This window comes from Methylomonas methanica (assembly GCF_001644035.1).
In the GTDB taxonomy this organism is placed as follows: Bacteria; Pseudomonadota; Gammaproteobacteria; order Methylococcales; family Methylomonadaceae; genus Methylomonas; species Methylomonas methanica_A.
On sequence record NZ_LUUG01000063.1, the window covers coordinates 1 to 55984 of the forward strand.

47 protein-coding genes and 1 other RNA gene are annotated in these 55984 nt (G+C 52.8%); 35 read left to right on the forward strand and 13 right to left on the reverse strand.

The genetic code is table 11. From position 1 onward, the window contains the following. The first annotated feature begins 363 nt into the window (after window positions 1-363). From A1332_RS09695 to A1332_RS09770, 15 genes are all read left to right on the forward strand, one after another. Entirely contained in the window at window positions 364-681 is a 318-nt protein-coding gene (locus tag A1332_RS09695; RefSeq protein ID WP_064008293.1) for a hypothetical protein, read from the forward strand. A gap of 133 nt (window positions 682-814) precedes the next feature. After that, window positions 815-1291: a NifB/NifX family molybdenum-iron cluster-binding protein gene (locus A1332_RS09700; protein WP_064008294.1), complete on the forward strand. Its 477-nt coding sequence runs from the start codon at window positions 815-817 to the stop codon at window positions 1289-1291. A 407-nt stretch (window positions 1292-1698) separates the two neighbouring features. After that, complete coding sequence (locus A1332_RS09705) at window positions 1699-3156, forward strand: sensor histidine kinase (protein ID WP_064008295.1); 1458 nt, start codon at window positions 1699-1701, stop codon at window positions 3154-3156. Between the two features lie 5 nt (window positions 3157-3161). Further along, entirely contained in the window at window positions 3162-3737 is a 576-nt protein-coding gene (locus A1332_RS09710) for a hypothetical protein (protein ID WP_064008296.1), read from the forward strand. A 5-nt stretch (window positions 3738-3742) separates the two neighbouring features. Beyond that, entirely contained in the window at window positions 3743-5329 is a 1587-nt protein-coding gene (locus A1332_RS09715) for a sensor histidine kinase (protein WP_064008297.1), read from the forward strand. A gap of 28 nt (window positions 5330-5357) precedes the next feature. After that, complete coding sequence (locus tag A1332_RS09720) at window positions 5358-6071, forward strand: response regulator transcription factor (RefSeq protein WP_231890256.1); 714 nt, start codon at window positions 5358-5360, stop codon at window positions 6069-6071. A 125-nt stretch (window positions 6072-6196) separates the two neighbouring features. After that, window positions 6197-6889, forward strand: a complete 693-nt coding sequence (gene aat, locus A1332_RS09725) for a leucyl/phenylalanyl-tRNA--protein transferase (protein WP_064008299.1) — start codon at window positions 6197-6199, stop codon at window positions 6887-6889. After that, entirely contained in the window at window positions 6886-7608 is a 723-nt protein-coding gene (locus A1332_RS09730; protein ID WP_064008300.1) for an arginyltransferase, read from the forward strand. The genes aat and A1332_RS09730 overlap by 4 nt, the downstream gene beginning before the upstream one ends. Before the next feature lie 3 nt (window positions 7609-7611). Further along, on the forward strand, window positions 7612-8178 hold the full coding sequence (gene yeiP / locus A1332_RS09735) for an elongation factor P-like protein YeiP (RefSeq protein WP_064008301.1): 567 nt from the start codon (window positions 7612-7614) through the stop codon (window positions 8176-8178). A gap of 404 nt (window positions 8179-8582) precedes the next feature. Next, complete coding sequence (locus A1332_RS09740) at window positions 8583-10553, forward strand: methyl-accepting chemotaxis protein (protein WP_064008302.1); 1971 nt, start codon at window positions 8583-8585, stop codon at window positions 10551-10553. Between the two features lie 646 nt (window positions 10554-11199). After that, a complete protein-coding gene (locus A1332_RS09750) occupies window positions 11200-12558 on the forward strand; it encodes a HupE/UreJ family protein (protein WP_064008304.1) in 1359 nt (452 codons plus the stop codon). 2 nt (window positions 12559-12560) lie between these two features. Further along, window positions 12561-14978: a TonB-dependent receptor gene (locus A1332_RS09755; RefSeq protein WP_157203985.1), complete on the forward strand. Its 2418-nt coding sequence runs from the start codon at window positions 12561-12563 to the stop codon at window positions 14976-14978. 70 nt (window positions 14979-15048) lie between these two features. Continuing rightward, window positions 15049-15774, forward strand: coding sequence for an ABC transporter ATP-binding protein (locus A1332_RS09760; RefSeq protein WP_064008305.1), 726 nt, complete (start codon window positions 15049-15051; stop codon window positions 15772-15774). Then, entirely contained in the window at window positions 15771-17183 is a 1413-nt protein-coding gene (locus A1332_RS09765; protein ID WP_064008306.1) for a DUF3526 domain-containing protein, read from the forward strand. The genes A1332_RS09760 and A1332_RS09765 overlap by 4 nt, the downstream gene beginning before the upstream one ends. Continuing rightward, window positions 17180-18565, forward strand: a complete 1386-nt coding sequence (locus tag A1332_RS09770; RefSeq protein ID WP_064008307.1) for a DUF3526 domain-containing protein — start codon at window positions 17180-17182, stop codon at window positions 18563-18565. The genes A1332_RS09765 and A1332_RS09770 overlap by 4 nt, the downstream gene beginning before the upstream one ends. A 59-nt stretch (window positions 18566-18624) precedes the next feature. Here A1332_RS09770 and A1332_RS09775 read toward each other — a convergent pair whose 3' ends face one another. Further along, the gene (locus A1332_RS09775) at window positions 18625-18834 is read right to left on the reverse strand and encodes a hypothetical protein (RefSeq protein WP_064008308.1); all 210 of its coding nucleotides are present in this window, start codon (window positions 18832-18834) and stop codon (window positions 18625-18627) included. A gap of 406 nt (window positions 18835-19240) precedes the next feature. On the opposite strand from A1332_RS09775, the gene A1332_RS09780 reads away from it, so the two are divergent. Genes A1332_RS09780 through waaC form a run of 3 tightly spaced genes read left to right on the forward strand, consistent with a single transcriptional unit; the run spans window position 19241 to window position 22261 of the window. Then, entirely contained in the window at window positions 19241-20167 is a 927-nt protein-coding gene (locus A1332_RS09780) for a branched-chain amino acid transaminase (protein WP_064008309.1), read from the forward strand. A 54-nt stretch (window positions 20168-20221) separates the two neighbouring features. Next, window positions 20222-21247, forward strand: coding sequence for a lipopolysaccharide heptosyltransferase II (gene waaF, locus A1332_RS09785; RefSeq protein WP_064008336.1), 1026 nt, complete (start codon window positions 20222-20224; stop codon window positions 21245-21247). A 3-nt stretch (window positions 21248-21250) separates the two neighbouring features. After that, a complete protein-coding gene (gene waaC, locus A1332_RS09790; protein ID WP_064008310.1) occupies window positions 21251-22261 on the forward strand; it encodes a lipopolysaccharide heptosyltransferase I in 1011 nt (336 codons plus the stop codon). A 12-nt stretch (window positions 22262-22273) separates the two neighbouring features. Here the strand turns inward: waaC and A1332_RS09795 are convergent, their stop codons facing one another. Together A1332_RS09795 and A1332_RS09800 are read right to left on the reverse strand one after the other, a co-directional pair. Next, complete coding sequence (locus A1332_RS09795) at window positions 22274-22792, reverse strand: DUF3391 domain-containing protein (protein ID WP_064008311.1); 519 nt, start codon at window positions 22790-22792, stop codon at window positions 22274-22276. Between the two features lie 45 nt (window positions 22793-22837). Beyond that, window positions 22838-24061, reverse strand: a complete 1224-nt coding sequence (locus A1332_RS09800; RefSeq protein WP_064008312.1) for an HD-GYP domain-containing protein — start codon at window positions 24059-24061, stop codon at window positions 22838-22840. 674 nt (window positions 24062-24735) lie between these two features. Here A1332_RS09800 and A1332_RS09805 point away from each other — a divergent pair. The 5 genes from A1332_RS09805 to A1332_RS09825 all read left to right on the forward strand — a co-directional run bounded on the left by A1332_RS09805 (window position 24736) and on the right by A1332_RS09825 (window position 34072). Next, window positions 24736-26202 carry a GumC family protein gene (locus A1332_RS09805; protein WP_157203986.1) on the forward strand — a complete coding sequence of 489 codons (1467 nt, stop codon included), beginning with the start codon at window positions 24736-24738 and terminating at the stop codon, window positions 26200-26202. Window positions 26203-26264: 62 nt separating this feature from the next. Next, window positions 26265-26540, forward strand: coding sequence for a cupin domain-containing protein (locus tag A1332_RS09810; protein WP_020483279.1), 276 nt, complete (start codon window positions 26265-26267; stop codon window positions 26538-26540). 121 nt (window positions 26541-26661) lie between these two features. After that, a complete protein-coding gene (locus tag A1332_RS09815; RefSeq protein WP_064008314.1) occupies window positions 26662-27870 on the forward strand; it encodes an MdtA/MuxA family multidrug efflux RND transporter periplasmic adaptor subunit in 1209 nt (402 codons plus the stop codon). Window positions 27871-27872: 2 nt separating this feature from the next. Continuing rightward, the gene (locus A1332_RS09820; RefSeq protein WP_064008315.1) at window positions 27873-30980 is read left to right on the forward strand and encodes an MdtB/MuxB family multidrug efflux RND transporter permease subunit; all 3108 of its coding nucleotides are present in this window, start codon (window positions 27873-27875) and stop codon (window positions 30978-30980) included. Next, a complete protein-coding gene (locus tag A1332_RS09825; RefSeq protein WP_064008316.1) occupies window positions 30977-34072 on the forward strand; it encodes a multidrug efflux RND transporter permease subunit in 3096 nt (1031 codons plus the stop codon). The genes A1332_RS09820 and A1332_RS09825 overlap by 4 nt, the downstream gene beginning before the upstream one ends. 13 nt (window positions 34073-34085) lie before the next feature. Here the strand turns inward: A1332_RS09825 and A1332_RS09830 are convergent, their stop codons facing one another. The 3 genes from A1332_RS09830 to A1332_RS09840 all read right to left on the reverse strand — a co-directional run bounded on the left by A1332_RS09830 (window position 34086) and on the right by A1332_RS09840 (window position 38936). Continuing rightward, window positions 34086-36959: an EAL domain-containing protein gene (locus tag A1332_RS09830; RefSeq protein ID WP_064008317.1), complete on the reverse strand. Its 2874-nt coding sequence runs from the start codon at window positions 36957-36959 to the stop codon at window positions 34086-34088. Between the two features lie 14 nt (window positions 36960-36973). Beyond that, window positions 36974-37450 (reverse strand): type IV pilin protein, encoded by a 477-nt coding sequence (locus tag A1332_RS09835; protein ID WP_064008318.1) that lies wholly within the window; start codon window positions 37448-37450, stop codon window positions 36974-36976. Window positions 37451-37610: 160 nt separating this feature from the next. Next, the gene (locus A1332_RS09840) at window positions 37611-38936 is read right to left on the reverse strand and encodes an HD-GYP domain-containing protein (protein ID WP_064008319.1); all 1326 of its coding nucleotides are present in this window, start codon (window positions 38934-38936) and stop codon (window positions 37611-37613) included. A gap of 629 nt (window positions 38937-39565) precedes the next feature. Between A1332_RS09840 and nifH the strand changes: the two genes are divergently transcribed. The 9 genes from nifH (at window position 39566) to A1332_RS09885 (ending at window position 46990) form a co-directional block, all read left to right on the forward strand. Continuing rightward, a complete protein-coding gene (gene nifH / locus A1332_RS09845) occupies window positions 39566-40450 on the forward strand; it encodes a nitrogenase iron protein (RefSeq protein WP_064008320.1) in 885 nt (294 codons plus the stop codon). Between the two features lie 104 nt (window positions 40451-40554). Next, window positions 40555-42036 carry a nitrogenase molybdenum-iron protein alpha chain gene (gene nifD / locus A1332_RS09850; protein WP_064008321.1) on the forward strand — a complete coding sequence of 494 codons (1482 nt, stop codon included), beginning with the start codon at window positions 40555-40557 and terminating at the stop codon, window positions 42034-42036. A gap of 149 nt (window positions 42037-42185) precedes the next feature. Then, window positions 42186-43757, forward strand: coding sequence for a nitrogenase molybdenum-iron protein subunit beta (gene nifK, locus A1332_RS09855; protein ID WP_064008322.1), 1572 nt, complete (start codon window positions 42186-42188; stop codon window positions 43755-43757). A gap of 111 nt (window positions 43758-43868) precedes the next feature. Then, window positions 43869-44087, forward strand: a complete 219-nt coding sequence (nifT, locus tag A1332_RS09860) for a putative nitrogen fixation protein NifT (RefSeq protein WP_064008323.1) — start codon at window positions 43869-43871, stop codon at window positions 44085-44087. Window positions 44088-44094: 7 nt separating this feature from the next. Next, window positions 44095-44295, forward strand: coding sequence for a 4Fe-4S binding protein (locus tag A1332_RS09865; RefSeq protein ID WP_036278170.1), 201 nt, complete (start codon window positions 44095-44097; stop codon window positions 44293-44295). Window positions 44296-44299: 4 nt separating this feature from the next. Continuing rightward, on the forward strand, window positions 44300-44992 hold the full coding sequence (gene nifX, locus A1332_RS09870; protein WP_064008324.1) for a nitrogen fixation protein NifX: 693 nt from the start codon (window positions 44300-44302) through the stop codon (window positions 44990-44992). A 2-nt stretch (window positions 44993-44994) separates the two neighbouring features. Further along, window positions 44995-45261, forward strand: coding sequence for a DUF6129 family protein (locus A1332_RS09875; protein WP_064008325.1), 267 nt, complete (start codon window positions 44995-44997; stop codon window positions 45259-45261). A gap of 9 nt (window positions 45262-45270) precedes the next feature. Further along, a complete protein-coding gene (locus A1332_RS09880) occupies window positions 45271-46035 on the forward strand; it encodes a 4Fe4S-binding leucine-rich repeat protein (RefSeq protein ID WP_064008326.1) in 765 nt (254 codons plus the stop codon). Continuing rightward, window positions 46028-46990, forward strand: coding sequence for a hypothetical protein (locus A1332_RS09885; protein ID WP_020483293.1), 963 nt, complete (start codon window positions 46028-46030; stop codon window positions 46988-46990). The genes A1332_RS09880 and A1332_RS09885 overlap by 8 nt, the downstream gene beginning before the upstream one ends. 372 nt (window positions 46991-47362) lie before the next feature. On the opposite strand, the gene A1332_RS09895 is transcribed toward A1332_RS09885, so the two are convergent. From A1332_RS09895 to A1332_RS09915, 5 genes are all read right to left on the reverse strand, one after another. Next, on the reverse strand, window positions 47363-48304 hold the full coding sequence (locus A1332_RS09895) for a DUF1152 domain-containing protein (protein ID WP_064008328.1): 942 nt from the start codon (window positions 48302-48304) through the stop codon (window positions 47363-47365). A gap of 511 nt (window positions 48305-48815) precedes the next feature. After that, window positions 48816-50345 carry a hypothetical protein gene (locus A1332_RS09900; protein WP_064008329.1) on the reverse strand — a complete coding sequence of 510 codons (1530 nt, stop codon included), beginning with the start codon at window positions 50343-50345 and terminating at the stop codon, window positions 48816-48818. A 388-nt stretch (window positions 50346-50733) separates the two neighbouring features. Next, window positions 50734-50913: non-coding RNA, 6S RNA (gene ssrS / locus A1332_RS09905), on the reverse strand. A gap of 22 nt (window positions 50914-50935) precedes the next feature. Then, the gene (locus A1332_RS09910; protein ID WP_064008330.1) at window positions 50936-51235 is read right to left on the reverse strand and encodes a cell division protein ZapA; all 300 of its coding nucleotides are present in this window, start codon (window positions 51233-51235) and stop codon (window positions 50936-50938) included. Beyond that, window positions 51232-51459 carry a TIGR02449 family protein gene (locus tag A1332_RS09915; protein WP_064008337.1) on the reverse strand — a complete coding sequence of 76 codons (228 nt, stop codon included), beginning with the start codon at window positions 51457-51459 and terminating at the stop codon, window positions 51232-51234. The genes A1332_RS09910 and A1332_RS09915 overlap by 4 nt, the downstream gene beginning before the upstream one ends. Window positions 51460-51561: 102 nt before the next feature. On the opposite strand from A1332_RS09915, the gene A1332_RS09920 reads away from it, so the two are divergent. From A1332_RS09920 to ubiH, 3 genes are read left to right on the forward strand one after another with little or no spacing between them, the layout of a single operon-like run. Continuing rightward, window positions 51562-52089 (forward strand): UPF0149 family protein, encoded by a 528-nt coding sequence (locus tag A1332_RS09920; protein WP_064008331.1) that lies wholly within the window; start codon window positions 51562-51564, stop codon window positions 52087-52089. A 15-nt stretch (window positions 52090-52104) separates the two neighbouring features. Next, on the forward strand, window positions 52105-53412 hold the full coding sequence (gene pepP / locus A1332_RS09925) for a Xaa-Pro aminopeptidase (protein ID WP_064008332.1): 1308 nt from the start codon (window positions 52105-52107) through the stop codon (window positions 53410-53412). A 3-nt stretch (window positions 53413-53415) separates the two neighbouring features. Next, the gene (ubiH, locus tag A1332_RS09930) at window positions 53416-54630 is read left to right on the forward strand and encodes a 2-octaprenyl-6-methoxyphenyl hydroxylase (protein ID WP_064008333.1); all 1215 of its coding nucleotides are present in this window, start codon (window positions 53416-53418) and stop codon (window positions 54628-54630) included. 17 nt (window positions 54631-54647) lie between these two features. Here the strand turns inward: ubiH and A1332_RS25275 are convergent, their stop codons facing one another. Further along, entirely contained in the window at window positions 54648-54803 is a 156-nt protein-coding gene (locus A1332_RS25275; protein ID WP_157203987.1) for a hypothetical protein, read from the reverse strand. A gap of 327 nt (window positions 54804-55130) precedes the next feature. Beyond that, the coding region (locus tag A1332_RS09935) for a hypothetical protein (protein WP_231890257.1) at window positions 55131-55984 on the reverse strand (854 nt) is incomplete at its 5' end.

Here is a 55984-nt window from a genome sequence, read left to right on the forward strand (position 1 = left end):
ACTTCAATAACAGTATCTACATCTTGAATGACAGCTTTTTTACCCTTTCTTGTCATTTCAAATTAATTCATATTGGCAGCTCGGGGTCGGATTTACCCGATCAATCCTGACTGAGCAAGTTCAGCCAATCTGCATCTACTGGGGTGCTAACATATCCAAGCAGATTGCTGCAGTCGATCAAGGACCACTGCCACCAACCAAACATCGGCCTGCCAACACCGTCTTCTTTGTTATAAACCCGACATATAAGATCAAACTTTTTCGTAAATTAATCAATCACTTAAAAGTTGGTGCAAAATATGAATTAAGCAAGCTATACAAAAATCAACGCTACGTCCGGTTGCTCATCATTTTACGGTGCTTATGTCTGAAATCATCCCGTTTCCCGTTCCCAACAAACAACAAAAGTCAGATCTTGATGCGGTTATCGATGAAGCGCTAAAGGCCATCCCGAGGCAAGACCGAGAAAAGCTCAGGTTTGAGTTGATTAAAACGATAGACAGCTACGATGCCTTTTTTTCTGAATGGTCTTTGAGTCTACCCGAGGATAGTAACGAAACACTCAGGAAACAAATTTACGAGATTGCGCATCAGGAACATGACCGAAAAATACAAATGCTGAAAGACATTATGCGGCTAAAGATTAAAGTGCTGGTTGCGGAATACCAGCACCGCAAGTAGCGCGGTTTGTACTGAGCAATCCGGCGCCATGCCCAGGATTCAGCGGGGCGCGCGTTAATAACACCAAAGACCATCGATTTTAAGACCCAGCCTTAGTCGTCCTTTGGTCCAACTATTTTTTGAGGAGTGTCATATGAGTCAACTTGCCGATGTAAACAGTGTCGCGGAGCTTGAAGTCGATGCAAATAAACTGATCGTGGCTTTTGCGAGTTCCGATGGGGAAATGGTCAACCAGCATTTCGGATCATCCTTGGGGTTTCATGTTTATGCTATCGATGGCACTACCGCTACACCTTTGGCGGCCAAGTCGTTTGGTAAGGAACAACGTGACGGGAATGAAGAGAAATTAAAGCCCAAGCTGGCCTGGTTAACAGGCTGCGATATGGTGTATTGCGGTTCCGTCGGCGGCACGGCGACCAATGAGTTGATCAAATTGGGCGCTCATCCTGTCATTGTTAAAGGCGGTCCCGACATTGAAGACATCATTACCGAGTTACAACAAGACATTACCGCAGCCAATTCACCGCTGCTGGAACGCATTTTTAAACAAAAAACCGGTAAAGATAGCAGCCGTTTTGCAGAGATGGCTGACGAAGACTGGAATGAATAAGGATGCCCGGCAATTTTGCCTAAATGCAATCCAAGCATTCCTCTTCCTGCCCGGCCTTCTCTCGGCTCGGTTTCGCTAGCCGACACTGAGGAAGTTCGCCGTCACATACCGCCGAATCCGGCTGGTTAGCCTACGCCCTGCTCTAACGCGTCCAGTGTTTACCCACCCCGCCTCACCGCGACACGGGTACACACTGCACTTTTTGTGCTCGCGCCCAGCATTGGCGCCACTGTCGCCGCCGCTCAATTACCTTTTTCTAAACTCAGGATTTTCGGTCTTTACTCCCACGATATCCAATCACCAGCCTTTAGGCCCCTAGGCGATGCCGTTTGTGACGGATTTATGACCAATTTTTAGACTGCCGTTTCATCTATACTATGGCGTGATTTATTGCTTCTCGCACACGGATGAAATTTAAAAACTTTTTATCGTTAAAGTCCCTGATCGTCCTGGGCTTTGTCATTGCGGTGATTCCGCTATTTCTGGCCGTGATGTACGCCGCTTTCGGCATGCGCGAAACCTCCGCACTAGGCCGCACGGTGAACACCCATGTCTTCGAACAAACCAAAACTATTCGCCTGGTTTTACAAAAAGCCTCCGATATAGAACGCAAGGCCAAGCTGTTTGTGTTGCTGTCCGACCCGACGCTGCGCCAACCCTACGAACGGCAATCCTACGAGACGGTGCGGGCCTCGTTTAAACAGGCGTTAAGCGATTTGCTGAAATTGCATGTCGACAACAAAATCGCGCTACTGGTTAACGAATTATCCGAAAAAGAAAACCTGATTTATCAACAAATCATCGGCTCGGACGACGAGAATAATCTGGAATTACCGATAGACGAGGCCTTCCAGGGCTTGCGCGAATCCGCCGCCACCCTATCGCGCGAGTTTGAAAACCATGTCGATCACGAATTTAACGAACTGCATCAATTGTCAGAATCGCTGGAGCACGGTTTGTTGGTCAAGGGCGCGGTATTGCTGGCAATTTCGTTCAGCGTGATTGCCACGCTTTTGATCGTGCTGTCGCGTTCGATGCGGCAACTCGACGTATCGATACGCCGCTTGGGCGCCGGCGAGCTTGCCGAACCGATTCTGGTCAACGGCCCGTCGGATTTGCGTTATCTGGGCAATCGTCTGGAGTGGCTGCGCACCCACTTACTGGAACTGGAAGTGTCCAAGCAACAGTTCATGCAAAACGTCGCCCGCGAGATAGAACTGCCGTTGGCAAGCCTGCGCCAGGATGCCGACCTGCTGGCCGGCGAAACCGACTACGACCCCAACAGCAAACGGCAAGCCACGGTACTGCATTTATGCGCCAATATCGAAAAGTTAAACAGCGTCTCCGAGGAACTGCTGCGCTACAGCCGGATCAATTCCCTGCCCGATATCAAACGCAAGGAAAGTGTAAACATCAAAGACTTGCTGGAAACCATGATTGAAGATTTCCAACCGGTTTTAAGCAGTAAAGCCATCGCCATCCGCATGCTGGCCCGGCCGGTGGAAGTTTCCGGCTTTCCCGAGCAATTGCGTGCGATCATCGAACAATTGCTGACCAACGCCGTGAAATTTTCGCCGGAAGGCGGCGAAATTCGCGTCATATTGCGCGACGCCGGCACCTTGATGGAACTGGAAGTGGAAGACGAAGGCCCCGGTATCGCCGCCGACGAACGCGATCATATCTTCGAACCGTTTTATCGCGGCAAGGCTGGCGAAACAGGTGATAGCGATGGCCCCGGCCTGGGCTTGGCCATCGTCAAGGAATACGTCGCCAATCATCAAGGCAAAGTGGAAGTCATCGATGCCCGTCAAGACCAACAAGGAGCCCGTATCCGGGTTCAAATTCCGTTAAACGGGGAGAATTAAGCAACATGCAGTCACTATTTATGCGCGTATTGACGCTGATCGCATCATTGTTGGTAATCAGCGGCTGCGCCGAGGTGGATTCCAGCGTCAGGGAACATTTTCCAACCATTCACAGCACCCCGGTGGTGCATTCCGACATAGACGAGCTGCTGGAATTCGGCAACAACCTGGCCAACATGACCACGGCGAGTCGCTCCGAGACTTGCAGGTCTTTAGTGAAACGCCAAAAAGACGAACCCGAGATTGGGGTGTTACTGCATTTGATGGTAGGCCGCCTGTTATCAGATGCCTGCGGCGATATTCCCAAAATTCTGGATGAAATTGCCGGCATCCCACCCTCGGGCTTGAGCGACGAACGGATGCGCCATCTGGTTGCCATTAATACCGAAGCCTTAAAGCGCATCAACAGTGCCTCGAAAAGACTCGGCTCATTGGAACGCAAACAAAAAACCGTGCAAAACGTCCTGGAAACCAAAGACGCCACCGGTTCCAAGAAAGAAGAATCAAGATTGCTGCGCGAAAAACTGGAAGCCATCCGCTCGATGGAAAAGCAATTGGACGAGACTAGCGAAGGCAAATAGCGCCAATGTTTCGGTTCCGCTTGGCGATAGTCATTGTTGTTTCTTTCTGCTTTGTGTTGAGTTTGGGCATTGCCTTGTATTGGGGAGCCAACGAAGTGGCTCGCTATTTTCAGCACAGCCAAACCGCTTACGAGACCTTCGACGATTACGAACAGCTGTCGCAAGAAGCCTATCGCCATTTCAAACAACGCATGGACCGGCTGATCACGGCCAACCCCAATTCGGAAACCGGCGTGGAATCTTCCAAACGCCGCCTTTACGAGGCGATGCAAACGCTACGCGATACCGCCGTCAAAACGCCGGGCACAGACAGCGCCAGCGAAGACTGGACCAATAAACCTGCGGAATTGGAGAAAGTCGCCCATCTCACTGCGTTCCTGGAAGCCAGCGAATATCGCTTCGAAGAAGTGGAACGGCTGCGTTTGCAAGGCAAGCTGACCACCGCCGTACAGGCGTTAGCCAAGTTCACCGAGGAAGAAATCGACGGTAAATTTCAGCCCTTGATCGACGCCGCCATTAACGCCGAGCGGCAAAAAGCCAGGAAAGCCAAAAAAGAACTGGAAATTTTGGTCGAAAAATCGCGCTGGACGGCCATTCTGGCCTCGTTAACCGCCGCGCTGTTCAGCCTGGTAGCCGGCGTCATGCTGCTCCGCGCCTTTAAAAAGCCCATCGAAGCATTGATGAAAGGCACGGACGAAATCGCCTCAGGCAACCTGAATTACCGGATCGCCTTGGACAGCCGGGACGAATTTGCGTATTTGGCCAGCCACTTTAATCAAATGGCCAAGGAACTGGAAGTTCAACAAGATAAGCTGCGCGAAGGCCGTGCCGTGTTGGAGGAGCGGGTGACCGAGCGGACTTTTGAACTTAATCTGTTGAACGAGGAATTAAAGCGCATGGATAATGCCCGCCGCGAGTTTTTGGCGGACATCAGTCATGAGCTGCGCACGCCCATCACGGTGATTCGCGGCGAGGCGGAAGTAACGCTACGCGGTCAGGACCGCGATGCCGAAGAATATAAAGACGCATTGCAGCGCATCGTCGAACTATCGATGCAGTTGGGTAAATACGTCAACGATTTACTGTTTCTGGCCCGCGCTGACACGGCCAATCTGCAATTTGAATGGAATAAAGTGGACTTGGCGGATTTGGTCGCCAGCAGCGTTGAGGACTTTCAGGTGATGGCGCAAGAGTATTCAATTTCCGTTAGTCTGGAGGCGCCGTCCGGGCCGCTGTTGGTGCGCGGCGATAAGCAACGGTTACGGCAAGTGTTGTTCATTCTGGGCGAAAATGCCTGCCGCTATTCCAAACCGCTCGGTCATATCGCCGTGGCTTTATGGCGCGACGGCAAACAGGCCTGTTTCAGCCTGACCGACCAGGGCATAGGCATACCAAGCGAGGATCTGGAGCGGATTTTCGAACGCCACTTCCGCAGCAGCAACGCCCAGCATTCGCGGGACGACGGGTCCGGCCTGGGTTTACCGATGGCCAAATCCATCCTGCAAGCCCATGGTGGGCAGATAGCCGTGCGTAGTGTCGAGAACGCCGGATCGACATTTACGGTTACACTACCCCTGCTTACGGTAGCATAGGACAGATTTTCATATAATTGAGAAATACATGACAACCAATACTCTGACGGGGATAGGCTATATGCGGGTGCTGATGGTTGAAGACGACGAGCGCATCATCGATTTCGTACAACGCGGCTTAAAAGCCGAAGGCTATGCCGTGGAGGTGGCCCGCAGCGGGCAAGAGGCCATTGCCTTGGGTACCGAGGGCAGTTTTCAGGTCATCATTCTGGATCTGGGTCTGCCGGACATGAACGGCCGGCAGATTTGCGAACGCTTGCGTAGCAACGGCATCGACACCCCGATTTTGATGCTGACCGCGCGCGATACCGTGCAAGACAAAGTGGCCGGCCTGCGCTCCGGCGCCGACGACTATATGACCAAACCGTTCGCATTTGAAGAATTGCTGGCCCGTATCGAAGTCTTACTCAGGCGGCGCGGCGGCGAAGTGAAGCAGGACGACAAAGAATTGCGTATCGAAGATCTGGTGCTTAACGGCGAAACCCATGAAGTACGGCGCGGCGATACGATAATCGATTTGACGCCCAAGGAGTTCGCGTTATTGGAATGCTTTATGCGCATGCCCGGTAAAGTGTTGAGCCGCACCCGAATTCTGGAACAAGTATGGGGTTACAGCGCCGATCCGCTGACCAATGTGGTGGACGTTTATGTCCGCCAACTGCGGCGTAAAATCGACGATGATTACGAGCTTAAATTACTGAAAACCGTACGCGGATTTGGTTACAAAATGGATGCGTCTTGAGTTAGACATGCGAGATATTGCGCCTCCGTACCGTTAACAACAGTCACGCCGGCCATCGCCTGCAAACATTTGCCGGCCTAAGTCACTCAACAAACCAGCGCCAACCCGGACATCACGCGCCTCCTATGCAACTGACCTTGCTCGACCCTGATCATCCTCACCAAGCCTTTCCGCCGCTGCACAAGGCCTTGAAACAACCCAACGGCTTACTGGCCTTTGGCGGTTGTCTATCGCCGCAGCGCATCGTCAATGCCTACCGGCACGGGGTATTTCCCTGGTTCAATCCCGGCGAGCCCATTTTGTGGTGGTCGCCCGATCCGCGCTTGGTATTGTTTCCGGAACATCTGAACATTTCCCGCAGCCTGGCAAAAACCCTGCGCAAACAACTGTTCGAGATTCGTTACGACAGCGCCTTTCGCCAGGTTATCGACGCTTGCGCGGCCCCACGTAGCGAAGACGGCGGCACCTGGATTACCGACGACATCCGCCAGGCCTATATCACTCTGCACCACCTGGGTATTGCGCATAGCTGCGAAGCCTGGCTGGACGGCCAACTGGTGGGCGGCCTGTACGGTATTGCGATAGGCCAGGTATTTTTCGGCGAATCGATGTTCCATCGTAAAACCGACGCATCCAAAGTAGTGTTTGTGCACCTGGTGCGGCAACTAACGGCCTGGGGCTATCAACTCCTCGATTGCCAAGTCAGCAGCGAACACTTACTCAGCCTTGGCGCGGCGGAAATCCCCCGCAGCCGCTTCGTAGAACTGTTGGACAGACTCTGCGATCAATCACCGAGCGCCGACGCTTGGCAAGCATGAGTTCCATCCCGATTTGGCTGGACAGCGGCCATGCCTGCGGCTACCTGGAGGATCGCCAAGCGCGTTCCGGCTTCGTGCATCCGTCGGTGGAGATGGATACGCCGCTTTACTCGCAATTGATAGCCCAGGGCTTTCGGCGCAGCGGCGATTATGTTTATAAACCCTATTGCGAAGCTTGCCAGGCTTGCGTGCCGACCCGCTTGCCAGTGATGGCATTTCAGCCGGACCGCAAACAAAAGCGCTGCATCAAGCGCAATGCGCAAACCCGGGTAGTCGTCAAAAACGCCGAATTCGATGCGCGCCATTTCCGGCTTTATCAACGTTATCTGAGCGCCCGCCACGACAAACCCGGTGAAGATGCCGAAACTACGCCGGATGACTACATCAACTTCCTCGGTAGCAGTTGGTGCGACACGCTGTTTGTGGAGTTTTTGATCGGCGGTCAATTGGCGGCGGTCGCCATAGTAGATGTGGTAAGCGACGGACTATCGGCGGTGTATACCTTTTTCGACCCGGATTTTGCCGGCTACAGCCTCGGCGTTTACGCGGTGTTGTGGCAAATCGAAACCGCCAAACAATGGGGCCTGACCTATCTTTATCTGGGCTACTGGATCAAAGACTGTCGTAAAATGCGCTACAAAATCGATTATCAACCGCTGACCGGCCTCATCGACGGCCAGTGGCAAGCCATTTCAAATCATACATTTACAGAGGATTAAGCCGTGCCGAAAGCCAACGAATTGAAACAGGGAACCGCCATCGAAATCAACGGCGAACCGTATGTGGTGAAACACATCGACGTGCGTAACCCCACTTCGCGCGGCGCGACCACGCTTTACAAAGTCCGCTTCACGCACATGAAAACCAAGCAAAAGCTGGACGAAACTTACAAAAGCGACGAGATGCTGAAAGCCGCCGATTGCTCACGTTGCAACGTGCAGTATTCCTATCAGGACGGCGACACCTATTACTTCATGAACACCGAGACCTACGAGCAATACAGCTTGTCGGCCGATGATCTGGAAGGCCAAACCGAGTATTTGTCCGACGGTCTGGAAGGCATCATCATGCTGCTGATGGACGACGCCGCGCTGGGTATCCAGTTGCCGACCACCATCACGCTGCAAATCGTCGAAACCCCGCCCGCCATGAAAGGCGCCAGCGCCACCAACCGCACCAAACCCGCCAAATTGACCACCGGCCTAGAAATCCAGGTACCGGAATATATCGAAAGCGGCGAGATGGTGAAGATTAATACCGAGACCGGCAAGTATTCTTCCAGGGCTTAGACGCAGCTACCCTTGCCGGATTGCGGCGGGCATCACCCCCCGTCCGCGGCGGAATCCGGCAAATCGTTCTCGTTATCCGCACATTGTGCCGCCACTCTCTCACCAACACCCTCGGTAACGTGCTCGCGCACTTGCCAGCCTTGGACACCACGATCCGCTGCAAAGCGGATCTTAAATCGCAAAGCTTATGCCGCTATCCATCACCCGCCCAATTTTTTCCAACTCACCAACTCAGCCTACCCATTCCTCGGCTAAATCTGCCAATTTCCCCGCCTGCGGTGCTTAATTCACCACATCTGTTAGATAAATCACGAAATTTGTCGAACAGCCCCAAAACTGTCATCTAACCGTAATGAAACTGGATTAACTTCTAACCTTAGTCAACATTCCGCCGAAAACAACGCATGAAAATCAGCCAAATTTCCAAGCTCGTGACGCTGGCGCTGCTCATTGTGATCATTAGCTTCGGGATTACGGTCAGCTGGTCGTTAAATCATCTGAACAAAGCATTTGCCACAGTCGCGTTCTTTGGCCAACAAAAGGATAAGATTTACCTCGAAATCAGTCAGCCGATTTTTACCTATTTGCAGAATGGCGACGCCACTTTACTGACTGATTTGACCAACAATCTCAATCGGCTGAATAACGACATTAACGCCAATACCGCGCTCTCAGAGACAATAAAGACCGCGCTGACACAACTAATCGTCGACATTCAACAAACCGCATTACCCGAATTGAGCGCAGCTGGAAAGCTCGCGGACCCGCAGATTCTGCTGGTCAACAACGAACAACAACTTTCGGCGCATTTGCGAACCTTGCAGAACTATGTAGAGAAAGCCAGCAGCGCCGGACTCAGCGAGCAACGAAGCTACCTCATGGCGATTAGCCAGGGCCAACTCGCTTTACAAAATCTATCCCGCACCCGACAAAGCTTCTTTTCAGAGCGGAAACAGGCATCGACTGACAACGTCCTGAATTATTTAAAACTACTTTCTGACGCGGCTACAACCATCGAGCATTTGCCACTGCTCGGGGTAATGAAAACTCAGGCTAGCGAGGATCAAGAGTTTACGCTTGGCAATCAAACGACTACGGCCAAAGCAGAAGATATGGCGCTCGAACCCATCGCCGAAATGCGCTACTTGTTGAGTCGTTACGAAAAAGATCTGGCTAATGCCCGGAATGTCGTCAAACAAAAGCAGCTCACCCAGGGCAACATCAATCAACAAATGCAGGCATTTCAAGAAAAACTCCTGGGCTTGGAGGACAATATCAACCGGGAGTATCAAGACTATGAACACCTGCTGTATGCCGTCATGATCGCCTGCACGGTGTTGATACTGGTAACGAGCGGCATCACCCTGTTGGTCAAGCACCATCTGGCTACCATCATCAGCCGGTTCTCGATCTACGTCGATAAATTGGCGAATGGCGACTTAAGTTCGAAATTTACCTTGGAAAGTCGGATCGCGGAAATTGTGCAATTGCGCACATCGCTGGAGAAACTGCACGCGTATTTCACTTCGTTGATTGACAACATCAACCGAGAATCGCATGCGTTGAAAGAATACGGCAGAAACATTGAGGCGGTAGCCCAGAATTTGAATAGCATCATCGCTGATCAACAGCAAGCCACCGAAGTCGCCGCCCGGCAGATGGCTGATCTATCCAAATCTTTCAACGGTGTAGCCTATCATGCGGCAGAATCGCAGAACTGCACCACAGAAGCAAAAAACCTTATCGAGCTTGGCGTTCGACATATCGTCCATACCAACCAGCAAGTCACCGAGCTTGAACAAGTCATCAATAAAACCGCAGACGCCTTGTTGTTGTTGCAACGCGACGCTTCGGCAATTGAGGGCGTCCTGGGCATGATTCAAAGCTTTGCCGAACAGACCAATCTGTTGGCGCTAAATGCCGCTATCGAGGCGGCACGTGCGGGCGAGCATGGTCGCGGCTTTGCGGTCGTGGCAGATGAGGTCAGAAGCCTGGCTGGAAACACCGCCAAGTCCGCCAGTCAGATTCAAGCGTTGGTCGAAAAACTCAGCTCAGCCACGAAAACGACGGTCTCAATGATGAACAATCAGCAAGCCGCGGCCACCCGCACTACTCAAGCAGTAAAGCAAGTGAACGACGCAATAAAGGGTATCAATTTATCCATCGACCACATTTACGATAAAAGCTCGCAGATTTCCGAGGCAACCATCCAGCAATCGAAAGCCACTGAGCGAATCGCCGACAATTTCGAACAAACCGCCGAACTGGCAAAGAAAACCACGGAGGCGGCAAAAACCAATATGTTAAGCGCATCCTCCTTGACCGGCGTCAGCCAGAACCTGGAACGATTGGTCGTGCAGTTCAAGCTTGAATAGGCTCACAGGTATATAGCAAACGATTCGACCATTCGTTGCGCCCAGTAATTTTCATCATTTGCCCGGAATGCGCTGCTGATATTTCAATCAGCAGGTGATGAAGAGTGACTGCATACTTCACTCTTTGCATCCCTTTTCTCTCTCCGTGTGAAGGCTTAGTCCCTACATGGGCATGTTCGGTCCCAGCACAATCGACACTTAAAATTTGGATTGCATCCTCCTGCGACCTTACGTTGTTCATTCCAGAGCAACGGACAGGTGCGCACATAAGGCGCATCGCCGCACGCCGATCAAGACGCTGGCACAAACAACACCCGCCTGTCTAACGGAAAACTCCACACTAGGCATCCAGTTGCCAGCCTACGACTGAACCTGTCATCGACGGTAACCGCTTCACTAAAATACCCCGCCGCTTGCGCAACCCGATCTCAAATTACTACGGTGGTTTGACCAATATCCTCGGAGTTGGAACCTCCAAAGCCCACCCGATTGCAAAGGGCTTGCCCAACTGCAATTGATGGTGACAATGTATGACTATATACTGTGATCGACTTTACATATTTTTACTTTACTCACGCTTCGACTGATGTCTTTCAGTTATTTCCAGCCATTTAGCAAATCAAACTTGACGCCGCCGAAATCGCTAATGGCACTTGGTATGGTAATCGTGCTGCTATCCTTGGTTCTCGGTTATCAATTCATCAACCTGGAAAATAGCGGCTTAAGCCATGGTTTCAGCCACCCGCTGAACGGTTGGGACCACTTACTCACCATGCTGGCTGTGGGGGTCTGGGCCGCACAATTACGCGGACGGGCAATTTGGATGCTGCCGCTGGCGTTTGTCAGTGTGATGAGTTTGGGCGGCCTCGCCGGCGCTGCGGGTTTATCGATTCCTAGCGTGGAAGGCCTAATTCTGCTGTCTTGCGGCATTTTTGCGGTTCTGGTTACCCGCAACATTCGTTTCAGCAATAAGATCAATGTATTGATAGTGGCATTTTTCGGTTTTTTCCATGGTTTCGCCCACGGCCAGGAAATATCGACATCCGCCAGTCTGATTTCATACACCGTGGGTTTCATCCTTGCTACGCTGTTATTACACGGCGCGGGAATCTTGTTAGTGAAGCTCGTGCTAGTGTGCATAACTTGCATTTTGACGATGGTATTCGCCGGTCCGCGGCATGCTGTCTCAGCCACTACTACGATCCATACCGCCCCTATCATCGTCGCCGATTTCGAGCATTTGCCCAGTCCTTGGCAAGCCGAGGGTTTATCACGACAGCAGGCTTCGACGCCCCAACTCAACGACTCATCCGGCCAGATTCTTTGCAAAAGTAAGCAGCCGGCGGACTTACAAGTCTTGCTGCCCGCCAGCCGGTGGGCTGTAACGCCGCGTCTTAAACATCCAGAGGCCGAATCCAAGGCAAATGTTAACTTGCATTTGCTAGGCTTTTCGCATTACTACCCCAGTATCAATTATTCTCCAGGTATCGATTTGCTTGGTAACGGCGTCGGACGCACTTCGCCGCCATTGGCTGTCGCCGCAATCTCGAACCCCTCTCCTCAGAAATTTTTACCGCTTTACCGCAAACTTGAAGCAATCGGCCTTCAATTTGTTTTATCTGCTCGCCCACCTCAATCGAGCACACCTCACATTATTCAGCCAACCCCAGCTACTCCGGATGCTCCGCTCGGACTGAGCTTGTTGCAGCCACACTTGGCGCGCGCTTCGACAAACTCGCAGCGAACGGTCTGGACTCATCCCCTAGCCGTACTTGTCTGGCCACGCTCTCTGCAACACACTGGTCGACACGGCCACACTTCCAGCATCGCAAGCTCGAACCTCACACCCAAACATGCGCTTAGCAGTGCCAAGACCACTGCTAGCATGCGCGCTCACCGCTATTTCAGGCATTTAGCCACGGGCGACCTAAACACGGTCGTTTGGCCACACTCGCCGAAAAACCGCCAATTCCGTTCCACCAACCCTTCAACAATAACAATATAACCATGAAGCAATTACTAAAACCTCACAAACCGCAACCGCCACTAATAATCCTGTTGCTCTGCTCAATGCACAGCCAAGGCTATGCGGATCCCTCGAACAAGCCCGCCGCCTCCCCAAAAAGCCAAGAATTGGAGAATGTCGTGGTAAACGCCGGCAAAAGACCCGAGTATTTTCCGGATACCGCCAAAGCATCGCCAAGCTATCACGTCAGTGGCGAGGACGTTGAAACCAAGGTGAACGCCACCACGGTCGAAGACGCCTTACGCTACATTCCCGGCGTGAACGTGCGGCGGCGCTATATAGGCGACAGCAACGCACCGATGGCGATGCGCGGTTCCAATATCACCCAATCGGCACATAGCATGGTATTTGCGGACGGCATGCCCTTGTACAACATGGTCAATGCCGGCCACACCGCTGCGCCGCGCTGGTCCATGGTCGCTCCCAGCGAAATCGAATCGGTAGACGTTTTATTCGGCCCGTTTTCATCGCAATACGATGGCCACTCCTTTGGCGGCGCGGTGAATTTAATCACCAAAATGCCGGATAAATTCGAAGCGCAAATGGATGCCACCGGCATGTTTCAGGACATGCATCGCGGCGGTCGCAATCAGTTGCTGCAAGGCTTTAGGACATTTGTATCCGGCGGCGACAGGATCGACAAATTCAGCATCTACGCGTTTTACAATCATTTAGAAAACGAAGGTCAGCCGATGGACCCGATCGGCACTACGGCGGCAACCACCCGATTACCTGCCAATTTAGCAGCCGGTGCTACCGCCATCCCGGTTACCGGCGCTCATTTGATTTCTAGCCCAATCGCCGGCGAGAGAAACTTTATCTTTGGCGATTCCGGCATCGATCGAGCCACCACCGATTTGTTTAAGCTAAAGATGGCTTACGACTTGGCGCCAGACCTACAGACCCGTTTTACGATAGCTTACGAAGAAAGGATCAAGAGTAACGACGACCCCTTGGTGCTAGCCAAAAACGCCTTAACCGGACAAACGCTGTATAGCAATGCCACCAACAACGCCGGTCGCTTCACCAACTATTACACCCAAGACGGCTTTAACTTTACCGTACCCAGGAATGGCTTTCGCCTGCAGGAACAAAATCGCCAAGCGCTGAACTACGGATGGAGTTTAAAAGGCAAGATTTCCGATAACTGGAATATCGATACCACAGCCAGTTATTACGACGCCTTTAAAGACCGCACAGTGCAATCGACAGGCTTAGGCCAAGACCGTCTGGCTTTGGTAAACAACCAGTTACCAGGCCAGATTACCGATGTCGACAACTGGTGGGCTACCTACGATCTAAAATTGGCAACCGACGCCTTTCTGGGCAGAAACGATTTGTCATTCATGGGCGGTTATCAAATCGTCCACGGTAACAATAACAATAAGGTCTATAACACCAACAATTTCTCAGCCGCCAACCTCGGTAGCGCAGTTAGCGACTCCGGCGGGCAAACCCAAACCAACAGTCTGTTTTCGCAAGTGGAATGGCGATTTCTGCCGGACTGGAGCCTGATGGCCGGCCTGCGTTTCGACCATTTTCAAGCCCTGGAAGGCCACTTTTACAATTTCAACCGCGCCGTCGGCGATAGCCGACGCATTCAAGATTATCAGGACCGCGATCAGTCCCGCATTTCACCGAAAGCGTCGTTGGAATTTTCGCCGGATAATTGGACGTTCCGCTATTCGTTCGCCAAGGCCTATCGCTTTCCGGTAGCCGAAGAGCTATTTGCCAGCAGAAACACTGTGGCCGGCACCACCTTCGCCGATCCCAATCTGGGGCCGGAAAACGGCTATTTTCATAACTTGATGGCTCAGTACGACATTCCACAAGGCTATGTCCGCGCCAATTTGTTTTACGATCTGATTAACGATGAAATTTTTTCGTACAACCCGCTGTTAGCCGGCGGTAACGGCCCCAACACCTATTTGGCAATCGGCCAAACTGAAACCATCGGTGTCGATGTAACCTATCAACAATATGGCATTTTTGATTTGCCGCTCGATTTTATGGCCAACACCGTATTTTTAAACAAGCAGATCACGCAAAACCGCGACGCTACCGGCCTCATCGGTAACGAATGGCCGCGCACACCAAAATTGCAAGCTAACGTCACCGCCACCTACCATCTGTCCTCGGCATGGAATGCCACCGCCGGCGTGCGCTACCGCAGCGATATGTTCCATCAGATCACCAACGTCGATACCGTCGCCAATGTCTTCAACGGATCCGACGAATATACCTTGGTGGATTTCAAAACCAACTATGCGCTGCCGACGTTTCACAAACTGAAAAGTACGGTGTCGGCCGGTATAGACAATATCCTGGATCAGGACGTCTATGAAAATAACCCATTGGCTCAGCGCACCTATTATGTCAGTTTGTCGCTAAAATACTGACGCTGCCGGGGGCGACGGCGGCTGATCCAGTCGACCGTCGCCGATCATTACCCTAACCCTCATACCTAATATGAACTCTGTCTCCCCTGTTTTAGCCGCCCAAAACCTGGTTGTCGAATACCGGCAGCACCGCGCGGTCGATAATTTAAATTTACAAATTCCCCAAGGCTGCGTGTATGCACTGCTAGGCGGCAATGGTGCCGGCAAGTCTACGACCATCAGCACTTTTTTGACTTTCAATCGCCCCAGTAGCGGGCAGGTGCTGATCGAAGGCGAATCGCCGCACGCCAATGCCGAACTGGTGCGGGCGAAACTGGCCTATCTGCCGGAAAACGTCGCGCTTTACGAGGTGATGAGCGGCCTGGAGAATCTGACCTATTTTTGCACCTTGGCCAATATTCGCCTGAGCAGCGACCAAGCTCACAGCTTGTTGCTGGATAGCGGTTTACAAGCCGATGCCCATCAGAAACGGGTGGCGGCCTATTCCAAAGGTATGCGCCAAAAAGTCGGCTTAGCCATCGCCTCCGCCAAACAGGCCAAAGCCATGTTGCTGGACGAACCCACTTCGGGCCTGGACCCCAGCGCCGCCAATGACTTTGCCCAACGCATCCGCGCCGCCGCCGATCGCGGCATGGCAGTGCTGATGGCGACTCACGATTTGTTCAATGCCAAACAAGTCGCCGACCGTATCGGCATCATGAAAAACGGCCGCCTGGTGGAAGAATTCGACGCCCACACCGTGCAACACGACGAACTGGAACAAAAATATCTGGCTCACGCCCGGGGCTTGGCATGATCAAGACCATCATTCGCAAAGAATTTCTCGCCACGCTGCGCGACGGCCGCTTGCTGACTTTGGGCATTACCCTGCTGGTGTTGTTTGTCGGTTTTTTTCTGACTTCAATGTACGAATTGCAGCAGTTGCGTGCCGAAAAACACAGCGTCGGCACCACCGCCAAAGAACAGTGGAATACCCAGAGCGTGAAAAATCCACATTCCGCTGCGCATTACGGCATCTATGTGTTTAAACAGGATACGCCGGTGGCGGCACTGGATCCGGGCTTGCGTCCGTATATCGGCCAATCCTTGTGGCTGGAACCGCACAAACGCAACCTCACCCGTTTTAACCCGGCGGCAGACCAAGTGTTGGCTGGCCGCTTCGGCCAAGCCACCACCAGTTTTGTGTTGACCGCACTGTTGCCGCTATTGATTGTGGCCTTGACCTTCAACTCGGTCAGCCAGGAACGCGAATCGGGCACCTTACGCATGCTGCATAGTTTAGGCGTGGACGCCGGGCAATTGTTATTCGGCAAATTACTGGGCTTGATGACCGCGTTTTCGGTAGTGTTGGCACCGGCGCTATTGCTGGCAGCCGTCATCTTGTTGGGAAATTTCGCCTTTACGCTGGACGATGCGCTGCGCCTGCTGGTGTTGATGCTGGTATTAAATCTGTATTACGGCACCTTCGCCGCGCTGGCGATTTCCGCTTCGGCGTATTTCAACACCAGCCGCACGACCTTGTTTTGTCTGCTGGGCTTTTGGCTGGCGAGCGTATTTATCGCCCCGCGCCTGGGCGCGGTAAGCGCCGAAATACTGGCACCCAACCCCAATGCCAGCCAATTTTGGCGCGAGATCAAGGACGATATCGATCATGGTCTGGAGCACGACGGCGATCATGAGGAGCGCGCCAAGGCCTTCGAAGCGCAAGTGTTGGCTCAATACGGCGTGTCTCGCAAAGAAGATTTGCCGGTCGGTTTTGTGTCTTTAAATCGCCAGCACAACGATGCCTATTCCGTTAAGGTCCACGCCCTGCGCTTCGACGCTTTACGCGACAACTTTGTCAGGCAACAGCACCTCAGTCACCTCGGTTCCTGGCTAGGCCCCAGCCTGGCGCTCCGTTCGTTGTCCATGACCCTCGCCGGCATGGATTTGGCGCATCAACGGCATTTTGAAGACGCCGCCGAACAGTACCGGCAATATTTTATCAATCTCACCGAAGACTGGGACCGCGAACGCAGTCGTGGCACGGAGCGCAAGGCCACCGGCGAGGAAACCGATTGGCGCAGCGTGGCGGATTTTAGTTATCAAGCACCGAACATCGGCTTCGCACTGCGAACCGCCGAAGTGGATTTGTTGGTGTTGTTGCTGTGGCTGGGCTTATCGGTTGGCCTATTGAAAATTTCCGCACGGAGGCTGGCGCCATGATGCAACTGCTTGCTATGGAATGGCTGCGTTTTAAACGCAACCGCTTAAATCTGTGGGTGACCGGGTTGTTTCTCAGCGTGATGCTGGCTAGCGCCGCCTGGTCGGGCTTGGCCGCCCGCGAATTTCGCTTGCACGGCAACGCATCACCACACTCTGTCAATGCAACGTCCAATCAAGCGGAGATGCACGATGCGCCCAAAGCCGCTGGCAATGCCAGCAAAGCCAGCGCTTTTTCCGCGAGTGCCGCCGCGCCACCCTTGCGCTTGCCGGCCCTGGGCGGCTTGGCCTTGAGTGTGCGGCAATTGGATTTTTTAAGCACCGGCATCAAAATCTCCACCCGCAGCCGCCACACCGACGGTCGCAACAGTGATCAGTTGTTCAACCCGATGCTACACGAGTTAGGCATGCTGGATTTTGCCACCGTGTTCGCCTTACTGACGCCGCTGATGGTGATTGCCTTGAGCTACGGCTTGGTGCAGGAGGACCGGGAAAGCGGGGTCTGGCGGCTGGTCTGCACACAAATGTCGGCACCCTGGCACTTGGTGTGTGCTGCGCTATGCGTGCGTTATGTTGTGGTCCTACTGGTAATTGTCGGCAGCTCGCTGCTGGCGCTATTGCTCGATCCGGGCGCTAGTTTGGATAGCGTGGCGTATTGGCTGGGATTTGGCGGACTTTATGCGCTGGTCTGGTTCGGTATTGCCGGCTTGTTCCTGTTGCTGCCCTTCTCGTCCGGCGCGTCCGCTATCGGCATGCTCGGGGTCTGGTTGATATTGACCTTCGCCAGCCCGGCCTTGCTGGCATGGGCCGCTGATCGGCATGCGCCGATGCCATCCCGGCTGGATAGCATCATCGCCATCCGCCAGTTTCAGGAGCAAAACAATCAACAACGCCAGGTGCTGCTCGCTGACTGGTACAGCACCCATCCCGACCTGAAGATGCCGCAGACCGGCAAGGAGTTACCCCGCGAAATTACCGGTTTACCGGCAGGTTTGGTTCTGGACCAACAGATCCGGCCGTTGATGTACCGCTTCGACAGTGCCCGTAAGGCACAATTCGAGTTTCTGGAATCCTGGTCGTGGCTATCGCCGGCTATGGCGGCGCTGCAAATGGCCGATAGGTTGGCGGGAATCGATGCGCCGCGCTACGCCGAGTATGTTGAGGCGGTTAATCGCTTTGAAGATCAATGGCGCGACTATTTCGTGCCCAAGATCATGACCGACACCACCTGGAGCGATGAATATAGTCGCGATCAACCACGCTTTGCATTTGCGCATCCGGCAGACTTGGCGGCCTGTCAAAGCTTGATTGCCGGCCAAGCGGCGCTTGCGTCTCTATTGCTGGCTGTACTATTCGGCTCACGCCGGCGCTTTGCCAAAGCCTGAAGCCCTTGCCTCCAAAGACGTCCTGGACGGCTCTAGCCGTCCGGATTGTCTGACCAACTTTAAGCCACTATATTCCTGACGCATTGCCGGGCAAAAACATTGATGGGTACGCTGCTGTTCAGATAACGGTTGAACAATTCGTTAATAGTGACCGGATTGAGGTATACATAAATGCCGCAACCAGTGATGGCTATAAACTGCCTGCTTAAGGTTTCGATAAACACGATACGCAGTGTACTGATTTCGTTGACTTCATTGCTTGTTTTCATGACGCTCTCCCGAACATGCCGATTTGACTCATTTCATCTTAAGCATAAGTGACGCCAACAAACTAAAGCCTATAAAAATCATAGCCATAACATTTCCTAACTATCTCTGACATCAGGCTTTAACTAAATATTGACGTTGAGTTTAATTTATCCCAAACAATGCCCCCCTGTCGGTGGTCGATGCCACGAAGAATCAGTGAATTATTTCACTCTCGCACTCCCCGCATCTTAGGCCTCGCCCTTGGATAGAGACAATTCGGTCAAATACCTAAAGCCCTGCGGCGCCACCCAAAACCATGGACTTCTGCGCGGCCTGTATTGCCTGACACCGCTTTATAGTACAATTTCCGTCACTTTTAAGCCGACGCGGCGCAGCACCAATCATTAAACAATACAGGTTCAGACGATGACAACGATGGATGATAGAGACGGGTTTATATGGCTAGACGGAAAATGGGTTGATTGGCGCGATGCGAAAGTCCATGTATTGACTCACACCCTGCATTACGGCTGCGGCGTCTTCGAGGGCTTACGCGCGTATAAAACCGAAAACGGCACCGCGATTTTCAAACTGGCCGAGCATACAGATCGTCTGTTTCGTTCCGCGCATATCATGAATATGAAAATGCCGTTTTCGAAAGAAGAAATCAATCAAGCCCATCGTGATGCCGTCGCTAAAAACAATCTGGACAGCGCCTACATCCGCAGCATGGTGTTCTTCGGCTCTGAAGGCATGGGCCTGCGCGCAGATAATTTGAAAGTACACGTCATGGTCGCGGCCTGGACCTGGGGCGCGTATCTCGGCGCGGAAAACATGGAAAAAGGCATCCGCATCCGCACCTCGTCTTACACCCGTAACCACGTCAACAGCACGATGTGCAAAGCCAAGGCCAACGGTAATTACATCAACTCGATCCTGGCCTTGCAGGAAGCCTTATCCACCGGTTACGACGAAGCACTATTGTTAGACCACGAAGGTTTCTGTGCGGAAGGCAGCGGCGAGAATCTATTCATCGTCCGTAACGGTAAAATTTACACGCCGGAGACAACCTCGGCTCTGGAAGGCATTACCCGCGATACCTTGATCACCATCGCCCGTGAACAAGGCTATGAAGTGATCGAAAAACGTATTACCCGCGACGAAGTCTACGTTGCAGACGAAGCTTTCTTCACCGGTTCCGCCGCCGAAGTCACGCCGATTCGTCAATACGACAACCGCGACATCGGTTCCGGCAGCCGCGGCCCTATCACCGAAAAACTGCAAGCACTGTATTTCGACTACGTTCAGGGCCGTCGCGCCGACCATAAGGAATGGTTGACGCTCGTTTCTTAAGTGACGGCGCAGCCTTATAAAATCCTGGTCGTCGGCCCGTCCTGGGTCGGCGACATGGTGATGGCGCAAAGCCTGTTCATCGCCCTCAAGCAACAACGCCCCGATTGCCATATCGACGTGCTGGCCCCGGCTTGGTCCTTGCCGCTACTGGAACGCATGCCGGAAGTTAATAAAGGTCTGACGATGCCGCAGGGACACGGGCAGTTTGATTTGCGCGGGCGTATCCGTATCGGCCGGCAATTGCAAAGTCATCATTACGATCAGGCGATTGTGCTGCCTAACTCCTGGAAATCGGCGCTGATTCCGTTTTTTGCGCACGTTCCCAAACGGACCGGTTTTCTCGGCGAACTGCGCCGGGGTTTGTTGAACGATGTGCGCACGCTCGATAAGACAGTGCTGACCATGACCGTACAGCGTTTTGTGGCACTGGGTTTACCGGACGAAGCACCTCAGCCGCCAACTTACGACGTTCCAAAGTTGATGATCACGACCGAGCAACAATTAAACGTCTGCCGGAAATTCGAGATTACCGGTGCGGATTTAATCGAAATCCCCCCGCCCAGCGCTCTGCTTGAGGGGGCGGGGGAACTACGCCCTATTGTCAGTAAAATCCTGGCACTTTGTCCGGGCGCGGAATACGGTCCGGCCAAGCGCTGGCCGAGCGAACATTACGCTACTGTCGCCCGGCAAAAGGAAGAACAAGGCTGGCAAGTCTGGTTATTCGGTTCCGATAAGGACAAAGCCGTTGCGGAGCACATTAATGATTTATCGGGTGGTATTTGCCGCAATTTCGCCGGCATTACCTCACTGGCCGATGCGGTCGATTTACTGTCCCTGGCCGATGCGGTCGTCAGCAACGATTCCGGTCTGATGCACGTCGCTGCCGCACTGGATAAAAAATTAATTGCGGTATACGGCTCTTCCGACCCCGGTTTTACCCCGCCGCTGCATCCCAAGGCAGAGATCCTGGATTTACATCTGGATTGTTCGCCGTGTTTTAAGCGTGAGTGTCCGTTGGGCCATACTCGCTGCTTAACGGAAATCCGGCCGGAGCAGGTTCTGGCAGCGCTGGACGCCTAATCGATGAAAATTGCCATCGTCAAGCTCTCGGCGCTGGGCGACATCGTCCATGCGATGGCAGCGTTGCAATTCATCAAAGCCGCGTTGCCGCTGGCGCAAATCGACTGGATCGTCGAGGAACGCTTCGCCGGCGTACTAGCCGACAATCCGCATCTGAACAACGTGTTGGGTGTGAATTTAAAAGCCCTGAAAACCGACAAATGGCGCATCTTTGCCGAGATAAACAAAATACGCGGTTATGCCGAGCAGGTATACGACTTAGTCATCGATGCACAAGGTTTAATTAAATCCGCGTTGGTCTCGCGTTTGCTGTCGGCAAACTGCGTGGGGTTCGATCAGGACTCGATCCGGGAAAAATGGGCCGCCTTATTTTACAACCGGCATGTGGCCTACCCTTACGACGCCAACACTATTGATCGCAATGTCGCCGTGCTGACCCAACCGCTGGGGCTGAATGTGACACCCGCGCAAATTCAGGAAAAGCAGCCGTTTTTGTTTTTTCAGCCGCCGCAAACGCCGTTGGATGAGTATTTTCCAGCCGGTCAACCCAACGTCATTCTGGTGATAGGCTCGACCTGGCCCAGCCGTAACTACCCCTTAGAAAAATTTCTTCAGGTAATCTTTGGACTGGAAGCCAACTTTCTGATCTGCTGGGGCAACGAGAAAGAACACTGGATGGCGCAGTGGCTGGCCGAACGTAGTCTGGCGCGGGTATTACCGCAATTAAGCCTCAACGATTTGAAAGCCGCGCTCGCCAGGGCCGACTTAGTGATCGGTAACGATACCGGGCCGACGCATATGGCTTGGGGTTTGAATCGGCCGTCGATTACCTTGTTTGGACCAACGCCGGTCAGCCGGATTTACCAAACCGACATCAATAAGGCGTTGAAGTCGCCTTCACAGGTCAATCCGTTCAAACTGGATAAAAACGATTTCTCCATTGCAGAAATCGACCCGCGCGCCGTGATTGCCCTAAGCAACGAGCTGTTCGGCAAGACTCAGCAGTATGCCTAAGTTTTTGGCTGGCTAAGTTTTTTCCAGTTCGACAAACATTTTCAGCAATTCGATAATCGGTTCGTCGCTAGCCAATACCCTGACTATCTTGATCTGATTTTGCTGCTCATTGGCCAGATCGAGCAAACGCTCTTGAAACAGCAATTGTTTCTGCGGATTGGTGATCACCTTCACTAGCGGGCTTTGGGGAACTTGTGAATGTCCCTGGACCACCACTGCCAGTTCGCCAGTCTGTAGTTCGACGATGCAATTAACAGGGTAAGCAGAATCATTTTCCTCGGCGCGGCTGCGCATCTCCGTAGCCGCAGAACCGCCGGAATCGATTATGTCGGTTTCAGCGGGCTTATCCACGTCGATACCTTTACCGGTATCGATAGAAACAGTTTGGCAATACTCTTTTAAAGTATTAATTTGTTTATCTGATGAAATCAGAAATTTAGTACGGAAAAAAGGTGTATCTATCCATTTCCGATCAGTGCCGCAAACAAACATACCTTTTCTGAGCTGGTTAATATTAATTTTTTTAACCATTGTTAAAAACAATATCCAGGGAATTTTATTTAAAGAACTAAAACCTTAGCCAACTACCGCATATTCTTTAGTAAACTTGCCATCTTGATAATACTTGGCCAAATCGACACCGCAGTCCTGAGGCCTTATTACTTGTTTGACACCATAGCGTTTACCGCTTGCATCGGCAAGATTCAGCGATAAATCAAGTATTTTTTCTTCGATAGGGTTTTTATTCCCATCCTGAATTAGCAAGATTTTCGGCTTAAGCCGATCAGCTTTATTTTGCTCAACTATCAAGCCAATCTCGCCACTACTTAATTCGACTAAATTACCTTGCGGATAAAAGCCGATGCAGTTGATAAATTGAGTGACATAATTAGCTTCAAATTGATGATTCATACCTTTCACCAAAATTCCCAACGCCATAAGATGCGGCTTACCTCGCTGATACACCCGGTCGCTGGTAATGGCATCGTAGGTATCGACAACCGCTACCATCTTGGTAAATATCGACAGCGTCGTTTTGTTCAAACCTCTCGGATAACCGGTACCGGCCAAATGCTCGTGATGGTCGTAGGCAACGTCTACAGCACCGGGATATACATTACGAGCGGACATTAAAACGTTGCGCCCGTATAGCGTGTGCTTACGCATGATGTCCATCTCGTAGTCTTCTAAAGAGCCGGGCTTATTGAGTATTTCCAGCGGCACTTTCATTTTGCCGACATCGTGCATCAAGCCGCAAAAACCCAGTTTATTCAGTTCTTCCACTGATAAATTTAACTCACGGCCTAACAGAATCGACAAGATGCAAACATTCATACTATGTTGCGCGGTATATTGATCCTGATCTTTAATTTGAGTCAGCAGCAGCATCGTATCAGGGTTTTCCAATACTTTATCCACACACTCGGAAACGGCTTGTTTAACTGCGCTGACACTAAATTGATTACCGAAACGAATATCGTCCATCACCGTTTTAATTAAATTACCGGTGCGTTGATAAGTATTAGCGGTTTGATTGAACGACCTGGCAAAACTCAAATGTTTCCGCGCTTCAGTATTTCTGGTTGGAATCGCACCAGAAAAAGACTTTTGATATTTAACGTCGATATAGACATAATCGCAAATCGCCTGAATGGCCTGGATATCCGCATGGCTTTCAATAACGATTCTATCCAATAAAAAAGGTGAATCTTCCGTCGGCGCTTCCAGACGGCTTACGCACATACCCACTCTCAGTTCATACACATGAATTCTGAGTATTCCATCCTCTTTATCTGCCATACCAATCCAATCGGGGATTTGTGGAAATCCAAAAATTTGAAAAATAGCCGCAAAACGGCATCTGAGGAAATTGCGCCCGACTCGCCTAGGACGTCAGTCTGCAAGGATACATAGAACGCTCGGTCTTGTCCGAACAAAAAGCCGGCAAACCGGCGAGGGATCACAAATCCAATTGGAGTTTTAGTATAGGCGAAGCATATTTTATCGTGGCTTAATATCTCGGATTTGAAGGCTACTCCTACAACCGATTTGCTAATCACTTTCGGTTCAGGTAAAGGGCTTTGGTAAGCGCGCCTTCGGTTATTAATCCGACATAATGTCGGACTGGAGGCCAGCCTTTACAGCCGTTAGCAAATTTAGAATTGCTTGATTTTTGGATTGGTTTAAACTGGCAGCTCGCCGATATTTACTGTTTAGGCACCAGAGCAGACCAGCCAGCGCGGATCTTGGGCTCTACGGCCTGAAATGGGCTATCAATTAAGTCTTGAGCAAGCAAGACTCCCACTGAAGTTAGCAGTCAGTATCGACAATACTAAACCCGACATTCGTTTAATTGCCCGTAACCGAAGCTGACTGACACAGCCTTCGCCTCGGCGTTAAAAATTTTCTAAAAATCCGCAAAGCGGACTACAACAAAAACTATAACCTGCGGACTTAGCGCCAGGGAGAAAATCGTGATGTTTCCATATCGCCATGATTTGCACATCGTCGGAGACGATTTTTACCGTTCCAATCCAACGCCTTGGCCACGCCGCTTAAGGCGCAGAACCTTATTTTTACTGGTACTTCTGCCTTTGCTGTTGATTACCGAAACCTATGTCTTTCTACAGCCGGCCATTTTTGAAAGCCAAGCCTTGGTATTGACCACCGCAGCAACCGACATTGATCAAACTCATGCGGAAGCGGATCTGGAGCACGTCAACATTCAAAAGCAGGTCTTGCTGGGCCAACCGGTATTGGAAAAAACCGCCGAGACGCTAAAACAACAGAAAGATATCGACCACCCCACTGTCAACCAATTGAAAGCACTATTCCAAGTAAAACCGGTAGTGGAAACCAATCTGGTGCAATTAGCCGCGGAAGGTAATCATCCGCAATTTCTGCAGCTGGCCTTGAATACCTGGATCAAAACCTACCAGCAAATTCGCGCGGAGTACATCGCCGACATCACCGATAAAGCCAGTACCACGATTAATTCGGAATTGACTCGCATAGAACAGCAAGTGCGCGACAAACGTCAGGAGATTGAATCGTTTAGATTGCAGCACGACATCCTCTCCCTGGAAAGTACCGATAACGAGGCCCACGCCCGCTTACAAGGTTTAAATAATTCCTTGAATGCGGCGTTGGAAGAAGAAGCCAAAGCCAAGGCCAAACTGGACGCCATTCGTGCGGCCATCGCCGAAGGCAAAGCCGTGGTGCCGGAAGCCGATTCGCAAAGTCTGGCGGTGTTAACCCAGCAAGCCGAGCGCCTGCGCGAACGCCTGGAAGCGCAAAGAAGCCAATACACCGACGAATACATCGAATTTCACCCCAGCTTGCGCAACTTAAAAACCCAACTGGCCGAGCTGGATGAAAAAATCGCCAGCAAGGAGCAAGCGGGCTCGACCTATGCGACGCAAGAAGCCGAAAACGCTTACGGCGCCGCGCATCGCACCGTGCTGACCATTCAAAAACAAATGGCCGAGCACAAACAAAAAGCTGCCGAATACACCAATCAATTCGCCAAACACAAAGCCATGCAGGAAGAGCTGGTTAAATTGGAGGAATTATTACAGCAAACTAAACAACGACTGGTGGAGATCGACGTCAAACAGCGCCAAAGCAATCCGCAACTGGACGTGGTGGATTGGGCCTCACTACCCGACAAGCCGGTGAGACCCGATTACGGCCAAGACGCCAGCATTGCCTGCATCGCCAGCCTGGTAATCGCGCTAATCGTGGTCTGGCTTAACGATTATCTGAACAAGGAACCGACCCTAACCACTATCAATTCCGTTACCGAATTTAAACTCTACCAAGGGAACGAGTCCAAACTGGAAAACGGGGCAAGCAAGGAACCCCTGGGATTTGAGCGGGTAAACAGGCTGCGCCGCGCTGACGATCCCAAGCAATTACCGGACGAAACCACCGACTCATAGCTGCGACGCGGCAACAATGCTAAAATCCGCCGTTCGATCAACTTCATTCAAACAGGAAACCAATGAGCCAAATTACCGTTGAACATAACCCTAGCGAGGAACGTTTACAGGAGCTGGGCGTATCAAGCTGGCCTATCTGGGAAAAAGAAATTTCCACGTTCACCATCGATTTCGACGAAACCGAAACCGCTTATGTACTGGAAGGCGAAATTATTGTTACCCCAGTCGGCGGCGAGCCGGTGCGGATTTTACCGGGCGACTTGGTGATGTTTCATGAAGGCCTGGATAGCCATTGGGAAGTGGTTAAACCCTTGCGCAAACACTACCACTACGATTGAGCGTCGCCACATCGGCCGACAATCCGAAAAAAGGCATCTTCAGGATGCCTTTTTTAGTTGTGCCGGTAGACTTGGCTGACCGGCATGACGCCAGAACCCACTTACTGATATTCGCATGGCTATGAACAAGGATCAGGATTATTCCGCATTACCGCGGAGGCCGCGCTGGCGCTGGGCAACCATACTTGCGTTGCTTGCCGCAGCAGGCGGGTATTATTTTTACCAAGCCGGACGGCAACATCAGGAGAACGCGGATTCCCGCCCCAACCAATACGAAAACACCCCGGTCAGTGTCGCAGTCGCTTTAACTCGGCAGGGCGATCTGCCGATTTACTTGAACGGCCTGGGCACGGTCACCCCTCTGCACACCGTCACGGTGCGCTCGCGGGTCGATGGCGAACTGATCCGGGTGGCATTTACCGAGGGTCAAGCGGTTAGGCAAGGCGAACTGCTCGCCGAAATCGACCCCCGCCCTTATCAAGTGGCGGTGCAACAAGCCGAAGGCCAATTGCTGCGCGACGAAGCGCTGCTGAAAAACGCCGAAATCGACCAGGACCGCTACCAAACCTTGCTGGAGCAAGATTCCATCGCCGCCCAGCAAACCGCCACTCAGGCCGCATTGGTCAAGCAATATCGCGGCACCGTCGAGATCGACCGCGCCCAACTCGACAATGCCAAGCTGCAACTCAGTTACGCCCGCATCACCGCGCCGGTCAGCGGCCGCATCGGTTTGCGACTGGTCGATCAGGGCAACATGGTCCGCGCCGGCGACGTGAATGGCCTGGCGGTGATTACCCAAGTCCAGCCCATTTCGGTGGTATTCAGCCTGCCGGAAGACGACATACCGGCAGTGATGCGCCGCTGGCGCTCCGGCGACACGCTGGTCATCGACGCTTACGACCGGGCCGGCCAGCAAAAACTGGCCAGCGGCAAACTGCTGGCGGTAGACAACCAGATCGACGCCAGTACCGGCACGCTGAAATTAAAAGCTCAGTTCGATAACGAAGACCGCACCCTGTTCGCCAACCAGTTCGTCAACATCAAAATGCGTCTGGACACCTTGCGAGCGGCGACCTTGGCGCCTAGCGCAGCGATCCAGCACGGCGCCAACGGTGCGTTCGTGTATCTGGTGAAGGACGACAACAGCGTCACGGTACGGCGGGTAAAACCCGGACCGGCGGATGGCGAAACCGTCGCGATTCTGGAAGGTCTGGCTTCGAACGACAAGCTGGTGATCGACGGTGCCGACAAACTGCGCGAAGGCAGCCAAGTTAAGGTCATCGATAAAACCAAAGCAGCCGCTCCTGCCACCGGCAAAGCCGCCAACTGAACATGGCTGCCGCGCAAAACCCGCTTCCCGGCTTCAACCCTTCGCGACACTTTATCCTGCGCCCGGTCGCGACCTCCTTGCTGATGGTGGCGCTGCTGCTGGCCGGGATTTTGACTTACCGTTTGTTGCCGATTTCGGCATTGCCGCAAGTCGACTACCCGACCATCCAGGTTACTACGCTCTACCCCGGCGCCAGCCCGGAAGTGATGACTTCGGCAATCACCGCCCCGCTGGAACGCCAGTTCGGGCAAATGCCAGGTTTGCGACAGATGTCCTCAACCAGCTCCGGCGGCGCCTCGGTCGTGACGCTGCAATTCGATCTGGAGTTGGATCTGGACGTCGCCGAACAAACCGTGCAAGCCGCGATTAATGCCGCCAACAATTTCCTACCCAACGACCTGCCGCTGCCGCCAATCTACAACAAAGTCAACCCGGCGGACGCGCCAATTTTGACCCTGGCAGTCACCTCGTCCAGCCTGCCCTTGCCCAAGGTACAAGATTTGGTCGATACCCGTCTGGCGCAGAAAATTGCCCAGCTGCCGGGCGTCGGCTTGGTCAGCATCAGCGGCGGCCAACGGCCGGCGGTCAGGATTCAGGCCAACCACCAAGCGCTCGCCGCCTATGGTCTGAGCCTGGAAGATCTGCGCAGCGCAATCGCCGCCGCCAACGTCAATCAACCCAAGGGCATGTTCGACGGCCCGCAACGCTCGGCGATTATCGACAACAACGATCAACTCCGCTCGGCAGCCGAATACCGCGATTTAGTCGTTGCTTACCGCAACGGCGCGCCGGTGCGCCTTGCAGAAGTGGCCGATGCGGTGGACGCGGCGGAAAACGTCAAGCTGGCGGCCTGGGCCAACGACAGCGCCGCCGTCATCGTCAATATCCAGCGCCAACCCGGCGCCAATGTCATCGAGGTGGTGGATCGCATCAACAAGTTGCTGCCGCAGCTGCGCGCGACATTGCCCAGTGCGGTCGAAGTGCTGCCGCTGACTGACCGCACCATCACCATCCGCGCCTCGGTGCACGATGTGCAGTTCGAGTTGCTGCTGGCCGTGGCCTTGGTGGTGATGGTGATTTTTCTATTCCTGCGCAACCTGCCGGCCACGCTGATCCCCGCAGTCGCGGTGCCGCTGTCGCTGGTCGGCACCTTTGCGGTGATGCATCTGGCCGGATTCAGTATCAACAACCTGACCTTGATGGCTCTGACCATCGCCAGCGGCTTTGTGGTGGACGACGCCATCGTCGTCATCGAAAACATCTCCCGCTACCTGGAACGCGGCGAATCTGCCTTACAGGCCGCTTTGAAAGGCTCCGAACAGATCGGCTTTACCATCATCTCCTTGACTGTCTCGCTGGTGGCGGTATTGATTCCGTTGCTGTTCATGGGCGACGTGGTCGGCCGTTTGTTCCGCGAGTTTGCGATCACCCTGGCCGTGGCGATTCTGATCTCGGCGGTGGTTTCGCTAACCTTGACGCCGATGATGTGCGCAAAGCTGTTACGACCCACCGCAACCAACCATGACGGAAGCACTGACTTGCTCGGCAAAATCATTGCCGGTTATGGCCGCAGCCTGGAATGGGTTCTGAAACGGCAAGGCCTGACCTTGCTGGTCGCCATCGCCACGCTGGCGTTGACCGTGTTGCTATACATAGCCATGCCGAAAGGCCTGTTCCCCATCCAGGACACCGGCCTGATTCAAGGCATCTCAGAAGCACCGCCCAGCATTTCCTTTGCGGCGATGGCCGAACGCCAGCAAGCCATGGCCAAGCAGATATTGGCGGACCCGGCAGTCGCCAGCTTGTCATCATTCATTGGTGTGGACGGCAGTAACTCGACATTGAACAGCGGCCGTTTCCTGATCAACCTCAAGCCCCAAGCCCAACGCGACAGTGCCACGGCGGTGATCGAACGTTTACGGCCACGTCTGGCCGAAGTGCCGGGTATCTCGGTCTATCTGCAACCGGTGCAAGACATGACCTTGGAAAACAAGATCAGCCGCACCCAATTTCAATTGTCCTTGCAGACCGTCGATCTGGCGGAACTGAACCGTTGGACCCAGCGCCTGGTCGAGCGCATCCGCCAGGTTCCCGGCATCGTCGACGCCGCCAGCGACGTGCAGGATCAAGGCCTGCAAGCGTATATCGAAATCGACCGGGCCAGCGCCAGCCGCTTGGGCGTCAGTACCGCCGACATCGACAACGCCTTATACAACGCCTTTGGTCAGCGCCTGGTGTCGACCATCTTCACCCAGTCCAATCAATACCGGGTGGTGCTGGAAGTGAACCCAAAGCAGCAAAGCGGCCCGGAAGCCTTACAGCAATTGCGCATTCCTTCCAGCAACGGCACTCAGGTACCGCTATCGGCCTTGGCGACCGTATCCGAGAGGCAAACCGCGCTGGCCATCAATCACCTGGATCAGTTTCCCGCCGCGACCATTTCCTTCAACCTGGCGCCGGGCGCCGCCTTGGGCGATGCGATTAAAGCCATCGAGCAAGCCAAGCAAGACATCGGTTTACCGCTGGCAGTGCAAGCCGATTACCAAGGCGCGGCCTTGGCATTTAACGCGTCGCTGAGCGGCACGCTCTGGTTGATCCTGGCCGCCATCGTCACGGTGTATATCGTGCTAGGCGTGCTTTACGAAAGCTATATTCATCCCATCACCATTCTGTCCACACTGCCGTCGGCCGGGGTCGGCGCGCTGCTGGCCCTGCAACTGTCCGGTAACGATCTGGGCATCATCGCGGTGATCGGCATCGTGCTGCTGATCGGCATTGTGAAGAAGAACGCGATCATGATGATAGACTTTGCCTTGGAAGCCGAGCGCAAGCAAGGCCTGCCGCCGCGCGAGGCGATTTTCCAGGCCTGCCTACTGCGCTTTCGGCCCATCCTGATGACCACGCTGGCGGCCTTGCTGGGCGCCCTGCCCTTGATGCTGGGCAGCGGCGTCGGCTCGGAATTACGCCACCCTTTGGGGATTAGCATGGTCGGCGGCCTGCTGCTCAGCCAGTTGCTGACGCTGTACACCACGCCGGTGATCTACTTAAGCCTGGATCGGCTGGCTCGCAAGCTTCGCGGCGCATCAGAAGCGACTTTAGCCGATCAATGAACCTGTCGGCACTGTTCATCTACCGGCCCGTCGCCACCACCCTGCTGACCCTGGGTCTGGCGCTGGCCGGCATCATCGCCTTCCTGCAACTGCCGGTCGCTCCCTTGCCGCAAGTGGACTTCCCGACTATTTCAGTATCCGCCAATCTGCCCGGCGCTAGCCCGGAGACCATGGCCGCCACGGTCGCTACCCCGTTGGAACGGGCGCTGGGCCGCATCGCCGGCATCACCGAAATGACTTCGGCCAGTTCGCTGGGTTCGACCCGGATCACCTTGCAGTTTGATTTGAATCGCGACATCGACGGCGCAGCCCGCGACGTACAAGCCGCGATCAATGCTGCCAGCAGCTTGCTGCCCAGCAATCTGCCCAATCGGCCCAACTACCGCAAAGTCAATCCGGCCGATTCGCCGATTCTGATTCTGGCGCTAACCTCCACCACCCTCAGTCGCGGCCAGATGTACGACGCCGCCTCGACCATCTTGGCGCAGAAAATCAGCCAACTGCCCGGCATCGGTCAGGTCAATGTCGGCGGCAGTTCCTTACCGGCGGTAAGGGTGGAACTGAATCCCGGCGCATTGGCGCAATACGGTATCGGCCTGGATCAGGTTGCCAAGACCATCAACGCCAGCAACGCCAACCGGCCGAAAGGTGCGCTGGAGGGCGGCGAGCGGCACTGGCAAATCCATGCCAACGATCAGGCCGAACACGCCGCCGATTACCTGCCGCTGATCGTGGCTTACCGCAATGGCGCACCGGTACGCATCGCCGACCTGGGTACCGCGGTCGATTCGGTGGAAGATTTGCGCAGCACCGGCCTGAAAAACGGCCAACCGGCGGTATTGCTGATCATCAATAAACAGCCCGGCGCCAATATCATCGACACCGTCGAACACGTCAAAGCCATGCTGCCGCAATTACGAGCGCTGTTGCCGGCAGCGATGGAACTGTCGATCACCTCAGATCGCTCGCAAACCATCCGCGCCTCGGTCGATGAAGTCGAGCGCAGCCTGTTAATCGCGGTGGTGCTGGTGATTCTGGTGGTATTGCTGTTTCTGCGCCGGCTGCGTTCGACTTTGATCCCGATTATCGCCGTGCCGGTATCGCTGATCGGCGCCTGCGCGGTGATGTATTTGTGCGATTACAGTTTGGATAATTTATCGTTGATGGCCTTGACCATCGCCACCGGTTTTGTCGTGGATGACGCCATCGTGGTACTGGAAAACAGCAGCCGGCATATCGAAAACGGCGTGCCGCCGTTCCAGGCCGCGTTGCGCGGCGCCGGCGAGGTTGGTTTTACCGTGCTGGCGATGAGTTTGTCGCTGATCGCGGTGTTCACGCCGATTTTATTGATGGGCGGCATCGTCGGCCGGCTGTTTCGGGAGTTTGCCGTGACCTTATCGGCGGCAGTGCTGGTGTCGCTGGTGGTGTCCTTGACCGTGACGCCGATGCTGTGCGCGCGCTGGCTGGAGCCGGAAGCACAACGCCGGCCCAACCGGTTGTCGGCTTGGATCGAATGCCAGTTCCAGCGCCTGCATAACGGCTACCGTCGCAGTTTAGGCTGGGCCCTGCACCATCCCAAATTGATGCTGACCGTGCTGTTGGCGTGCATCGGTTTGAATGTTTATCTGTATATCATCGTCCCGAAAGGCTTTTTCCCGGTGCAGGACAATGGCCGGCTCAGCGGCACCATCCAGGCCGACCAGAGCATTTCTTTCCAGGCCATGCAGACCAAGTTGCATGATTTTGTCGATATTTTACGGCAAGACTCGGCCGTCACTGCGGTGGTCGGCTTCGCCGGCGGCATGCAAAACACCAATTCCGGTTTGATGTTTGCGGTGCTGAAACCGCCCGAGCAACGCGACGCGCCGATAGCCGAAATCACCCAGCGGCTGCGAGAAAAACTGGCCGACGAACCCGGCGCCAGCCTGTTTTTGCAGCCGGTACAAGATTTACGTATCGGCGGTCGCGGCTCCGCGGCAATGTACGAATTTGCCTTGCAATCCGAAGACTTGAGCCTGCTGCGCGAATGGACGCCCAAAATTGTGGCGGCGCTGCGCAAGCGGCCGGAACTGACCGACGTCAACACCAATCAGCAAGACAAGGGCCAGCAAATATCGCTGGTAGTCGATAGAGACAAAGCATCTAGTTTGGGCGTTAGCCAAGCGGCCATCGATACCGCGTTAAACAACGCCTTCGGTCAACGCCAAGTCTCGGTGATTTACAAGCCGCTGAACCAATACCGGGTAGTGATGGAACTGGCGCCGGAATACTGGCAAGACCCGCGCACCCTGCAACAACTTTACGTCAGCGCCAGCAACGGCAAGCAGATTCCACTGGCAACGCTGGCCAGCTTCCGCACCAGCAACGCGCCGCTGACCATCAATCATCAGGGCCAGTTTGCCGCCGCCACCGTGTCGTTTAATTTAATGCCCGGCACCTCGCTGTCCACCGCCACGCAACTGATCGAACAAACCCTGCGCGACCTGGGTACGCCGGCCGCGGTGCGCGGCAGCTTCCAGGGTTCGGCCAAAGCCTTTCAGGAATCGCTACGTAACCAACCCTGGCTGATTGCCGCGGCACTTCTCAGCATTTACATCGTGCTGGGCATACTCTACGAAAGCTATATTCATCCACTGACGATCTTGTCCACCCTGCCCTCGGCCGGGGTAGGCGCTTTGTTGGCCTTGCTGGCCTGCGACACCGAGTTCAGCATCATCGCCTTGATCGGGGTGATTTTGCTGATCGGCATCGTCAAGAAGAACGCGATCATGATGATCGATTTTGCGCTGGACGCCGAACGCCAACGTGGCCTAAGCGCCGAGGAAGCCATCTTCCAAGCCTGTTTATTGCGTTTTAGGCCGATCATGATGACCACGCTGGCGGCAATGCTGGGGGCGCTGCCGTTGGCTTTGGGCTCGGGTTACGGCGCGGAACTGCGCCAGCCCTTGGGAATTTCCATCGTCGGCGGTTTGATTTTCAGTCAATTACTGACGCTGTATACCACGCCGGTGGTGTATCTGTATTTGGATGGTGTAAGCGCCTGGGGCCGCCGCTTGTTTCGGCAAAACCAAGATAGCCGGCAGTCTGAATAACTTGGTCAGCAATTCAAGAAGCAGCCGGCTGTGCCGTGCCACGCTTGAGCGCGTCGGCCTGCAACAAGCTTAAAAACTCGTCTTTAGGTACGGGCCGGCTGAAAAAATAGCCCTGAAATAAGCCACAGTGATGTTGTTTCAACAACTCAAGTTGCGCCGTAGTTTCCACGCCCTCGGCGATGGTCTCCATACCCAAACCGTCGGCAAGCGCCAGAATTGCACGGACGATGGCCGCGCTACTGCCATCGGTTTCCAGCTGCCGGACAAACGATTGATCGATCTTCAGCACATCCAATGGCAATTCTTTTAGGTAGGACAGCGACGAGAAACCGGTGCCGAAATCGTCCATGGACAAGGTAAGGCCTAGTTCTTTCAATTGATGCATGCGCTCGATACACGCTTTGATATTGCCGATAGCCACCGATTCGGTGAGTTCCAATTCGATGAATTTTGGATCTGTGCCGGTTTTGGTCAACACCGCCGCGATTTTCTCGACTAATTCCGGGTGCTTAAAATCGACAGCGGAAAGATTAACGGAAATCCGCAACGGCCCGAGGCCTTGTGCGTGGCAAGCATTAACCCACAAGCAGGTTTGCTCCAACACCCAATCGCTGATTTCCACGATCAAACTGGTCTGCTCGGCCAGCGGGATGAATTTGGCGGGCGAGATCATGCCCAACTCGGTGTGCCGCCAGCGGATCAAGGCTTCAGCGCCGACAATATGCCCGTCCCAATCAACCTTGGGTTGGTAGAACACCAACAATTCATTTCTACCGATTGCACCGCGTAACTCTTGTTCCAACTTGATATTTTCCAAGGCCGCCGCATTCAGCTCCGGCGAATAAAACCGGAAATTGGCGCGCCCCTCGCTCTTGGCGTGATACATGGCAGCGTCGGCATTCTTCAGTAAATCCTGCACGTTGTCGGCATCGTCGGGAAACAATGCAATACCGACGCTCGTAGTCACGGTCATCGGCAGACCTGCCACCGTGACGGGTTGCTTCAGCGCGGAAAGGATTTTTTCAGCAACGCCGCTGACGAACGCAGCCGGATTATGCTGAGTATGCAATTCACCGATCACGATCACGAACTCGTCGCCGCCCAATCTGACCACCAGGTCGGTGGCTCTGACGCAATTCAGGAATATGCCAGCCACCTGGCGCAGTAATTCGTCGCCAGCCGAGTGTCCCAAGGAATCGTTGACGTTTTTGAAGCGGTCCAAGTCCATAAAAAATACCGCCAGTTGCGCATTATCGCGTCTGGCCCGCGCCATTTCTTGCCCCAATCTGTCATGCAGCACCAAGCGGTTGGGCAGCCCGGTCAAGGAATCGTAATGGGCATGCTGGTACAGCTTTTCTTCCCAAGCAGCATTGGACAGCGCGACGGCGATGCGGTCGCCAAAACTGATTGCCGCGTTGCGCGATTCCGGCGGAATCTGTTTAGGTGCCTGATAACCCAAGCAAATAATCGACGCCAATGTGCCGTTAACATGAACGGGTACGACCAAATAGCGCCAGGTACCGGAAACGCCGAGCACATGCAAATACTCGGACATTTGCTCGTCATCGTTACCAATCTCGAGGGCGCTATTTCGCATATCGCGCAAATCCGCCACATCCTGTTGGTTCAAAATCACCGGCTCGGCTAATACTTCGCTATTTTGTCCACGGCGTCGCACGCGAATGTCGTTGGCGATACCGATATCGGGATTGACGGCAGCGATGGAAATCAAATCGCAAAACAATATGCTGGGCAGGCGATTCAGCGCAGTGTCGATAATATCTTCGGCATTCAACGCGGAGAGAATATTGCGGTCGATTTCCGCCATGGTGGCGAGAATGTTGAACTGGCTGCGCAAGCGGCGCGTCATTTCGTTAAACGAATCCGCCAACTCTTCAAATTCGTCATGGCTATCAATAGTGACGCGGCATTCCAGATCGCCCTCGGCGACCCTATGGGTGCCTAGTTTCAGGCGTTCAAGCGGGGTCAGATATTTAACAATTAAGCGGCTGCTCAAATACACGACAATCAGCACCGCAAGCAGAATGACCGGCGGGTAAATTGCACTAAATTGCCTCATTGCCCCGAATGCCAGCGATTCAGGCTGACTTTGTACGATGATCAAGTCCGGACCGAAAAACAGGGTCGCGACCGGCAGTTTCCAATACGCGCCGAGATACTCTTCTTCGTCTTTTTGCCACGAGAAGCGGCCGCTATTGGCTTGCGCGACTTGCGCTCTGAGCTCGGGGGATGGCTCAAAATCTTGCTCCAGTGCGAACAACATCCGCACCGAATCGGCAGCCATCACCCACAGCAGGTTGTTGGGATCGATGGTTTCGGAATTCCATAACAACTCGGGTTTCAACTCGGCCATCAGAATGCCGGCTTTCGGCGAGTTTTCGACCAAGTTGATGGCCATCCATAAGCGGCTATCCTCAAGCCGTTGACCGCTAACCGGTTTTAAGAGCGTTTTGCCGGCTACAATCTGCGCGAGCTCCTGTTCCGTCAGCGCGGGTATCGCCGCATTATCTTGGGACAATGTGGATGGTTGTCCGTCAGCACGAAGCACGGCTAACCCGGTGAACTGGCCTTGCAACCATTGTTCGCCGGCCAGCGCGACTGGCTTATCATTCTTGTTGGATTTATGAATTTTCAACGCCGCCAGTCGCAGAGAACTTTCGGCAAACAACAAACGACTGACCAGTCCGTAGGCGTAATCCTTGCACCCTCTTTGCAAGGCCTTGGCCGTCTGCTCTTGCAGCTGCTGCTTCACTTGTTGAAAGGAAAGTACCCCCAGAATACCAATAGGAATCAGCGCGGCCAGTACGAAAGAAAACAGAATGCGGCGGGCAACCTTACTGCCGCTTAAAGATAGCCTGGGATCCATCGTTAGGGGGTCACTCAGAAATCCGCGGCCAGACCGACGAAACCGCCGTCGCGGGCCAGGATAATATCGTCCAGACTGTCCTTCTGGCTGATCTGTTTTTTGGTGACGCCATTTTTACCTAGGCTGTACAAATCGTATTTGGTATTGATTGGATTGAGCGCGTGATCCTTGCGTACATCCCCGTGGGTACCGGGACCGCCTTCGATAATGTTTAAATAGACATAATCTCTACCCCAAGGGTCTTTGCCGTTGTTGGGAAGAGTGGACGTGATATCGCCAAGCGCGTCCGGGTAGTGAAATTCGCGGGTGTAGTAGCGTTCTATTTCCATCTGTATAGCTAACAGATAGCTAATAGCAAGGTCGTTCTTGGTCTTGTCTATGTAGCCGTTGTAGGCAGGTACGGCAATTGCCGTCAATACCCCCACAATAGCAACCGCCAAAAGCATCTCCATCAGCGTAAATCCGTGTCCCACCATGTTTTTTCTGTACATTTATCCAATAGGCCTCGAGAAAATTTGTAGCCGTGGCAAGGCAAGGCAAGGCAAGGCAAAAGAATACGACGATTAAAACCAGGAACAAACCATTCCATGGCAATCATCAGGTTCATGATTTTAGCAGGATTGTGCGAGATGTCCGGTTATGTAAAGTACCCTAGCGTTTGTCGTTAGCAAATCCCTTTTGTAACACGCCCTGTTGATAATATTTTTTGATGTCGATGTCGTAATCTTGCGCTTTGACAATGCCTTTGATAGTCAGCACCTTGCCGTGTTCGTCCAGCAACATATCCGCAAGATTGACGATTCTTTCCAGGATCCGCTGTTTCTGGGCATCGAGCAACATGATGACTTTCGGTCGGAGCTTCTGCAATTCGTTCACTTCCACCACAATCGCGATGTAACCGTTGGTCATCTTGACGATGCTGCCGGGCGGATAAACCCCCAGACATTCTATAAATTTGATCACCAAGCGCTCGTCCAGCTGAGAACCGGCCATATTTGCCAGGATATTGGTCGCCTCCAGATGAGTGCGACCTTTCTGATACACCCTATCGCTGGTGATGGCATCGTACATATCAACGATGGTGACCATTCTGGTAAATAGCGAAATACCTCTTTCGCCGATTTGCCGGGGATAACCCTTGCCGTCCAGGGTTTCATGATGAGAATACGCGGTGTCTATCGCACCCGGATACATTTGGTCGCTGGATTTCAGCAGTTCGTAGCCCAGCGCGGCATGCGAGCGCATAATCAATAATTCATCCGGCTCCAACTTGCCCGGCTTATTCAGGATATCCAGAGGCACTAACATTTTACCCATGTCGTGCATCATCCCGCACAAGCCGACATTGTTCAGGTTGGCTACCGAAAAATTTAGATATCTGCCCAACACAATCGCCAGCGCGCACACGTTCAAGCTATGTTGTGCGGTGTATTTGTCTTTGTTTTTTAGCTGATTCAGCCACAAAAAAGCATCCGGCGAATGCAAAATACTGTTGACGCATTGCGCGACCGCTTCTTTGGCGGCCTTGGTGTCTATGCCTTCGCCATTGGCGATGCGCTCCATAAAGTTGGATACCAATTGACCGACTTCTTTATGGAGATGTTCGGCGCGGGCGAACTCTCTCTCGAAAACGCTTAGCTTGGGCGGCGGCGGCGCGCCAAAATCAATATTACTTTCGCTCAGCAAGCTGTCTTGCGCTATTTTAGTTTGGACCGGGCGCTTTCTTTTACGGGTGGCGTCGATGTAGACGTACTGGCAAACGTCTTTTACCGCGCGAATATCGGCTTCGTTTTCCAGTTCAAATCCTTGAAACAGGAACGGGCTCTCCAGCCAAGGCCGGTCCAATTCGATGACGTACATGCCAACGGTCAACTGGCTAACCGGCGTGTAGATCCGCTGATTGACATCAAAGGAATCGTCTTTCTTCGCCTGATTTTTCCGCTTGCGGCGGAAAGGCCACCAATTCTTAAAGAACATACAAAGACACTATCATTAACAAATATGAGAAATACAACATGGGTAACCGTTCCCAGGTAAAAAATGCGCCTGTAAACAGGCGCTTACACGGCCCATGGTAAAACCGGGTACGCGTCTCCCTATGCTCGGTGCGCAGGATTGGCATCAATTATAGATGCCTGTAGCCGATTATTCTCCGGGGTCGTCCGTGCAAAACAACAAATCCCCATTGTAGGCAAGCCCAATCTATACACAGCGTGTCCTCAAGCCGCGATCACGGACACGCCGACTTATTTATCCACCCTCCCTATGGCCGTCATACCGGCGAAAGCGCGAGCCGTTCAGACCGCGCGGCGAATCCATTGTAGCAACGGGGCTCCCGCCTGCGCCGGAGGGACGACATTTAAGGGCCGGGCTCATAATCCAAGGCCGATATACACCTGCACACCCCTCCCAATACAAAAACCCCGTGGTTTATGTTGGTTAGATAACAGGCCTTACAAAGAATGTTGCTAATCCGACTATCCAAAAAGCCGGAAATATTATTTTTAATCTTTATTTTTCAACAACTTGAAGACAATTAAAACTTTGGCACGGCCATTGCTGTTATCAGGTTGTTATTAACAACACCTACTCAAGAGGAGAAGATCATGGCGAGATTACGTCAATGTGCTATTTACGGTAAAGGTGGTATCGGTAAATCTACCACCACGCAAAACCTGGTTGCTGGCTTGGCAGAGCTTGGCAAAAAAGTAATGATCGTCGGCTGCGACCCTAAAGCCGATTCTACTCGTTTGATCCTGCATGCGAAAGCTCAAAACTCTATCATGCAAATGGCAGCTGACGCTGGCAGCGTTGAAGATTTGGAACTGGAAGACGTATTGAAAGTGGGTTACCGCGACATCAAATGCGTTGAGTCCGGCGGCCCAGAGCCAGGCGTTGGTTGTGCTGGCCGTGGTGTTATCACCGCGATCAACTTCTTGGAAGAAGAAGGCGCTTACACCGAAGACCTCGACTTCGTATTCTACGATGTATTAGGTGACGTTGTTTGCGGCGGTTTCGCGATGCCAATTCGTGAAAACAAAGCACAAGAAATTTATATCGTTTGCTCAGGCGAAATGATGGCTATGTATGCTGCCAACAACATCGCTAAAGGTATCGTGAAATACGCCAACTCAGGCGGCGTACGTTTAGCCGGCTTGATCTGCAACTCGCGTCAAACAGCTCGTGAAGACGAACTGATTATGCAATTGGCAGAAAAAATGGGCACTCACATGATCCATTTCGTACCACGCGACAACGTTGTACAACGTGCGGAAATCCGCCGTATGACTGTTATCGAGTACGAACCACAAGCTAAACAAGCGCAAGAATACCGCGATTTGGCTAACAAAATCATCAACAACACCAACCTGGTCATCCCAACTCCAATCACTATGGACGAATTGGAAGACCTGTTGATGGAATTTGGCGTCATGGAAGAAGTTGACGAAAGCGTTGTCGGCATCACCGCAGCGGCAGAAGCTACAGCTTAATCAAGACGTAGGTTGGGCTGGTTTTTTAGCCGGCTCAGCCTGCTTTCGCATAGTTCCTAACAGGTCTGTGGGGGATTACCCACGACTACCAGGAGGATTTCATCATGGCAGCCATGACAAGAGAAGAGACCGAAGCGCTTATTCAAGAAGTGCTGGAAGTCTATCCCGAAAAAGCCAAAGCCGATCGCGCCAAACATTTGGCCATCAACGATCAAAGCTTGGAAAAATCAAATAAATGTATTACGTCCAACCGTAAATCCCTACCAGGTGTTATGACCATTCGTGGTTGCGCATACGCTGGTTCCAAAGGGGTGGTTTGGGGTCCTATTAAGGACATGATCCATATTTCTCACGGCCCAGTCGGTTGCGGACAATATTCCCGCGCCGGTCGCCGTAACTATTACGTTGGTACCACAGGCGTCAACACCTTCGGTACGATGAACTTTACTTCGGACTTTACCGAAAAAGACATCGTCTTCGGCGGTGACAAAAAACTGGCCAAATGTATCGACGAAATCGAATTGTTGTTCCCATTGAATAAAGGTATCTCGATTCAATCCGAGTGCCCAATCGGTCTGATCGGCGACGACATCGAAGCGGTTTCCAAAGTTAAAAACAAAGAACACAACAAAACCATCGTACCTGTACGTTGCGAAGGTTTCCGCGGTGTTTCGCAATCGCTGGGTCACCATATCGCCAACGACGCAATCCGTGATTGGGTGTTGGAAAACCGTGACGGCGACGAAAGCTTCCCAACCACTCCATACGACGTAGCCGTTATCGGCGACTACAACATCGGCGGCGATGCCTGGGCATCACGTACTTTGTTGGAAGAAATGGGTCTGCGCGTGGTTGCTCAATGGTCCGGCGACGGCACCATTGCCGAGATCGAAAAAACCCCAAAAGTTAAACTGAACTTGATTCACTGCTACCGTTCGATGAACTACATCGCGCGCCATATGGAAGAAAAATACAACATCCCTTGGATCGAGTACAACTTCTTTGGCCCGACCAAAATCGCCGAGTCATTGCGCAGAATCGCCGCTCACTTCGATGACACCATCAAAGAAGGCGCAGAACGTGTGATCAAACGTTATGAAGCGGAATACGAAGCGGTAATTGCTAAATACAAACCACGTCTGGAAGGCAAACGCGTGATGTTGTACATCGGCGGCTTGCGCCCTCGCCACGTTATCGGTGCCTACGAAGACTTGGGCATGGAAGTGGTCGGTACCGGTTACGAGTTCGGTCACAACGACGACTACGACCGTACTATCAAGGAAATGGGCAACGCCACCTTGTTGTATGACGACGTCACCGGCTACGAATTCGAAGAGTTCGTAAAAAGAGTCCAACCTGACTTGGTCGGCTCCGGCATCAAGGAAAAATACATTTTCCAAAAAATGGGTGTGCCTTTCCGCCAAATGCACTCCTGGGATTACTCAGGCCCTTATCACGGCTACGACGGTTTTGCCATCTTCGCCCGCGATATGGACATGACCATCAACAACCCTTGCTGGAAAAGCTTTAAAGCACCTTGGAAAACCGAGGCTACTGAAAGCGAACCAGTCAAAGCGGTTGCGTAATCCGTAAGGTGGGCAAAAGCCCACCTTAATTCCCGGAAGGGTGGGCTTGTGCCCACCTTACCAGGTGCCAAAATGTCGGTCGGGATTTCATTCCCGGCAAAATCCAATCAACGCCGGACCACAGATTAGTGGCGCGTTAGGAGATTATCATGAGCCAAAATGTCGATAAAATTGAACCAAGTTATCCTTTATTCAGAACTGACGAATACAAGGAAAATCTGGCCAACAAACGTGAACAGTACGAAGAACGTCATCCGCAAGACACGATAGACGAAGTATTCCAATGGACGACTACCAAGGAATACCAAGAACTGAACTTTCAACGTGAAGCGATCACTGTAAACCCTGCAAAAGCTTGCCAACCTCTGGGCGCGGTACTGTGCGCACTGGGTTTCGAAAAAACCATGCCTTATGTGCACGGTTCGCAAGGTTGCGTCGCTTATTTCCGTACTTACTTCAACCGTCATTTCAAAGAGCCTATCTCTTGCGTTTCCGACTCGATGACTGAAGACGCGGCGGTATTCGGCGGTCAGAAAAATATGTTTGCCGGCTTGGAAAACGCCAAAGCCCTGTACAAACCAACCATGATTGCGGTTTCGACCACTTGCATGGCGGAAGTGATCGGTGACGACTTGAACGCGTTCATCAACAACGCCAAAAAAGAAGGCCACGTTGATCAAGACTACCCTGTGCCATTCGCGCATACTCCTAGCTTCGTCGGTAGCCACACCACCGGCTGGGATAATATGTTCGAAGGTATTGCCCGCTACTTCACGCTGAACTACATGGAAGGCAAAGAAGTAGGCTCAAACGGCAAAATCAACCTGGTACCAGGCTTTGAAACCTATTTGGGCAACTTCCGCGTGATTCACCGGATGTTGAACGAAATGGGCGTCGATCACACCTTGTTGAGCGATCCAACTGAAGTTCTGGATACACCTGCTGACGGTCACTTCAACATGTACGCCGGTGGCACCACCATCGACGAAGTCAAAGATGCACCGAATGCGATTACCACCATTCTGTTGCAACCTTGGCAATTGGAAAAAACCAAAAAATTCGTCGAAACCACTTGGAAACACGACGCGCCTAAACTGAACATTCCGATGGGCTTGGAATGGACCGACCAATTCCTGATGAAAATCTCCGAGCTGACCGGCAAACCGATTCCAAAATCACTGGAAGTGGAACGCGGCCGTTATGTTGACATGATGACCGACTCCCACGCTTGGTTACACGGCAAAAAGTTTGCCCTGTACGGCGACGCGGACTTTGCTTTGGGCATGACCAAATTCCTGCTGGAAATGGGCGCCGAGGTAACAGACGTGTTAGTCAACCACGCGAACAAACGTTACAAAAAAGCTGTTGAAGAAGTGTTGAAAGCCTCGCCTTACGGTCAAACCGCGACTGTACACATCGGTAAAGACTTGTGGCACTTCCGTTCATTGATGTTCACCAACAAACCGGACTTCATGATCGGCAACTCCTACGGCAAATTTATCCAACGCGACACCTTCTACAAAGGCGAAGAATTCGAAGTACCGTTGATCCGCATCGGCTTCCCAATCTTCGATCGTCACCATCTGCACCGGATGACGACTCTGGGTTACGAAGGCGGTATGTATCTGCTGACCACCATCGTCAACGCCTTGTTGGAACAGCTGGATAAAGAAACCAAAGGTATGGGCACCACCGACTACAACTACGATTTGATTCGTTAATCGTAGGGTGGGCACCCGCTAAGGTGCCCACCGCTTCTTAAGCTAGTCAACCACATCGTGTCGGGTTACGGCGAATGCTTAACCCGACCTACACTTGTCTGGAGAATCCCAATGCCTAGCGTCATGCTCAGGAAACGCGAAGACGGCAAATTGCTGTTCTACATCGCCAAAAAAGACCTTGAAGAAACCATCGAATCCTTAGAGTTCGACAGCCCAAACAGATGGGGCGGCGAAGTCGTCTTAGGCGACGGCTCAAAATATTACTTCGAGCCTATGGATACTCCCCCTAAAATCCCGATGACCTTACAAGCAAAACGTTTATCGGAATGAGGTAGTTATGACTTTATATATTGTTGCTGAAGAATGCATCTCCTGCGGCGATTGCCTGCCGGTCTGTCCAACAGACTCCATTAAGGAAGGCGCGATTGTTTTTGAAATCAACAAAAAAACCTGCACCGAGTGCAATGGCGATTACGACGAACCGCAATGCGTCAAGGTTTGCCCGATCGACAACTGCATTCTGCCTTTAGTGGCGTGACACCATGAGCCAGTCTACCTTATCCCGGGAACTGGCGCTGCGCATCGGGCTAGCGGCACGCGCCCTGCCCGATACCCAACCCAAATTGTATATCTCCGTGTTACGTGCCTGTACCGGGACGGTTTTAAACGACAAAAGCCTGACCGAACTCGGCAAAGCGCAGTTCCAGCAAGCGCTGAACAATTTCGGTATCGTCGCCGACGCCGATAGCATCCGCGAATCATTGCGCATTCTGCAAAACGCCGAGGAACAAGCGCCAAAAGCCGATCCCTCTCAGGCAATTGAATCGACCAGCTCGCTCCGTATTGCGATCGGCAGCGATGACCCGCAGCACATTAGCGGACATTTCGGCTCGTGCAGACAGTTCTTGATTTACCAAATAGCCGCAGACGACGCCCGTCTCATCGATGTGCGCAGCATCGATAGCGACGCGCAACGACAGCATGATGACAAGAATGTTTATCGCGCGGAACTGATAGCCGATTGCCAAGTGCTGTATATTGCTTCTATCGGCGGCCCGGCGGCGGCCAAAATTATCAAATACGGTATTCATCCGGTCAAAGCCGATCAGGGCGAAGCCATAACTCAAATTATCAAGCAGCTGCAAATCGTTTTAGCGCATGCTCCGCCACCGTGGCTAGCTAAATCGATGGGCATCCAGCCCGTGCAACGCGTTTGTTTCGAACAGGAATCCTAGCGATGATTAGTCCAGAGCAACTGCAAACCATAGCCGAGAAAATTAACGGCCAAGCCTTGAACGAAACCGTGGTGAGTGGACTGCGCGGCGAATACCCCGGCGTCCATTTCACCTATTGCATGGACGACGACCTGCCCAACAACGAACCTTTACTGGAAGGTGCAGGCTTCAACCTTTACCTGGTCGATGGCCGGGAACATTGCTTACGGATTACCGATAATTACGAGAATGCCTCAGGCATTGTGATCGCAGAAGTTATCGGCGAATAAGGCGATAACATGGCGGAACAAGACAGCCCTGTTACCCTGCCCGTCGCCGATTGCAGCCTCTGTCCATTCCGGGGGAAAACCCTGCTGATGGGCCGGTGCATGCCTGGCGATACCTGCGTCTTCATTAATAGCGGCCGGCAAATCGACCGCTTCTTTCGGGTTAATCCGGCCTATGCCGCGCACTATCTGCAAGACCCGTTCTGGGAACGCCGGGCTATCGCCGTGCGCTACGCCCCTTTAAAAGCCTTGTCGGCGCTAATCACCGACGAAGACGAAGTGGTGCGCCGCGCCGTGGCTTTTCGGCTGCCGGCCCAGCAATTAAGCGCCCTGATCGACGATCCGGACCGTGAAGTACGTATGACGGTCGCGGACCGCATCGATCCGGAACACCTGGAATTGCTGGCTGACGACCCCGACTATATCGTGCGCTTGATGGTTGCCAAACGCTTGGCACCAGGCCGCTTGTTTCGTTTCATTAAAGACGAAGACTTACAAGTACGCAAACGCGTTGCCGAAAGGCTGCCGGAAGTCAGCCTCGGGCTGATGGCCACCGACCATTCGCCGGATGTACGCCGCATCGTCGCGGAACGCATGGCGCCGGAAGACGCCACCATGCTGTTAAACGACAGCGATTGGGTAGTGCGCTACACCGCGGCCTTAAAGGTCGATCCCGCGCATTTGGCCGGACTAGCCGACGATCCCGAACCGGATGTCCGCGAACTAGTGCAGCAACGCTTAAATTCAAACTCCACTCCTGAAGCCGATCATGACTGAATCACGACTCAATCTTGCCGGACAAGACATTACCGATTGCTGTAAAAAAATCATCCCCGGTCAGACCGACGATTTACTGCTCAGCAAACTACAGGCGCTAATACCCGACCACCCCATCCGTCTGGCCTTAACCGGCGACGAATGGTACCGGCTGGGCGGCGTGGTGGACATGGACGGCAAACGCATCGCCAACGACTTGATCGAATGGGTGGAGCGCACCTATCTGGAATGCGGGCAAAACCTGCAAACCCTGATCGATTACACGCTGGAACAAAAACTGATCGCCACCAAACAGACCGGTAAGACCCTGTACTTTGTGGTGCAGACCGGCACCAAAGCCGAAGATTTCACGCTGATCGAAATCGATAAAACCCACGAGGTCTCGGACCGGATGCTGGTAGACGAAAACAATCCGCCCGACGACCTGGAAGAGTTCATCGACCCGCTGCAACCCTTTTGTATCGAGAGCTTCGGCTTCGGTCATTCGCGGTATACCTACCGGCGCAAAACCGATGTCAAACTGTTCATGGAAGTCATTAACGAGCGCCATCCCGGCGAACACCCGGTACAACGCTTCATGGAAGACTGGAACCGCAGCAGCGCCGGCCAAAAACACAGCATGTCCGAAGACTGGATCATCCGCCCTTACCGCCATACCGGCCGCTTCGGCGAACAAATCGTCAACGTGGAAATCGTCAACACCCACAAAAACAACCTGCCGCATCTGGAAGACTTCGCCGGCAAGAAAGGCAGCGCCTTGAGCAATGTGTTGAGTCGGTTTGACCGCCAGGCCGGCTATCCGTTTGCCTGGTTTTTCTATATGGTCAAAGGTAAGTTGGTTTCGACCTATAGCGCGGAGTCGGTTTATAAGGATATTTCCGGGGATTTTGCTTATTTGCCGGAGCGGGATGAGGCGGTGTTGAGGGATTGGATTTCTACGCCTTATAACGTATGAGATTTTGTTAAGGTCATTTTGAATTGGCCGTCTTCCTCGCGAATGCGGGGATCCAGGTTTTTATTGTGTCGCTGACGCGACGGTTATTTTGTATGTCGGGTCTCGGCCCGACAGCCGAGATACTTTCTTTTGCTTGGCCAAAAGAAAGTATCCAAAGAAAAAGCCACCCGAATGCCGCTTATTCCCTGCGCTCCTCGCTTTTGAACGGGGTTGCCGAAAGGGGCTTCCTGCCCCTTCGGCAACGCGCCGCCCCTGCGGCGCCCCTACGGGCAGATCCGTTCAAAAGCTCCGGTGCTCGGCGCGGCATAGAGGGCCAAAACCCTCTCGGGATTCAAAATATCATCGAAAAATCTGATTGAGAGCCGTGAATTTTTACAATGGAATACGTTTGCGATCCCTTAGCCTAGTTCCAATACGGAAAGAACGGATCAATTTAACGACTTCGTCCATTTCAGTACTGTTCTCAATTTTTGCAGCAAACGCCATTCGCCGTACTACAGCAGGCAAGGAAAAAGTCCAATACAAACTCATCAGTGGATTTATAAATAATTCGCTTCCGCTAGTTCGAGATGTCACTTGATGATCCCCAAATTCACCTTTTATCGCGCTAGCAACCGAATTTGTAACAATAGAATGCCTAACACGCATATTTTGATTGAGGTAATCAACCAACTCCAGGTACCCTCTGCCCTCATACATATCCTTGGTTAAGGAAAAAGCTCCCAAATAGCCATCGTCCTTGATTAGCGTCGCGATATTCTCAAGACAGGCGTGGTGATTGACATCGTGGAAATGATCTATTCCAAAACCTACCACCGCCATCAAACTTTGTTTTACGGCTACGCCGCTAGCAGCAATCATCGAACATGCATCTTCAACAACCGTACCTATCCCCGGCTCATCTCCAAAAATCAAACTATCGGTGCCCCCATCTACCAATACCAGCGTATCGATTTGATGACGCTCGACTATTTCGGCATATGCACTCCTCAAGGGTAATACGCCTATCTCATTCGAAAACGCATACATTGCGGGCTCTTCTCCAAAAGACGACAACCAATTCAAAATGTGTCTCTCTGGAAAATATGGCAAATCGGTAGATTGTTTAGTCACAAGAAAAGCGCCAGGGCGAATTTCTTCACATTTAGAAAAACCCAACGCTGTGAAAGAAAGATTGGCCATCGCCACTTGCTTACCAAGGCGGCGCAAATATAGGTAAATGGGGACGCCACTGACAATGTCGAATCCGCCGCCAACCCCAGCAATTAAAAAGCGTTGCCCATTTGCCAACGCATCGAAAAATGGAATGTTCACGTAAAACCTTTAGCTTAGTGATGTAGGTCCGTCAGATTAGCGCAGCGTAATCGGACGCATATTGGCAAAATCTTTGGGACGTGAGCTATCTCGCAAACGGTCTAAACGATGTTTGGAATATCCCTCGTTCCTCCGAATACGCTTCACGATTCGGAGCTGCTCCACAAAGTCCAAAAGAATCGTCAAAGCCTTTCAAGCTCGAGACGGGGTTACTCACGTATGCCGCGCCGAGCACCGGGGCTTTTATCGAGATCAAGGCCGTAAGTTGCAATGGGTAGGGCGCCAATAGGCGTAGCCGTATTGCGCCGTATGTTGGCTTTAAATTATACGGCGCATTACGCTATCGCTAATGCGCCCTACAAAACTATAAAACTATAAAACTTCGTAAATAAGAAGCTGTCGGATTTGGCGCAGGGTTTCTCCCGTATGCCGCGCCGAGCACCGACATTAAAACCAGCCGTCGCACCAGCGACACATAAACTTCAACCCGCGCCCACCCGACAAATCCAATCTAATCACTAACCGTCTTAAACCGCGCCGCCGCCCCCAGCAACCCGGTAACAAAAAACGCCGTCCCCACCAAGGTAAACCGCAGATTCAACTTCTCAATTGCTAAATCGTCCGTCGCATACAGCATAAAAATAACCGCAATCCCACCCCAGGCCATAAACCTCAACACAGCGGAAAGAGCACTCTTGCTCAAGGCTTCCGCTTCGCTGACCGGAGCGTCCATCCGATAGGCGACGAAACCGCAAATCAGCGCCGGCATAATCCCCCAGCGGGCATGGTCGAGGAAACTGTCCAGGAAATTAAAATCATCCCGACGGTAAAAGGTTAACTCCAGGATAAACGTCGATATGGTGGTACTGACCAGGAAGCAGACGAACATGATTGCCATGTAAAAGCCGTAATTCTGTTCGGCGGGTTCCTGTTGATGCCGGAATGCGACACTCCGCAAAGCGAAAACCAGCGTGATCGGCACCACGTAAATCGCGATTGAATAAGCTATCCAGCGCAAGGTGGTATAGCTAAAGTGCGGCAACGGCTTATCCGGGAACAAAAACACATTGTGCAGCGCCACCGACACTTCGCGCCCCAAAATCACCCCAAACGCCGTCGCGGCGGCAAATATCAGCAAGTATTTATAGGTATGTTTCAAGCGTGCTTCATGGACATTGCCGCCGAGTTTCTTCACGGTGCTCCACAGTTCATCCTCGCTGGGACTGCCGAATACCACAGCCGCCGCCAGCAATCGGCACAGAAGACTGGTCAGCCGGTCCAAGTCCTTCAACAAGTTGACGGTCTTGGTGTAATGCGGCTCGGCTTCTTTCCAAATATTCACTTTTTCCGACATGGCATTATAGGAAATGCAGATTTCCCCCCATTTCAGCGAGGGCTCGCTGAACAGGCGTCGATACGAGGATTGATCGGCGTAATGTTGGATCTGATCGAACAGCAGGCTGTTATGCGCCCATTTATATTCGACTGTGGCACCGGATTTATCGAAATCGCCGGCATCTATGCTTTGCACCAACAGGCGATCAGCGATTTGGGCTTTTATTTTGTCGTCCACCGCCGACAGCCGGGATTTGATCAACGCGTTGTACACTTCGACGGCTTTGGTCGGTATCGCAAAAGCGTCGTGGATGCTGTCCCGCAATATCAACAACGGGTTAAACGGGCTCTCCCAGGCGACGAAAAACAACATGATGCCGGCGGCTATCAGCGGCAACAGTTTATTGCCGTCCAAACCGTACAGCAGATTCACCAATTCGCCGGCGCGCAAATGGCTGACGATCAGCGTTATCAGAGGCTCTAAAGGTAACCACTGCCAGGTCAGCAAATAGAATAAAGCTGCCATTAACGCGCAGTAAAGGACAATCCCGCTCCAGTACGTGCCGCGCCGGATAAAATACTGCGGCAAAGTGGGTTCCGTACCGAGTTGAATCCGGCGTTTCTGAAAGGCGCGATAGGCCAAAAACGCGGCGGCAGCGGCACCGAGAAGTTGAATCGCAAAATTAATCAGGGATTCGATAGTCATTGTTCCAAGTTATTTGTTTAAGTTTTGGGGCTCTGGCTAGAGACACTAAGGCTTAATCCGCAAGGCGTCAAGGTGATAGCCATATTGTGTTGCATACGCGCGGTAACCGGTAGACGGGTACGCTACCGCAGCTAAGTCTTATGATCCATGGGACAAGTTCCCCGCATGCCAATTCGCAGCATCGGGCACATTAGTCACGAGCATGTCGATGTATTTGAGACATAACGGTATTTGAGTAATTTATGTTGCGCACTCAAAAAGTCGCATACCCGAAGCTACAAAATACGGGGCTACTAAAACGCCAAATCGATTAAAACAGCCGGCAAGCTCAAAGCAGAAATACCTACTCTGCAAATCAAGCTTGTGAATAAAGAGAGGAAAAAAGAAGAGATCTCCCGCCTGCGCCGTCTGATACTTTCGTCCTTGAACCGAAGGTTCAAGTGGAAACCAAATCCAATCAATCAGGCTTCCTGAATAAACAGGCATGCGCACCATGAAAGGCAAAAAGTTTCCGGGGTAAAAACAGGTTCAGGAAACACCCAGTACTGCTCGAACGCCGCAGGAGATTGGACTTATAGTCTACCGGGGAATTACGGGTTTTCCAAAACGTTTTCTATTTTGTTGCGCAAATCGGCCAAGCGCTCACAAATATCCAAATTGCCATTGACTTCGGTCTTATTGGATGCCACCAAATCGTGGGCCAAATTCAAGGCGGCCAGTACCGCGATGCGGTCGGTGCTGCTGACCTTGCCGGTGTCGCGGATTTTGCGCATTTGTCTGTCCAGCTCGCGCGCGGAGCTGATCAAGGTATCTTTTTCGTCGGCGGCACAGGCGATTTTGTATTCCTTATCCAGAATATTCAGCGAAACGGGCTGGACGGCTTTACTCACGAATCATGCTCCATGGCTTTCAAACGGGCAATCATCGCTTCCACTCGGGTTTTGGCCAAGGTGGTTTTCTCCAGCAATTTGGCTTTTTCCCTAACCAAGGCATCCTGTTTAACTTTCAAGGACTTATTCTCGCTTTTGACTTGATTGAATTGGGCTATGAGCGTATCTAGTTTCGCTTCCAAGGCTTCCAGTTCGGTTGACGGATCTTTTTCTGTTTCAGACATAGCAAGAGTATGGGCCGATATGACGTTATAATCATCGTAGATGGCTAAGAATGTTAGCATAAGCCATGTTATTAAACAGCTTTAATAGGAAACACAGCCCAGATGACCTACCGTTCGGTTGAAGCAATTTTAGAGCAACAAGACGCCGATATCGGGGCCGCCGAGGCGCACGGTATCGCCACCGGCATGCTCTGTGTCGAAATCCGCGCCGATGCGGAAAATTGGCTGCGCGAACTGATCGACGACGAACAACAACTGATCGACGAAGACAAAGCGTTGCTGCACGGCATATTCGAAAAAACCAGGGTCCTTCTGGAAAACCAGAATGAGGATTTTGCTTTCGACTTGCTAATGCCTGAAGACGACGACCCGCTGGACGAGCAAGTAGAAGCGCTGCGCTGTTGGTGCCAGGGCTTCTTGTTCGGCGTGGGTTACGCGCAAACCGGATCGGACTGGCCGGGCGATACCGCCGAAGTGATGCGCGACATGATAGAGCTGACCAAAATCGACACCGATGTCGGCGACGAAGACGACGAAAATGCCTTGGTCGAACTGCGCGAATATGTGCGCGCCGCAGTGTTTACCGTCCGCGACCAATTTGCCGAACTCGGCCAATCGCAACCGCATTAATCAAGCAGATCGACCATGAAACAAAGCGAATTCAAAAAACGCCGCGCCAGCCTGATGAAGCAAATCGGCAAGGGCAATATCGCCATCATTGCCAGCGCCCCGCAGCGCACCCGCAACCGCGACGTGCATTACCCGTTCCGCCAGGACAGCGACTTTTACTACCTGACCGGCTTTAACGAAGCCGAGTCGATGGCGGTGTTCATCCCCGGTCGCGAGCAAGGCGAGTACATTCTGTTCTGTCGCGAGTTCGACGAGAAAAAAGCCTTGTGGGAAGGCGCCCATGCCGGCCTGGAAGGCGCGACCAAACACTACGAAGCCGACGACTCTTTCCCGATCGATGATCTGGACGACATCCTGCCCGGCATGCTGGAAAACAAAAGCAAAGTATTCTACCCGATGGGCAAGGACAGCGATTTGGACCACAAGCTGCTGGAGTGGATCAACCACATCCGCAAACAATCCCGGAGCGGCGTGACCGCGCCGGGCGAACTGGTGTCGCTGGAACACATCCTCCACGAAATGCGCTTGTTCAAAAGCGCGGAAGAATTGAAATTGATGCGCCGCGCCGGCGAAGTGTCGGCCAAGGCGCATGTCCGCGCCATGCAGGCCTGCAAACCCGGTTTGTACGAATATCAAATCGAAGCCGAGCTGATCCACGAATTTATCCAGGACGGCCTGCGCGCGGTGGCCTACCCGTCCATCGTCGCCGGCGGCAAGAACGCTTGCGTGCTGCATTACGTTGAAAACAAAGACAAACTCAATAAAGGCGATTTGCTGCTGATCGACGCCGGCGTGGAATGCGACCATTACGCCGCCGACATCACCCGCACTTTTCCAGTGTCCGGCAAATTCAGCGAGCCGCAAAGATTGTTGTACCAATTGGTACTGGATGCCCAAGCTGCCGCGCTGACCGAGATCAAACCCGGCAATCCCTGGAATAAAGCCCACGACGCCTCAGTAGAAACCCTGACCAAGGGCCTGATCGAGTTGGGCCTGTTAAAAGGCAAACCCAAAAAATTGATCAAAGACGAAAAATACAAACAGTTTTACATGCACCGCATCGGCCATTGGTTGGGCATGGACGTACACGATGTCGGCGATTACAAGATCAAGGACGAATGGCGATTGCTGGAGCCCGGCATGGTGTTAACCGTGGAGCCCGGCCTCTACGTGCCGGCCGACTGCGAAACAGTGGACAAACAATGGCGCGGCATCGGCATCCGCATCGAAGACGATGTCTTGGTGACGAAAGACGGCCATGAAATTCTCACTCATGGCGTGCCCAAAGCGGTTGCCGACATCGAAGCGCTGATGGCAGGCTAAGCCATGCAGCACGATTTCGATCTGATCATCGTCGGCGCCGGCCTGGCCGGCAACTGTCTGGCCCTGGCGCTAAAAAACAGCGGCTTGAAGATCGCCCTGGTCGAAGCCAATAGCCGAGAACAACTGCGTCATTCACCGGCCGGCGACCGCGCGTTGGCTTTGGCGGCCGGCACAGTGGAACTGCTCAATGATTTGGGCGCCTGGCGCGGCGTGGCCGATAAAGCCACCGCAATCAAACACATCCACGTCTCGGATCGCGGCCATTTCGGGAAAACCCGGCTAGCCGCTGAAGATCAGGGCGTGGAAGCTTTGGGTTATGTGATCGTCGCCCGCGACATCGAACAACACATGGCCGATCTGGTCGAAAAAACCGACACGGTTTGTCTGTATCAAACTCGGGTGGCCGGTTTAATGTCAGGCCGCGACGCCGTGAACGTCAGTTTGAAACAACACGACGGCAGTTCTTTGAATGTCAGCGCGCAATTGCTGGTCGGTGCGGACGGCGGCAACTCCACCGTGCGCAAGCTGCTGGAAATTCCGCAGCAAGTCACCGAATATGGGCAGACCGCGCTGGTCACCACCGTGCAATCGGCGCTGCCGCACCGCAACATCGCCTTCGAACGTTTTACCGAATTCGGTCCGCTGGCCTTGCTGCCGGTGGCCGGTAAACAATCGGCGGTGGTATGGACGCGCACTCACGAGCAAGCCGAAACCCTGATTAACGTCAGCTACCGCGAATTTCTCGCCGAACTGCAAAACTGCTTTGGCTACCGTTTGGGCGAACTAAAACTTGCCGCACCCCGGCGGGCGTTTCCCTTAAGCCTGATCCGCGCCGAAAGCATGGTCTCCGGCCGCACCGTCATCATCGGCAACGCCGTGCATCAACTGCATCCGGTGGCCGGCCAAGGCTTTAACCTGGGGATTCGTGATGTGGCCTTACTGGCGGAAATGCTGCTCGATCAGCACGAGCAGCATGGCGATTTGGGCGACGCCCGCCTGCTAAAAAACTACAGCCGGCAACGTCAGCAAGATCACGGCAAAACCATCGGTTTTACCAATAGCGTGGTCAAGCTGTTCTCCAACGACAATCTACCGCTGGCCGCCGTCCGCAACGCCGGCCTGACCTTGCTGGACCACCTGCCCTTTGCCAAACAACTACTGACGCGGCATGCGATGGGTTTGGCGGATCGGCTGCCTAAAATCGGCGAACGCAAATAAACCAAAACCGCTCCACCTCACGCAAAGAAACTTAGCCAAATCGCCGCCGCCAGACCCGCCAAACTCAAGACAGCCGCAATAACTCGGGCACTGGGCCTTGGACGTACAGCCGTCCATACCAACAGCGTCCAATACGCCACTGCCGGCAGTAAGAAGCTCAGCAAAATCATCATTAACGACCGCCCCGGCGCACAAGCTTCGTTGCAAATTAATGTCCACTGCTTCCACAAGCCGACGCCCAAAGCGACCGCGAGAATGGCACCCGCTAGGTGCAACAGCCGTCTGAAACTGATTTAAACCTCCCGGAACAAAATTTCGCGCTTGATGCCAATAGGGAATTCGGCTTTCGCTTTTCGTGCGAATCGTAGCTTTAGGTCACATTGCCGCTTAAGCGGTTATGTGACATTTCAATACTATCTTTTGGATATGTCAGGGAACGCTAACGCGCACCATGACCTACGAGGCTTCCGCTCGACGGAATCCGGTAAACCGGTTCCGGCTTACTTGGATAAAGCGTTAGCATGCTCACTGCGGTTGAGTGCTCGGGCAATGAAGCCAACCGGAATCATTAGGATTAGGTAGGACAGTATCTGGTACCAGAAACCTTGAACTTCAATTCTCTCCAAAAACATTTGAAGCGCTATCACACCTGGAAACACTGCAACTATACCGACAAATGCTGCCGCCCTTCGTCGCAGAAAAATTCCTTTTGGCTCGACCATAAAGTCGCTCATAAGTGAAGAGCTAACGAATGAAAGAATTGAACCAAAAAGAAGTAATGTTAGCTTTATTCTATTTGGTTTTTTCTCCGCTCCGTCCTCCAGTACAACATTTGAAATCCCAACTATCCGTGCCTTTGACTCGAAAATAGGGGGCGCGCCAGATGTAATTACGGTTACAGAAATGGTGTCGCCTGGGTTTAGTAACGTTGGCTTTAGTGTAATACCCTGTCGCTCATTCAATAGTGTGGCTTCAATGTCTTTCGGCTCTTTGCCTGATACATTTGCGCGGGCCACAGTGGTTTCAGAAACTAACTGAATACTGACTGGAGACTCAAAGTCTGCAGCAGGAATTGGTTTGCTACCGTCATTTCGTATTTCGAAGACAACCAGATGTGGGTGTTCTAAATACACCCCATCTGCTGATATTTCTATTCCTGCGATTACATCCTGCCCGCCAGGTTGAAGCGATATCATTGTTTCCAACTGAATCGTGAGAGACTTTGAGCTCTGGTCGGCTTGCCATAGCAAGACAGGCACACCTACCCCTGCAACACTAAATAGCAAGGTTAGGACAAATTTCCAATCGTGTTTCATGCCGAACTGAGTATGCAGAATACCTGAATCCGTGACTC

Excerpts from the sequence above, each read along its gene's own strand:
- A1332_RS09695 (WP_064008293.1), top strand. The coding sequence starts at position 364 with ATGTCTGAAATCATCCCGTTTCCCGTTCCCAACAAACAACAAAAGTCA.
- A1332_RS09700 (WP_064008294.1), top strand. The coding sequence starts at position 815 with ATGAGTCAACTTGCCGATGTAAACAGTGTCGCGGAGCTTGAAGTCGAT.
- A1332_RS09705 (WP_064008295.1), top strand. The coding sequence starts at position 1,699 with ATGAAATTTAAAAACTTTTTATCGTTAAAGTCCCTGATCGTCCTGGGC.
- A1332_RS09710 (WP_064008296.1), top strand. The coding sequence starts at position 3,162 with ATGCAGTCACTATTTATGCGCGTATTGACGCTGATCGCATCATTGTTG.
- A1332_RS09715 (WP_064008297.1), top strand. The coding sequence starts at position 3,743 with ATGTTTCGGTTCCGCTTGGCGATAGTCATTGTTGTTTCTTTCTGCTTT.
- A1332_RS09720 (WP_231890256.1), top strand. The coding sequence starts at position 5,358 with ATGACAACCAATACTCTGACGGGGATAGGCTATATGCGGGTGCTGATG.
- aat (WP_064008299.1), top strand. The coding sequence starts at position 6,197 with ATGCAACTGACCTTGCTCGACCCTGATCATCCTCACCAAGCCTTTCCG.
- A1332_RS09730 (WP_064008300.1), top strand. The coding sequence starts at position 6,886 with ATGAGTTCCATCCCGATTTGGCTGGACAGCGGCCATGCCTGCGGCTAC.
- A1332_RS09740 (WP_064008302.1), top strand. The coding sequence starts at position 8,583 with ATGAAAATCAGCCAAATTTCCAAGCTCGTGACGCTGGCGCTGCTCATT.
- A1332_RS09750 (WP_064008304.1), top strand. The coding sequence starts at position 11,200 with ATGGCACTTGGTATGGTAATCGTGCTGCTATCCTTGGTTCTCGGTTAT.
- A1332_RS09755 (WP_157203985.1), top strand. The coding sequence starts at position 12,561 with ATGAAGCAATTACTAAAACCTCACAAACCGCAACCGCCACTAATAATC.
- A1332_RS09760 (WP_064008305.1), top strand. The coding sequence starts at position 15,049 with ATGAACTCTGTCTCCCCTGTTTTAGCCGCCCAAAACCTGGTTGTCGAA.
- A1332_RS09765 (WP_064008306.1), top strand. The coding sequence starts at position 15,771 with ATGATCAAGACCATCATTCGCAAAGAATTTCTCGCCACGCTGCGCGAC.
- A1332_RS09770 (WP_064008307.1), top strand. The coding sequence starts at position 17,180 with ATGATGCAACTGCTTGCTATGGAATGGCTGCGTTTTAAACGCAACCGC.
- A1332_RS09775 (WP_064008308.1), bottom strand. The coding sequence starts at position 18,834 with ATGAAAACAAGCAATGAAGTCAACGAAATCAGTACACTGCGTATCGTG.
- A1332_RS09780 (WP_064008309.1), top strand. The coding sequence starts at position 19,241 with ATGACAACGATGGATGATAGAGACGGGTTTATATGGCTAGACGGAAAA.
- waaF (WP_064008336.1), top strand. The coding sequence starts at position 20,222 with ATGGTGATGGCGCAAAGCCTGTTCATCGCCCTCAAGCAACAACGCCCC.
- waaC (WP_064008310.1), top strand. The coding sequence starts at position 21,251 with ATGAAAATTGCCATCGTCAAGCTCTCGGCGCTGGGCGACATCGTCCAT.
- A1332_RS09795 (WP_064008311.1), bottom strand. The coding sequence starts at position 22,792 with ATGGTTAAAAAAATTAATATTAACCAGCTCAGAAAAGGTATGTTTGTT.
- A1332_RS09800 (WP_064008312.1), bottom strand. The coding sequence starts at position 24,061 with ATGGCAGATAAAGAGGATGGAATACTCAGAATTCATGTGTATGAACTG.
- A1332_RS09810 (WP_020483279.1), top strand. The coding sequence starts at position 26,265 with ATGAGCCAAATTACCGTTGAACATAACCCTAGCGAGGAACGTTTACAG.
- A1332_RS09815 (WP_064008314.1), top strand. The coding sequence starts at position 26,662 with ATGAACAAGGATCAGGATTATTCCGCATTACCGCGGAGGCCGCGCTGG.
- A1332_RS09820 (WP_064008315.1), top strand. The coding sequence starts at position 27,873 with ATGGCTGCCGCGCAAAACCCGCTTCCCGGCTTCAACCCTTCGCGACAC.
- A1332_RS09825 (WP_064008316.1), top strand. The coding sequence starts at position 30,977 with ATGAACCTGTCGGCACTGTTCATCTACCGGCCCGTCGCCACCACCCTG.
- A1332_RS09830 (WP_064008317.1), bottom strand. The coding sequence starts at position 36,959 with ATGGATCCCAGGCTATCTTTAAGCGGCAGTAAGGTTGCCCGCCGCATT.
- A1332_RS09835 (WP_064008318.1), bottom strand. The coding sequence starts at position 37,450 with ATGTACAGAAAAAACATGGTGGGACACGGATTTACGCTGATGGAGATG.
- A1332_RS09840 (WP_064008319.1), bottom strand. The coding sequence starts at position 38,936 with ATGTTCTTTAAGAATTGGTGGCCTTTCCGCCGCAAGCGGAAAAATCAG.
- nifH (WP_064008320.1), top strand. The coding sequence starts at position 39,566 with ATGGCGAGATTACGTCAATGTGCTATTTACGGTAAAGGTGGTATCGGT.
- nifD (WP_064008321.1), top strand. The coding sequence starts at position 40,555 with ATGGCAGCCATGACAAGAGAAGAGACCGAAGCGCTTATTCAAGAAGTG.
- nifK (WP_064008322.1), top strand. The coding sequence starts at position 42,186 with ATGAGCCAAAATGTCGATAAAATTGAACCAAGTTATCCTTTATTCAGA.
- nifT (WP_064008323.1), top strand. The coding sequence starts at position 43,869 with ATGCCTAGCGTCATGCTCAGGAAACGCGAAGACGGCAAATTGCTGTTC.
- A1332_RS09865 (WP_036278170.1), top strand. The coding sequence starts at position 44,095 with ATGACTTTATATATTGTTGCTGAAGAATGCATCTCCTGCGGCGATTGC.
- nifX (WP_064008324.1), top strand. The coding sequence starts at position 44,300 with ATGAGCCAGTCTACCTTATCCCGGGAACTGGCGCTGCGCATCGGGCTA.
- A1332_RS09875 (WP_064008325.1), top strand. The coding sequence starts at position 44,995 with ATGATTAGTCCAGAGCAACTGCAAACCATAGCCGAGAAAATTAACGGC.
- A1332_RS09880 (WP_064008326.1), top strand. The coding sequence starts at position 45,271 with ATGGCGGAACAAGACAGCCCTGTTACCCTGCCCGTCGCCGATTGCAGC.
- A1332_RS09885 (WP_020483293.1), top strand. The coding sequence starts at position 46,028 with ATGACTGAATCACGACTCAATCTTGCCGGACAAGACATTACCGATTGC.
- A1332_RS09900 (WP_064008329.1), bottom strand. The coding sequence starts at position 50,345 with ATGACTATCGAATCCCTGATTAATTTTGCGATTCAACTTCTCGGTGCC.
- A1332_RS09915 (WP_064008337.1), bottom strand. The coding sequence starts at position 51,459 with ATGTCTGAAACAGAAAAAGATCCGTCAACCGAACTGGAAGCCTTGGAA.
- A1332_RS09920 (WP_064008331.1), top strand. The coding sequence starts at position 51,562 with ATGACCTACCGTTCGGTTGAAGCAATTTTAGAGCAACAAGACGCCGAT.
- pepP (WP_064008332.1), top strand. The coding sequence starts at position 52,105 with ATGAAACAAAGCGAATTCAAAAAACGCCGCGCCAGCCTGATGAAGCAA.
- ubiH (WP_064008333.1), top strand. The coding sequence starts at position 53,416 with ATGCAGCACGATTTCGATCTGATCATCGTCGGCGCCGGCCTGGCCGGC.
- A1332_RS25275 (WP_157203987.1), bottom strand. The coding sequence starts at position 54,803 with ATGATGATTTTGCTGAGCTTCTTACTGCCGGCAGTGGCGTATTGGACG.